The 57,671-nt window shown below is 29.4% G+C and carries 54 protein-coding genes (2 of these 54 cut by a window edge); 10 read left to right on the forward strand and 44 right to left on the reverse strand.

The annotated features are described in order from the left end of the window. Positions 1-84, reverse strand: the start of a protein-coding gene (locus KGF38_RS08895; RefSeq protein ID WP_054268970.1) for a LysR family transcriptional regulator. It extends 813 nt beyond the left edge of the window; only the first 84 of its 897 coding nucleotides appear in the window; its start codon is at positions 82-84; the stop codon falls past the left edge of the window. A gap of 120 nt (positions 85-204) precedes the next feature. On the opposite strand from KGF38_RS08895, the gene KGF38_RS08900 reads away from it, so the two are divergent. Then, positions 205-1,527, forward strand: a complete 1,323-nt coding sequence (locus KGF38_RS08900) for an MATE family efflux transporter (protein WP_227832308.1) — start codon at positions 205-207, stop codon at positions 1,525-1,527. 64 nt (positions 1,528-1,591) lie between these two features. On the opposite strand, the gene KGF38_RS08905 is transcribed toward KGF38_RS08900, so the two are convergent. The 10 genes from KGF38_RS08905 to KGF38_RS08950 form a co-directional block, all read right to left on the reverse strand. Continuing rightward, complete coding sequence (locus tag KGF38_RS08905; protein WP_219673834.1) at positions 1,592-1,948, reverse strand: VOC family protein; 357 nt, start codon at positions 1,946-1,948, stop codon at positions 1,592-1,594. 256 nt (positions 1,949-2,204) lie between these two features. Then, entirely contained in the window at positions 2,205-3,626 is a 1,422-nt protein-coding gene (gene nhaC / locus KGF38_RS08910; RefSeq protein WP_054268962.1) for a Na+/H+ antiporter NhaC, read from the reverse strand. Positions 3,627-3,655: 29 nt separating this feature from the next. Continuing rightward, positions 3,656-4,720, reverse strand: a complete 1,065-nt coding sequence (gene orr / locus KGF38_RS08915; RefSeq protein WP_054268961.1) for an ornithine racemase Orr — start codon at positions 4,718-4,720, stop codon at positions 3,656-3,658. Continuing rightward, a complete protein-coding gene (locus KGF38_RS08920; RefSeq protein WP_074179984.1) occupies positions 4,705-6,114 on the reverse strand; it encodes a GlmL-related ornithine degradation protein in 1,410 nt (469 codons plus the stop codon). Before KGF38_RS08920 ends, orr begins: the two co-directional genes overlap by 16 nt. Next, the gene (gene oraE / locus KGF38_RS08925; RefSeq protein WP_074179983.1) at positions 6,104-8,311 is read right to left on the reverse strand and encodes a D-ornithine 4,5-aminomutase subunit OraE; all 2,208 of its coding nucleotides are present in this window, start codon (positions 8,309-8,311) and stop codon (positions 6,104-6,106) included. Before oraE ends, KGF38_RS08920 begins: the two co-directional genes overlap by 11 nt. Further along, entirely contained in the window at positions 8,305-8,679 is a 375-nt protein-coding gene (locus KGF38_RS08930; protein ID WP_021382945.1) for an ornithine aminomutase subunit alpha, read from the reverse strand. The genes oraE and KGF38_RS08930 overlap by 7 nt, the downstream gene beginning before the upstream one ends. A 77-nt stretch (positions 8,680-8,756) precedes the next feature. Beyond that, positions 8,757-10,190 carry a 2-amino-4-oxopentanoate thiolase subunit OrtB gene (gene ortB, locus KGF38_RS08935; RefSeq protein ID WP_176702550.1) on the reverse strand — a complete coding sequence of 478 codons (1,434 nt, stop codon included), beginning with the start codon at positions 10,188-10,190 and terminating at the stop codon, positions 8,757-8,759. Next, a complete protein-coding gene (ortA, locus tag KGF38_RS08940) occupies positions 10,183-10,491 on the reverse strand; it encodes a 2-amino-4-oxopentanoate thiolase subunit OrtA (RefSeq protein ID WP_074179982.1) in 309 nt (102 codons plus the stop codon). Before ortA ends, ortB begins: the two co-directional genes overlap by 8 nt. A 34-nt stretch (positions 10,492-10,525) precedes the next feature. Then, positions 10,526-11,593, reverse strand: a complete 1,068-nt coding sequence (ord, locus tag KGF38_RS08945) for a 2,4-diaminopentanoate dehydrogenase (protein WP_074179981.1) — start codon at positions 11,591-11,593, stop codon at positions 10,526-10,528. A gap of 229 nt (positions 11,594-11,822) precedes the next feature. Next, positions 11,823-13,196 (reverse strand): sigma-54 interaction domain-containing protein, encoded by a 1,374-nt coding sequence (locus tag KGF38_RS08950; protein WP_176702555.1) that lies wholly within the window; start codon positions 13,194-13,196, stop codon positions 11,823-11,825. 268 nt (positions 13,197-13,464) lie between these two features. Between KGF38_RS08950 and KGF38_RS08955 the strand changes: the two genes are divergently transcribed. Continuing rightward, complete coding sequence (locus KGF38_RS08955) at positions 13,465-14,295, forward strand: MBL fold metallo-hydrolase (RefSeq protein WP_413926750.1); 831 nt, start codon at positions 13,465-13,467, stop codon at positions 14,293-14,295. Between the two features lie 199 nt (positions 14,296-14,494). Here the strand turns inward: KGF38_RS08955 and KGF38_RS08960 are convergent, their stop codons facing one another. The 10 genes from KGF38_RS08960 to KGF38_RS09005 all read right to left on the reverse strand — a co-directional run bounded on the left by KGF38_RS08960 (position 14,495) and on the right by KGF38_RS09005 (position 22,993). Further along, positions 14,495-14,818, reverse strand: a complete 324-nt coding sequence (locus KGF38_RS08960; protein WP_074179978.1) for a hypothetical protein — start codon at positions 14,816-14,818, stop codon at positions 14,495-14,497. A gap of 16 nt (positions 14,819-14,834) precedes the next feature. Beyond that, positions 14,835-16,142 (reverse strand): M20 family metallopeptidase, encoded by a 1,308-nt coding sequence (locus tag KGF38_RS08965; RefSeq protein ID WP_074179977.1) that lies wholly within the window; start codon positions 16,140-16,142, stop codon positions 14,835-14,837. A 62-nt stretch (positions 16,143-16,204) separates the two neighbouring features. Beyond that, positions 16,205-16,684, reverse strand: a complete 480-nt coding sequence (locus KGF38_RS08970; RefSeq protein WP_054268951.1) for an L-2-amino-thiazoline-4-carboxylic acid hydrolase — start codon at positions 16,682-16,684, stop codon at positions 16,205-16,207. Positions 16,685-16,730: 46 nt separating this feature from the next. After that, positions 16,731-17,579, reverse strand: coding sequence for a PTS system mannose/fructose/sorbose family transporter subunit IID (locus KGF38_RS08975; protein ID WP_054268950.1), 849 nt, complete (start codon positions 17,577-17,579; stop codon positions 16,731-16,733). Next, positions 17,579-18,334: a PTS mannose/fructose/sorbose/N-acetylgalactosamine transporter subunit IIC gene (locus KGF38_RS08980; protein WP_021383017.1), complete on the reverse strand. Its 756-nt coding sequence runs from the start codon at positions 18,332-18,334 to the stop codon at positions 17,579-17,581. Before KGF38_RS08980 ends, KGF38_RS08975 begins: the two co-directional genes overlap by 1 nt. Positions 18,335-18,360: 26 nt before the next feature. Continuing rightward, positions 18,361-18,849 carry a PTS system mannose/fructose/N-acetylgalactosamine-transporter subunit IIB gene (locus KGF38_RS08985; RefSeq protein ID WP_074179976.1) on the reverse strand — a complete coding sequence of 163 codons (489 nt, stop codon included), beginning with the start codon at positions 18,847-18,849 and terminating at the stop codon, positions 18,361-18,363. A gap of 17 nt (positions 18,850-18,866) precedes the next feature. Continuing rightward, positions 18,867-19,268 carry a PTS mannose transporter subunit IIC gene (locus KGF38_RS08990; protein WP_074179975.1) on the reverse strand — a complete coding sequence of 134 codons (402 nt, stop codon included), beginning with the start codon at positions 19,266-19,268 and terminating at the stop codon, positions 18,867-18,869. A gap of 2 nt (positions 19,269-19,270) precedes the next feature. Continuing rightward, positions 19,271-19,768 carry a PTS sugar transporter subunit IIB gene (locus KGF38_RS08995; RefSeq protein WP_054268946.1) on the reverse strand — a complete coding sequence of 166 codons (498 nt, stop codon included), beginning with the start codon at positions 19,766-19,768 and terminating at the stop codon, positions 19,271-19,273. A 23-nt stretch (positions 19,769-19,791) separates the two neighbouring features. Next, positions 19,792-20,244 (reverse strand): PTS sugar transporter subunit IIA, encoded by a 453-nt coding sequence (locus tag KGF38_RS09000; RefSeq protein WP_227832309.1) that lies wholly within the window; start codon positions 20,242-20,244, stop codon positions 19,792-19,794. A gap of 181 nt (positions 20,245-20,425) precedes the next feature. Then, positions 20,426-22,993: a sigma-54-dependent transcriptional regulator gene (locus KGF38_RS09005; protein WP_074179973.1), complete on the reverse strand. Its 2,568-nt coding sequence runs from the start codon at positions 22,991-22,993 to the stop codon at positions 20,426-20,428. Between the two features lie 165 nt (positions 22,994-23,158). Between KGF38_RS09005 and KGF38_RS09010 the strand changes: the two genes are divergently transcribed. Further along, on the forward strand, positions 23,159-23,902 hold the full coding sequence (locus KGF38_RS09010; protein ID WP_054268943.1) for a phosphatase: 744 nt from the start codon (positions 23,159-23,161) through the stop codon (positions 23,900-23,902). A 686-nt stretch (positions 23,903-24,588) separates the two neighbouring features. Here the strand turns inward: KGF38_RS09010 and rlmD are convergent. From rlmD to KGF38_RS09025, 3 genes are read right to left on the reverse strand one after another with little or no spacing between them, the layout of a single operon-like run. Beyond that, positions 24,589-25,944, reverse strand: coding sequence for a 23S rRNA (uracil(1939)-C(5))-methyltransferase RlmD (rlmD, locus tag KGF38_RS09015; RefSeq protein ID WP_054268942.1), 1,356 nt, complete (start codon positions 25,942-25,944; stop codon positions 24,589-24,591). A gap of 23 nt (positions 25,945-25,967) precedes the next feature. Continuing rightward, complete coding sequence (locus KGF38_RS09020; RefSeq protein ID WP_054268941.1) at positions 25,968-26,690, reverse strand: pseudouridine synthase; 723 nt, start codon at positions 26,688-26,690, stop codon at positions 25,968-25,970. Next, complete coding sequence (locus KGF38_RS09025) at positions 26,690-27,019, reverse strand: DUF1904 domain-containing protein (RefSeq protein ID WP_003427754.1); 330 nt, start codon at positions 27,017-27,019, stop codon at positions 26,690-26,692. The genes KGF38_RS09020 and KGF38_RS09025 overlap by 1 nt, the downstream gene beginning before the upstream one ends. Positions 27,020-27,211: 192 nt before the next feature. On the opposite strand from KGF38_RS09025, the gene fba reads away from it, so the two are divergent. After that, positions 27,212-28,138: a class II fructose-1,6-bisphosphate aldolase gene (gene fba / locus KGF38_RS09030; RefSeq protein WP_054268940.1), complete on the forward strand. Its 927-nt coding sequence runs from the start codon at positions 27,212-27,214 to the stop codon at positions 28,136-28,138. A gap of 239 nt (positions 28,139-28,377) precedes the next feature. Here fba and KGF38_RS09035 read toward each other — a convergent pair whose 3' ends face one another. The 8 genes from KGF38_RS09035 to hadA form a co-directional block, all read right to left on the reverse strand. Continuing rightward, positions 28,378-30,009, reverse strand: a complete 1,632-nt coding sequence (locus KGF38_RS09035; RefSeq protein ID WP_054268939.1) for a sigma-54 interaction domain-containing protein — start codon at positions 30,007-30,009, stop codon at positions 28,378-28,380. Between the two features lie 482 nt (positions 30,010-30,491). Beyond that, positions 30,492-31,529: an electron transfer flavoprotein subunit alpha/FixB family protein gene (locus tag KGF38_RS09040; RefSeq protein ID WP_021382901.1), complete on the reverse strand. Its 1,038-nt coding sequence runs from the start codon at positions 31,527-31,529 to the stop codon at positions 30,492-30,494. Between the two features lie 18 nt (positions 31,530-31,547). Further along, the gene (gene etfB, locus KGF38_RS09045; RefSeq protein ID WP_054268938.1) at positions 31,548-32,333 is read right to left on the reverse strand and encodes an electron transfer flavoprotein subunit beta; all 786 of its coding nucleotides are present in this window, start codon (positions 32,331-32,333) and stop codon (positions 31,548-31,550) included. Positions 32,334-32,365: 32 nt separating this feature from the next. Further along, positions 32,366-33,499: a putative isocaproyl-CoA dehydrogenase AcdB gene (gene acdB / locus KGF38_RS09050; RefSeq protein WP_021382942.1), complete on the reverse strand. Its 1,134-nt coding sequence runs from the start codon at positions 33,497-33,499 to the stop codon at positions 32,366-32,368. A gap of 47 nt (positions 33,500-33,546) precedes the next feature. Next, a complete protein-coding gene (gene hadC / locus KGF38_RS09055; protein WP_054268937.1) occupies positions 33,547-34,674 on the reverse strand; it encodes a (R)-2-hydroxyisocaproyl-CoA dehydratase subunit beta in 1,128 nt (375 codons plus the stop codon). Then, the gene (hadB, locus tag KGF38_RS09060) at positions 34,674-35,900 is read right to left on the reverse strand and encodes a (R)-2-hydroxyisocaproyl-CoA dehydratase subunit HadB (RefSeq protein ID WP_074179972.1); all 1,227 of its coding nucleotides are present in this window, start codon (positions 35,898-35,900) and stop codon (positions 34,674-34,676) included. The genes hadC and hadB overlap by 1 nt, the downstream gene beginning before the upstream one ends. 14 nt (positions 35,901-35,914) lie before the next feature. After that, positions 35,915-36,715 carry a 2-hydroxyisocaproyl-CoA dehydratase activator HadI gene (hadI, locus tag KGF38_RS09065; protein ID WP_021382982.1) on the reverse strand — a complete coding sequence of 267 codons (801 nt, stop codon included), beginning with the start codon at positions 36,713-36,715 and terminating at the stop codon, positions 35,915-35,917. Positions 36,716-36,753: 38 nt separating this feature from the next. Continuing rightward, positions 36,754-37,953, reverse strand: coding sequence for an isocaprenoyl-CoA:2-hydroxyisocaproate CoA-transferase HadA (gene hadA / locus KGF38_RS09070; protein WP_074179971.1), 1,200 nt, complete (start codon positions 37,951-37,953; stop codon positions 36,754-36,756). Between the two features lie 676 nt (positions 37,954-38,629). Between hadA and KGF38_RS09075 the strand changes: the two genes are divergently transcribed. The 3 genes from KGF38_RS09075 to KGF38_RS09085 all read left to right on the forward strand — a co-directional run bounded on the left by KGF38_RS09075 (position 38,630) and on the right by KGF38_RS09085 (position 41,104). After that, complete coding sequence (locus tag KGF38_RS09075) at positions 38,630-39,628, forward strand: D-2-hydroxyacid dehydrogenase (RefSeq protein WP_054268934.1); 999 nt, start codon at positions 38,630-38,632, stop codon at positions 39,626-39,628. 325 nt (positions 39,629-39,953) lie between these two features. Continuing rightward, positions 39,954-40,481, forward strand: coding sequence for a TIGR04002 family protein (locus tag KGF38_RS09080; protein ID WP_054268933.1), 528 nt, complete (start codon positions 39,954-39,956; stop codon positions 40,479-40,481). 26 nt (positions 40,482-40,507) lie between these two features. Further along, positions 40,508-41,104: a TIGR04100 family radical SAM protein gene (locus KGF38_RS09085; RefSeq protein WP_054268932.1), complete on the forward strand. Its 597-nt coding sequence runs from the start codon at positions 40,508-40,510 to the stop codon at positions 41,102-41,104. Positions 41,105-41,283: 179 nt separating this feature from the next. Here KGF38_RS09085 and KGF38_RS09090 read toward each other — a convergent pair whose 3' ends face one another. From KGF38_RS09090 to KGF38_RS09140, 11 genes are all read right to left on the reverse strand, one after another. Beyond that, positions 41,284-42,147: an EamA family transporter gene (locus tag KGF38_RS09090; RefSeq protein WP_054268931.1), complete on the reverse strand. Its 864-nt coding sequence runs from the start codon at positions 42,145-42,147 to the stop codon at positions 41,284-41,286. A gap of 53 nt (positions 42,148-42,200) precedes the next feature. After that, the gene (locus KGF38_RS09095; protein ID WP_227832310.1) at positions 42,201-43,136 is read right to left on the reverse strand and encodes a D-aminoacyl-tRNA deacylase; all 936 of its coding nucleotides are present in this window, start codon (positions 43,134-43,136) and stop codon (positions 42,201-42,203) included. 71 nt (positions 43,137-43,207) lie between these two features. Further along, a complete protein-coding gene (locus KGF38_RS09100; protein WP_054268930.1) occupies positions 43,208-43,759 on the reverse strand; it encodes a helix-turn-helix domain-containing protein in 552 nt (183 codons plus the stop codon). A 225-nt stretch (positions 43,760-43,984) separates the two neighbouring features. Beyond that, positions 43,985-44,476, reverse strand: coding sequence for a hypothetical protein (locus KGF38_RS09105; RefSeq protein WP_021382913.1), 492 nt, complete (start codon positions 44,474-44,476; stop codon positions 43,985-43,987). Between the two features lie 28 nt (positions 44,477-44,504). Next, on the reverse strand, positions 44,505-45,065 hold the full coding sequence (locus KGF38_RS09110) for a 5' nucleotidase, NT5C type (RefSeq protein WP_054275723.1): 561 nt from the start codon (positions 45,063-45,065) through the stop codon (positions 44,505-44,507). Between the two features lie 151 nt (positions 45,066-45,216). After that, entirely contained in the window at positions 45,217-46,374 is a 1,158-nt protein-coding gene (locus tag KGF38_RS09115) for a class I SAM-dependent methyltransferase (protein ID WP_074179970.1), read from the reverse strand. Between the two features lie 36 nt (positions 46,375-46,410). Next, positions 46,411-47,349 carry a hypothetical protein gene (locus KGF38_RS09120; RefSeq protein WP_176702549.1) on the reverse strand — a complete coding sequence of 313 codons (939 nt, stop codon included), beginning with the start codon at positions 47,347-47,349 and terminating at the stop codon, positions 46,411-46,413. Between the two features lie 86 nt (positions 47,350-47,435). Next, positions 47,436-48,128, reverse strand: a complete 693-nt coding sequence (locus KGF38_RS09125) for a metallophosphoesterase (RefSeq protein ID WP_054268926.1) — start codon at positions 48,126-48,128, stop codon at positions 47,436-47,438. 109 nt (positions 48,129-48,237) lie between these two features. Further along, positions 48,238-49,050: a GTP pyrophosphokinase family protein gene (locus KGF38_RS09130; RefSeq protein ID WP_054268925.1), complete on the reverse strand. Its 813-nt coding sequence runs from the start codon at positions 49,048-49,050 to the stop codon at positions 48,238-48,240. Between the two features lie 50 nt (positions 49,051-49,100). Continuing rightward, positions 49,101-50,012 carry an MBL fold metallo-hydrolase gene (locus KGF38_RS09135; RefSeq protein ID WP_054268924.1) on the reverse strand — a complete coding sequence of 304 codons (912 nt, stop codon included), beginning with the start codon at positions 50,010-50,012 and terminating at the stop codon, positions 49,101-49,103. A 40-nt stretch (positions 50,013-50,052) separates the two neighbouring features. Then, entirely contained in the window at positions 50,053-50,802 is a 750-nt protein-coding gene (locus KGF38_RS09140; RefSeq protein WP_074179968.1) for a YkgJ family cysteine cluster protein, read from the reverse strand. A gap of 88 nt (positions 50,803-50,890) precedes the next feature. On the opposite strand from KGF38_RS09140, the gene KGF38_RS09145 reads away from it, so the two are divergent. The 3 genes from KGF38_RS09145 to KGF38_RS09155 all read left to right on the forward strand — a co-directional run bounded on the left by KGF38_RS09145 (position 50,891) and on the right by KGF38_RS09155 (position 56,869). Next, positions 50,891-51,142 (forward strand): hypothetical protein, encoded by a 252-nt coding sequence (locus KGF38_RS09145; protein WP_054268922.1) that lies wholly within the window; start codon positions 50,891-50,893, stop codon positions 51,140-51,142. A gap of 225 nt (positions 51,143-51,367) precedes the next feature. After that, positions 51,368-51,787: a hypothetical protein gene (locus KGF38_RS09150; protein ID WP_054268921.1), complete on the forward strand. Its 420-nt coding sequence runs from the start codon at positions 51,368-51,370 to the stop codon at positions 51,785-51,787. A gap of 24 nt (positions 51,788-51,811) precedes the next feature. Further along, a complete protein-coding gene (locus tag KGF38_RS09155; RefSeq protein WP_074179966.1) occupies positions 51,812-56,869 on the forward strand; it encodes a DUF4132 domain-containing protein in 5,058 nt (1,685 codons plus the stop codon). A 159-nt stretch (positions 56,870-57,028) separates the two neighbouring features. Here the strand turns inward: KGF38_RS09155 and KGF38_RS09160 are convergent, their stop codons facing one another. Continuing rightward, positions 57,029-57,671, reverse strand: the 3' portion of a protein-coding gene (locus KGF38_RS09160; protein WP_074179965.1) for a LytR/AlgR family response regulator transcription factor. 95 nt of this gene lie beyond the right edge of the window; 643 of the gene's 738 nt are visible here — the last part of the coding sequence; its start codon lies beyond the right edge, outside the window; the stop codon is at positions 57,029-57,031.

Consider the following 57,671-nt stretch of genomic DNA (forward strand, 5'->3'; position numbering starts at 1 on the left):
AGTAACATACAAACTTTCAGCAGCAGCAGAAATACTACCTAACTTTATAACAGTCAAAAATGCTTGTATTTCAAGTTCTGTCATAACCTTACCTCAATTCATAATATAAATATTTATTTATATTATATGGCTAAAAACGGCATTTTACAATTATTTGATATGACTGTAAACTAATTATATCTTAAAATTTAACGAGGTGCTATTATGAAATATACAACTAATTTAACAGAGGGAAATATAAAAAGAGAATTGTTTATACTTATGTTACCATTGCTTTTAGGAAATATACTTCAACAACTTTACAATACTATTGATGCTATTATAGTTGGTAGATTTGTAAGCCAAACTGCCTTTGCTGCTGTAGGTGTAGCAGGTACTATTATGAATCTTTTTATATTTATATTAAGTGGTAGTTGCACAGGTATTTCAATTATCTTTGCACATTTTTATGGTGCCAATGACTTGTCTTCATTTAGAAGAGAATCTTTTTTAGCAACTATTTTTGGAGCTACATTGACTTTTATATTAAGTATATGCTCAATATTTATACTATCTCCACTATTAAACATAATTAATACTCCACATGAGGTTGCAAGTATAGCAAAATCTTACTTAAATATTATTTTTTGTGGACTCATTGCAACATATTTTTATAATCTGTTATCAGCAACTTTGAGAGCTGTTGGTAATACCAAATCGGCCCTTATTATCTTAATGTTTTCAATGATAATGAATACTGTTTTAGATTTAGTTTTTGTTGCAGTATGTAATTTTGGAATTCAAGGAGCAGCCTTTGCAACCGTATTATCACAGACACTCGCATCACTTCTTTGTTTCGTTTATATAAGAAAAAATATCTCATTTCTTTTATTTAAAAGAGAGGATATGAAATTTGAATGGAAATTATTAAAATTAACTATCTCTTATAGTCTAATCTCTGCTCTCCACCAATCTAGTCTGTATATTGGAAAACTACTAGTACAAGGTGCTGTAAATATAATGGGAACAGATATGATTACATCATATACTGCTACAACAAGAATTGAAGGGTTTGCTAATTCTTTTGGAGATAGTGGAGCTGAGGCCATATCTATATTTGTTGCACAAAATACTGGAAATAAGGACAGAAAAAGAGCAAAGCAAGGATTTTATACAGGATTGATTATTCTGGTGTGTCTAGGAATTGGATTATCTTTAATAATGTACTTTTTTTCAGAAACTACTATTGGACTTATGATGAGCAATACAAATAATGACATTATGATAAATGGTGTAGAATATATGAAAACTATTTCTATTTTTTATGTCTTATGTTTTATAGGAAGCGCCTTTGTTGGCTGGTACCGAGGAAGTGGTAAAGTAAACATCCCTGTAATTGGAACTATCTTACATATATCAATTCGTGTAATTCTTTCTTATTTGCTTATTCAAAGATTTGGTCTAAAGTCTGTAGCATTTGCTACTGGAATAGGTTGGGTTTCTGTTGTATTATTTCAACACATTGTTTTCTATATGTCAAAAGAATAAAAAGGTGAACACTATACAAAGTTCACCTTTATGTAATAATCTTCTATTCTATTTTTAACTAATCTTATTTTGTATGTTGAACATACTCTACAATTGTGCCATCTGGATGTTTTACTGTCATATTATATCCTGTAGGAACTTTTTTCTTATCTCTTACCACAACTGCTCCATTCTTTAATAGATAACTTCTCCATTCATCAACAGAGTCAACCATAAAAGTAGATTTTGTTTCTATAAATGGTTTGAGAGCATCATCAGAACCAGATAATAGTAAGACATTTCCTACCTGTGCTAGTTCCAATCCAACTTCTTTATAAGAAAAACGTAGAGAACATTTTTCTTTTAAAACATTCTCATAAAAAGATATTGCTTTCTCTATATCTTGAATATAAAAACGTGTTAATATATCATATATTTCCATGTGTTTCCCCCTGTATCTACTTCTCTTATTTATCCTAAATTATATCACTCTATAAATTGTATAACAACGAGTTAATTATTATCTCTTTACCATATCAAGTACACAATACTCTTCTAACTAATATATGTTTAAAAGACTTGCCTAATTTTAAGGCAAGTCTGAAAATAAATCTCCTTTTTATGAAAAATTTATACAAATAATTTTAATATTAAAAGAATAAGTTAATATAAAAACTGCCAAGTTAAACTTATTAACGTCATACATCAAAATTTAAACAAGTTTCAGGTTCATCTTCTATTTTTGCTATTTTAAACTTACATGCAATTAAAACTAGAGATACCAATGGATTTATAATATTTAATAATGCATATGGACCATATGTTAATGCTGATACACCTAATGTAGCTGTTATATATGCTCCACATGTATTCCATGGCACTAATGGAGAAGTTAAAGTCCCACTATCTTCTAAAGCCCTTGATAACATTTTAGGATGTATACCTCTTTTTTTATATTCCTTATTATACATTCTTCCTGGTATAACTATAGATAAGTATTGTTCTCCTGCTATTATGTTAGTAACTGTACAAGTTACCATTGTACATAATACTGTTCCAAATACACCCTTCGCTAATCTTAGTAAAGAAGATGCTACCACTTCAAGCATACCTGTTTTTTCTAGAATACCCCCAAGAGATAGAGCACATATTGTTAAAGATACTGTAGACATCATATTCATAATCCCACCTTTAGACAATAAAGCATCTACTTCTTCTATTTGTGTTGATGAAATATATCCATTTTGTGCCGCATCTAATATTGTCTTCATAGATTCTCCTTGGAAAACTACTGCAAACAGTACTCCTAATACAGCACCTACTATAAGTCCTGGTATAGCAGGGACTTTAAATACAACCAATCCAATTACTATTACTGGAGCTAATAATAATACTGGTGATAAAGTATTAAATGTAGAATCTAATGTAGACCTAATTAGCTCTATCTGTTTTATATCTAATGCTTGACCTGAATACTTCATTCCAATTACACCATAAATTACTAAACAAATTAATAATGATGGTATAGTTGAATATAGCATATATTTTATATGTGTAAACAAGTCTGTTCCTGCCATTGCTGGAGCTAAGTTAGTCGTTTCAGATAAAGGTGATAGTTTATCTCCAAAGTAAGCTCCAGATATTATAGAACCCACTATTAATCCAACTGGCATCCCTAAACTTTGACCAATTCCTAAAAGTGCTACACCCACTGTCCCCATTGTACTCCAAGATGAACCAGTTGCAAGAGATACGATTGCACAGACTAATGTTGATGCCACTAAAAAAATATTTGGTGATAAAATTTTTAGTCCCCAATAAATCATACATGGAACTACTCCACTTACTATCCAAGTTCCTATAAGTACGCCTATTATAATTATAATCAAGATTGCTTGCATTGCCATCTTTATACTATTAAACATACTTAACTCTAAGTCTTTCCATTTAAATCCAAGCCTATATACAGCTACAAGTCCTGCTACTGCTGCAGCTCCTATTAGTGGCACATGAGGTGATGAACCATATACTAATACTCCTAGGCTTAAAAATAATATCAAACAAGTAATTGGTATCATTGCATCAAACAGACTTGCTTTTCTACATTCTCGCTCTTTCATAAAGTAATTTCCTCCTAATTATTTGAACACTACACTATAATTTTTTTTGAAACGTATTCACTTGTACTAGATGACATGATACCTCCATAAGTTAATAAGAATTCCACATTATCACCTACTTTATAATCATGTTTTGTGTTACTTACATCTAATATCATGTGGTCTGAACTTGCTCCTAATATTTTTATATAAGTGTCTATTGGAATTAAAGAGTCAATATTTATATCCTGTTTACCTATAGCTATAATTGCCCTTTTTAAGATTCCTTTATCTTCATAAACAGGTTTTTTTCTAAAAGCATCAACCCCTATTTCTCCAATGGGAACTGATGGTTTTTCCTTACATTCAATTATTTGGCATACCAATTTAAATACATCTTGATATGCTCCATGTATATTTTTACCGTATGCTGTTTCTCTACCAAGTATAATAGATTCTCCTATTCTTAAATTAGTAATACCCTCTGGCATAGTATTACTTATAATTAGATGCATAGAACTTGAATTTCCTCCAGATACTATTTCTACATTTATACCAAATTCTTCTTCCATCTTTCGTGCTATACTTACTAATCTGCCTGTATTTTCTCTAGATGGTATAACAGCTCCATAACAAGTTAAGTTTGTAGCTATACCAATTATTTTAATATTTTTTAATCTTACTATCTCTCTTACACTATTAAAAAAATCTTCTTCATAAAAGTATCCTTCTCGTAAATCCCCTAGGTCAAACATAAGAACTATCTTGTGAATAATATTTTTACTTTTACACAATTCATTTAATTTCTTTATGGTTTCCAGTTCTGAGTTAAGGCTAATATCACAATAATTGATAACTTCTTCTAGTTCACTTATCATGGGTATTCTAATCAGCATTTTAGGCAAATTTATATTTTGTAATTTTTTTAAGTTCTGTATCCTTGAATCTGCTATATGGTCTATTCCTTCACAACATACTGATTCTACTACCTCTTTTTGTGCACAAAATGATTTAGTTACAAAAGATACCTTAATATTTTTTTCATGACACTTCTGTGAAATTATTTTGACATTATGTTTTAACTTTTCTACATCTATTTCTAATCTAGGGTACATAATCTTTCCTCCTTGAAGTTTAAACTTTTTAGTAGGAGCTTAAGAGATGCTTCTTCATATTTTTTAGACAAAACACCCATAGATGCCATAATATAGTCATTATCTATCAATATCTTTGTTTTCTCTTTTGGAAATAGTAATTCTTTATTTTTATTGTATTTAAGCATACTGTTTAATATTTTAATTCTACTAGGGAGCCTAGTAAGTGCTCCCCCTGTACCAACTATATATCTTACTTCTGTTAAATCTTTTCCTTCTGCAATTTTGACTTTTCCAGTTGTTCCATAAATATTTCTTATTTTTCCAGAGTGTCTTAACATAGCTTTGATAACAGCTTCTGTTGTAAGTCTCTCAACAAATAGGATTTCTTCTTTTGATTTTGGTATTGGTGGATAATTATCTATTATTGAATCAATGTCTATAGATAATTCATTTTGCAAGTTTTCTTTACCTATAACTTCTACTATATTTTTCATATTTACATATACACCTAAATCCCCCTCAACACTTCTCTTCGCTACAGGTTCAGGATTAACTAAGATTTTATTGATATAGTCACTTCCATCTGTAACAGAGTGTACATCAGTAGTTGCTCCACCTACATCTAAAGTTAATAAATCTCCAATATTTTTATATAATAGTTTAGATGCTTCCATTACAGCGCCTGGTGTTGGAGTAATATTTTCATTAACCATTTTTTTAATATACTTCATTCCTGGTGCTGTAGTTATGTGGTCTTCAAATACACCTTGAATAATTTTTCTTGTAGGCTCTATATTCAATAAATCTATTTTAGGATATACATTTTCTGTTATATATAGCTTATAGTTTGTATCTTCGAATATTAATTTTACTTCATCTTGATTTTCAATATTTCCAGCATATATAACTGGTATATCTAAATTCATAGAAGCTATCATTTCTGCATTATAAATAGCTGTATCTCTTTCTCCATAATCAACTCCACCAGCTATTAAAATTATGTTTGGATTTATTTCTTTTATTTTATTTAAATCAGTTCTTTTAATTCTACCTGATGTTACTTGACGAATAACAGCTCCAGCTCCTAGAGCAGCTTCTTTAGCTGCTTTTACTGTCATATCATATACTAAACCATGTACAGTCATTTTTAACCCACCAGCTGCACTAGAAGTTGCAAACATATCATTATACTTTATATCCTCTACAGATAATTTATTAGCTAAATCCTTAATAGCACCTGACAAGCCATTTCTTACATCTCCACCTTCAAACACTGTTGTTGGAGCTTGACCTTGACCTAAAAATACAGGATTCTCAGTATCAATATTATGGAAAGCATTTACTACAGTGGTAGTACTTCCAATTTCAGCTACCAACACATCTATTTTCAAAGAAATTTTTTTATTTTCCATTATTCATTTCTTTTCTTTTTTCAACTAAGAAAGTGGCTACATGAATACCTTTACTGTTTCTTCCAAATCCAGCATCTATTCCTTGTTCAACGGCTATTTCAGGTGTCACTTGTGTTCCTCCACATGCTATCATTACTTTATCTCTTATACCTTTTTCTACACAATAATCATGTAATTTCTTCATGTTTTTATAGTGAATATCATCATGACTTATTATTGTAGATGCAAGTATTGCATCTGCATTTAGTTCAATTGCTGCATCTACCAATTTTTCTACAGGCACAGAAGTTCCTAGATAATGACATTCTATACCATACTTTTCAATACCACCATGTTTTATATCTATTATTTCCCTTAAACCAACTGAGTGTTCATCTTCTCCAACTGTAGCTGAAACTATTTTCATAGGTCTTTCTTCTATATCAGCTCTTATTTCTTCATCAGTCAGTACTTTAGGCTCTTCTGGTATTACTAAATTGTTTAAATCTATATCGAATGGAACTCTTCCTTTCACTTCTATTCTAGTACCTTCAGATTCATGCATCACTTCTCTACTTATAACTTCAACTTCTTGCAAGTTCATTTTCTTTACAAATTCCAAAGCTGCAAACTCGGCTGTTCTTTTATCAGTAGGTAACATCATAGTTATCATTACAATTCCATCTGCACACCATTCCATTTCAGGCTTGATTTTATCTCCATTTCTGTATTCTTCTGATTCTTTTAGTCTGTTTTCCACATTGTCAAAATCATCAAGCTCATCAATATATATGATTTTATCTGGATTTTCAAATGTGCATCCGTCTATTAATATTGATGGATTATCTATAGCATTTTCATCATACTGAGCTACATTGTTGTATCCAAAGTGAGCAGTTACAGGTGCTAGATAATCTTCTTCTCTTTCATAAACAGTACCTTCTCCAACTCCGCCTTTTATTTTTCTAGATATACCATCACCATTTCTTTCTGGATAATTTCCAGAATCAACGAAAAATCCTTGCTCTACAGACTCAAAATATCCACCAACTTCAAATATTTCTTCCATATATAGTACAGCTCTTTCTTTAAGCTCTCTTGCTTTATATCTTAATTCACCAACATCTTTAAGTTCTATCATATCCATAAGGCCATCCATACCAACTAAAGCTTGTTTTGCTGTATCACATGCTTCTATGTTGTATATATGCCAAGGTACATTTCTACCTTCATCAGGCGTTATAGTTGATTGTATGTCAGCTCTAGTTAGTACTGATGTTAATAAATTTAATACATGAGTAACTGTTGCTTCTCTAGTTGATGATTCCATATATTTAGTATTCATTTGGGCTCTCATCTTATAATCACTAAATAATTCTCTAAGTGCAACAGCATAAGGTAAGTCTATTCTTAAGCATGGTGCTGGAGGAGCTGTTGGTGGCACTGTTGATAAACATATATTACTTTTATCTATCCCTATTTTCTCAGAGAATATAGAGTTTAAAGCATGTTGAACCATAAGTTCAGGCATTACCTTCCACGCTTCTCTAGCAGTAGCATTAGCATTATGTGCTCCATCTATTTGAGCTATATTCGCAAAAGCCATTATTTTTTTAGCTTCACAAGCATCTACAAAAGACCTTATCATATTTATATTTCTATATAGAACATTGTATTGTGGGTCTTGGTGTGCTCCATTGACTCCTTCTTCAGCAAACATTACTGCTACTTCAGGACCAGCAACACCACTTACATATGAATGGTAATTAATAGGTCTGCCAACTTCTTCTTCTATAAAATCAAGAGCTTTTCTTTGAGCTCTTACTTGTTTTCTTGTTATTGGAACTCCACCTATACCTTGAGGAGTACCTTCTATAAGTCCGTCAAAATGGGATTGCCCAGCGGTTCTAATAACCATTAAATGGTCAGCACCATGATGAGCTGCCATCCTCATTCTTCTTATATCATCTTCAAATCTACCAGAAGCTATTTCAGTAGTAATAATGGGGCTTGGTTGAGGGTCAATATTATTGAAATATTTAGATGATGGTAACCCTACACTCTTCTTTAAAGGTTTTGTACAGTCTTTATATTCAAAAGGTCCCATTTCAAGATTTTCTAGATGTTCTCTCCAAACCCAACCTCTTCTCTTTGGTTTATATTTATCCAAATCTTTTAATATATAGTCTATATCTAGTTTTTTATTTTCCTTTAACATGATTCTACCCCTTCTCTAAATAAACATGTAACTTCATCCCAGTATTCACCATTAACTAATAATAAACCAGCTTCTCTAACTGTTATATTTTTAGATTTAGCCAACTTATAAACTACATGCCCTGCCCCTTTACCTATAAGACCTCTTTCCATAACACCTTCTAAAATAGGTTTTACTTCAAGAGAAGAAAATCCCATTCTTAACAAAACAGACCTTTCTATTGATGGTGTTGTGTTCTTTTTGCCAAGGTCTATCATTGGCTCTACTATTTGGGTAGCTAAACTCCAAAACCTTTCTTTTAACTCATCATCACTTAGTTCTTGAAGATGTTTTCTTCTAACTTCAAAATCATCCTCTCTTTTTTTCATGAACATTCCCCCATCCGTATAATTTTAATTGAATTTTCCGACTATTTATTTCGCATTAAATTAAAAATTAGTAATTATTATAAATTATTTAATGTATCAACAACAAAATCTCTCGAACTTTTTACTTCTTCCATTAAATACTCTATATCTTGATTACTTAAATTATCAACATTCTCAATGTTATTGTTGGATATACAATTTTTTATAAACGATTTTCTTATTTTATTCATATCAATGTCAACACATTTTAATAATTCTGGCCTTTCTGGTAATATTAAGTTTACTCCTGCAATCTCTTCTCTTGGATTTCCAAATTTTATATCTATTCCATTTTCTCTTGCAAAGGTAAGTTGTGGACATATATGTTTACCTGCTCCTGTATACTCTGTTTCTTGTACTACTATAACTTTATCTTCATCCAATTCTTGAGCTAAAGAGAATGCTGCTGCTAAAGATGTATTTCCTGCAGGGCCTCTTTCTATTCCTTCTAGTTGTGCCAATAATTCAGTTGTATAAAAAACTTCTCCTTGTTTTACTAATACATATCTATCCATATATCTAAGCGGCCTAGCTGCAGACCTAGGTACATCTGACCTATCAGGCCACGTACAGAATGGTATACCAAAACCTGTATGCCCTGTTGTAAATGATTTTTTATTAAATTGATTATCACTAGCCATGTGTAATCCTTTTAAGTCAACACTTGCTCCTACTACTTTAGTATTAAGAGAACCAGCTTTTATCAATCCTCTTGCAGTTCCAGTGAGATTACCTCCACCTGCATTTGTACAAACAACTACATCAGGGTCTTTTTTATATTTTTCTCTAAATTGAATAGCCAACTCATACCCTAAAGTCTCTACACCTGCAATTCCAAATGGTGAATATAATGATGCATTAAAATAGCCTGTTTCTTCTAATAAAACTAAGAATGTATAAAATAATTCTGGTCCAACAGTTAATTGAATAACTTCTGCTCCATATGCCTCACATTTTCTAGCTTTTTCTATAATTTCAGGTTGACCTATACCATTAGAATCATAACACTCTTGAACTATTATACATTTTAGACCCTGCATAGCTGCTTGAGATGCTACAGCTGCACCATAGTTCCCACTAGTAGCTGCTATTACGCCTTTATATCCCATTTTTTTAGCATGATATACAGCAGTAGCTGCTCTTCTTGCTTTAAAGCTACCAGATGCATTCATTGCTTCATCTTTTACAAATATTCTAGCTCCTTTACCCTCTGGAGCACATTTTCTAGCTAATTTAGTTAAATTTTTAAGTTCTATTATGGGAGTATTCCCAACAGCATATTGTGACTGAATTACTTCAATATCCTGTAATGTATATCCTGTTTCACCCATCATTTTTTCATAATCAAATCCTATTCCTTCTTGTTCAAAAGAAGAGTAATCCAATCCAATCGCATTTTTCATTATTTCATTATTTCTTCCCATAACAGCTTTATAACTCATATCTTTCATTGATGCTGTATTATTATTCATTATATACACCTCCAAATAATATTTCTTTAGCCTGTATTCCTATTTGGAGTAATTCTGGTATACATTTACCATAATCATGAGTATAATATGGATTTACTTTAAGTAAATTACCTTTTACAAGTCTACCTGTAATTGTTTTAACTTCTACTAAATCACATATAGAAGCATCCTTTTGTATAAATCCTTTAACCCACATTTCTAAGGATACTTTCTTAGTATCCTCTGGAACTTGTGGAGCTCTTTCTTCTGGAGTCAGTACTATGTTGTGTATAATAACCCAATCATTAACTTTAGCATCCATTTTTTCATCTCCTTATTAACCAGCTATTATTTTATTAATTGGCATTTGATTCTTCCTCTAATTCAACTTCAATCTGATTTCTTACATCTCCCATTATTGCTCTAGGCACTGGTATATCTAACATAGTTTTAAGACCTGGTCTAGCATTTATTATTAATGGAATAGAGTTTACTATCATCGCATAAGTGCCCACTCCTCCAGGTATCTCAGGATTTATTTGTAAATCAATGTTTGGTATACCTTTTATTGATACATAATCTCCTGTTTTAATACCTTCTGCTTCAGGTATTATCTGTTGTGGATGCTCCATTTCAATCAAAATATCTCCATTTACATATCCATATCCACATTGTCTACAACCAGCAACATTTCCAGCCAATGCCTCTCCATACTTAGATTTTCTATCTACTGTAGTCATTATTGGTTCTTTTGTTTGTTCTATCTTATCTAGTTTCCATCCTAATCCATCAGCTATCATATTTATTGATTCTACAAATCCTACATGACCTGCTATAGTATTATTTTCTACACCTTTTATGAATTCTTCTCTTGTTACTCCTACACCTTGTTCTACCATAACAGATTTTCCAAAAGGAGATAAATCATTTACTCTCTTAGCTTTTATACTAGTAACTTCCTCACAAGTTCCTGAAAGTGCTAATACTAGTAAATCCAACACAAATCCTGGATTTATTCCTGTTCCAAGTATACTTACTCCATTCTCCTTTGCAACTTCATCCATTTTTTTAGCTAAATCTGCATCATCAGCTTGTGGATATGCCATTTGCTCTGCTGTTGATATAACATTTATTTTTCTATTTAACAAGAACATTATTTTATCAAATGCCTTTTTAGTAAATGAATCAGTTGCTAATAAAACAACATCTACACTTTTTTCTTTAAAAACTTCTTCATAATTTCCATTGATAATAACTTCTGGTCTTTCTCCTCTTTCAATTTCTAAGATGTCATACATACTTTTCCCTGAAGTACTTCTACTACAAACAGATACTATTTCCATACCTTCTTTTTTTAGAATCATATTAGCCATACCTATTCCCATAGCTCCAAATCCCCATATTCCAACTCTTACTTTTCTCATATATACACCCTCCTAAAAATTTATATCTTCTCAATAAATAGTTAAAGCATAAATCATGCCAACTTCAAAATTAAAGTAACTATTTCTTGAAACGTTGAAACTATAATTATTTTGTTATGTGTTTTCATAAATAAAAAATTATATCTATTTTGAAACATAAAAAAAAGAGCAAAAAATTTTGCTCTTTTATAATAATTTTGCTCCTTTATTTTTCTTTTTTATTTTTTATTTATAAGATTTTAATATTATATTTTTTTATTTTATATTGTAAGTTTTGCCTATTCATACCTAAGATTGATGCTGCTTTAGTTATATTGTACGATGTTTTTTCTAATGATTCACATATATACTTTTCTTCTATCTCGCTAATAATATTATTAAGTGTCTTGTCCTCCAAATCATTTAAAGAATAATCGTTACTCTCTTTATTCTCTTTAAGATTGTAATAGTCATTTATATTAATCATACTTGTTTCTATTTGTACCTCGTCCTCCATCATACTCATAGTACAATAAATTATGTTTTCTAGTTCTCTTATGTTACCTTGCCAGTCATAATTTTTTAAGGTTTGGATAGCTTCATCTGAAATTCCTACCACTTTTTTATTTAATTTTTTGTTATACTTTGAAATAAATTTTTTGCATAACAAAGATATATCTTCTTTTCTATCTCTAAGAGGAGGAATTTTTATATGAATTATGTTAAGTCTATAATATAAATCTTTTCTTATTTTATTCTCTTTCAAAATAACTTTTGGACTTTCATTTGTTGTTGCAATAATTCTTACATCAACAGGTATATCCTTAGTTCCACCAATTCTTCTTACATAGCCTTCTTGCAAAACCCTTAGTAATTTAGCTTGTAACATAATAGGCATAGAATTTATTTCATCTAATAATAAAGTTCCTTTGTTAGCTTGTTCAAACAAACCTGGTCTATCTACTGCTCCTGTAAATCCTCCCTTGCTAGTCCCAAATAGTATTCCTTCAAATAGTGACTCTGGTAGAGCTGCACAATTTTGTGCTATAAACGGATAATTTTTTCTATTACTTCCATAATGAATGGACTGACTAAATAACTCTTTACCCGTTCCAGTTTCTCCATATATAAATACTGAAGCGTCAGACTTACAGGCTTTCTTAGATTTTGTTATTGCCTCTTTAATCAGATTACTTTCTCCTAAAATATCATCAAAGTCATAACCTCTCTTTTGTTGATTATTAACTTTGTTGATTAAATTTTTTTTATAGTTTCTGTTTAATAAAGTTTCTATAGTTGTCATATTTTTTGATATTTCAAGTGCTCCTACAAATTCCCCTTTAATATCAATTGGTATTGTAGTATTGATTGCTGTTATTTCTTTCCCGTTTTTATCTAGATATTTTTGAACATTGTCTTTGATAATTTTCCTTTTTTCCAAAACTTCTACTAGTGTACTTCTATTTATTTTCATTTTGCTGACTATATCAAAAAATGAATTCGTTAAAATATCTTGTCTGTTCATTTTTTCCATTTTTTGTACAGAATCATTGTAGATTATAGTTTTCCCTTCTTTGTTAACAAAATGGACCCCTTCGTCAATATTTTCTAATATTTCATTCATTATTTTAAAAAATATCTCTTGGTTCAACTATATCACCCCAATACTTAAATATATAAAAACCCAAAAAATTAATAAAATGGTATTACTGTATTTATATTATCATATATTTATGATATTTTTTATGCACATTGTATTAATATATCCTTAAGCCTATTCATATATTTCTGTTATTTCATATTTATACATGATATAATCTACTAAATAAAAATTTTGTTAAGCAGTTTTAATTGTAGATTATTCATATAATCTAATATTTTAATAAGGAGGTATGATAACTTTGAAATTAAAAATTATTGGTAGTGGTGGTATGTCAATTATTCCAAGTTCATTTTGTAAATGCAAAATATGTGAAGAAGCTAGGAAAAAAGGTGGAAGATATGAACGCTTAGGCCCAAGCCTATATATTGATGATATAAAAATGTTGATAGACACACCTGAAGATATTGCAGTGGCTTGCAACAGGCAAAAAATATCACAAGTAAAGCACCTTTCGATTTCTCACCATGACCCAGACCACGTTAAAGGCATTAGAATCGTTGAAAAAATTGGCTATGATTTTATTGCAGATAAAAATACTCCTATTGAATTTTATGCGTTGCCTGAAGTGATTGAAGATATAAATCGAATGAACCTTGATTGTCTTAAATATTATGGGGATGTTCTACACTGCATTTCTGTTAATGAAACTTCTCATATAAAGATAGATAATTTTGATATTGATTTGTTTAACAACAACCGAGGTAGGAATATAACGTTCTATGTTATCAGAGAGAATGATAAAAAAGTCATATATGCTTGTTGTAATCCAAAACCATTTACTCATAATGATATGTACTTCGATGCAGATGTTTTAATAATCAGTTTAGTTTCTGATGATGGCATATTAAATGATGGAACAGAACTTAAAGATGCACCATTCAAAGATGAAATATTTACTTTGGATGAAGTTATAGAAATTAAAAACTATTACAGAATTAAAAAGGTTATAGTTACACATATTGATGAAATGTGGGGGAAATCCTATGGTTATTATAGTGAATTAGAGAAGGAGCTTGATAATATTTTCTTTGCTTATGATGGTATGGAGATTATAGTTTAAAGTATCAAGTAATAAGCATAATGAATAGTTGGTAAATTTCAATTTAGCATTGTAGTCAAAAGCTGTGATTTCAAAGTGTCACAGCTTTTAATAAACTTGTTCCTAGTTACAAATATTTTGGAAACAAATTACATTTGCTAAACAGATTGTAGTTCTTCTTGCTTTTATTATATTACAAAATTAATAATAAGATACAATTTTACATAATTTTATTATCAACTATTTCATTAGCCTTATCTAATTTATCTTTAGTAAAATTAGATAATATCTCTATCTTTTTTTCTGATTTTTTAATAATTTTACTAAGTGTTGCTGCTATTTCTATTCCTATTTTCCCAGTTCCAGGTATACTTACCTCTAATGCATCCTTAATTATGTTCGTACTTAAATAAAGTTGAATTTGTTTTATCTCTCCTTTTATCTGTCCTAAAGCACGGAAAATTGCATATACTATAGCTATTGGTTCAGTACACCCTTCTGCAGAAACAACCTCTATTTTTAAGATATCTATATATTTGCACATAATATCTCTTATCCTTTTACAATTCTAATAGTTTTATTAAAGCCAAGGTATATATCTCCATATTCTTTCGTATATGCTCTATCGATACTCTTTCATCTGCTCCATGACCGCCAGTTTTATACGCTAAGAACTTAGGTCCAAACGCCACCATATCTTTAAACCAACTTGCATATGTACCACCACCCATAGCAATTGTATATCCATTTTCATCTGTTATTTCTTCATATGCTTCTAATAACTTTTTAAGTACTAAATTATTCTCATCCACATAATGTAAGTCCTTATGAGTAATAATCTTTATTTTCCAACCATTACAAAAAAACTTTTTGAATCTATCTATTATATTGTTTAAATCTATATTTTTGCCATACCTTATATCTAGTTCACATATGATTTTTTCCTCATTTGCTTTTAATATTCCTAAATTTAAAGTAGTGCTTTTGAATACCTCATCATATTGATTAATTCCCAATGCATCTCCATAATAGTCACTACAAAGGTATTTTGAAATTAATTCTATATCTTCTCTATACTGAAAATCCATATTATCTTCAACTATCTTTATTACCATTTTGGATATAGCATTTTCTCCCTTTTCAGGATTACTTGCATGCGTAGCTACTCCTTTAGTAGTCAACTCTGAAATAATTCCATTAATAATTTTTGCAGTACAATAAGATGGAACAACATTTTCTTTAGTTCCTCCCCTCACTATTATGTAAGGTTTACTTATATCAATTTTAATCTCTTTTTCTATCCTTATATGAACTCTTCCTTTTTCTCCATTAACCACTGGATACATAGCATCTGGAGTAAAGCCCATACTTGGAATTTCTTCACCTTTATCTAGATAATATTTGATACACTCCATACCTGTTTCCTCATTTGTACCAAAAATTAATCTTATTCTTTTATTAATTGTAGGGTACACATCCTCTATGTTTTTCAATACATGTATAAGCATAGATATAGCGCCCTTATTATCTATGGCACCTCTTCCATAAATAATATTGTCAATTACTGTTCCCGAAAATGGATCTACACTCCACCCATCTCCTGGTGGAACTACATCTAAATGCATTGGAATTCCTATTAATTCTTCTCCTTCTCCAATTTCTGCATATCCAATATAATTATCAATATTTTTAACGCTAAAACCCAAACTAGCGCAGTAATCTAAAGTTTTTTCTAAAGATTTTTTAGGTCCTATACCAAAAGGACATTGTGAAATAGGTTCACCTTGTTGTGTATCAATTTTTATTAATTCTTTTAGGAATTCTACTGTTCTATTTAAGCTATTATCTACACTTCTGCTTATATCCATAAATCAACCTACTTTCTGTTTTTTTAAAGCCTGTCCATAAGGACAGGCTTTTACATTAAAAACTATTTTCTTGTAAATACTAATTCGCAAACTTCATCATCATGAGCACATTTTTGAGCAAACTCTAATCTAACACCTCGTGCACAATCAACTCTTCCATAATCACCATAGCAAGCTAATCTACAAATTTCTTTTCTTTCTTCTTTATTTAATCCATATTCTTTCCAAGCAGCATCTAATGGACAGTGATGGAATTTTAAAACTCCATTTTCATCTGTATTTTCTACTAATTCCATTTCAAACACTTTTTGTCCTTTACTATTATATAACATTTCCGCCATTTTTCCTGGAGTATCTGCTACGTTATATTTTTGACCTCTCATTTTACCAAATCCGTATATTGCTTCTTTACATATATCATCTGGATTAACTCCTAATTTTTCAGCTTCTTTCATAAGAAGATAGAACCATACTGCTCTTTCTCCTGTTGCTCCCCTAATTCCTTCTAAATATTCCTTTTCTGTATACATTTTTTCTGACATTTCTTTCTCCTCCTAAAATTAAATTCTATATTTTAATCATTGTAAATTAGAATATTCCAATGAATGATCCTACTAATGCTACTACAACTAAAATTACTAACAGCTTAGTTATTGTCCACTTCTTGTATTTCATTCCCCAATATACAAAGAATACAACACCAAGTGGTAATAAGCCTGGAGCAATCATATTTAATGTATCTTGAACAACAATTGCTTTACCACCAATATTAAATGATAATGGTGTTGAAAGCTTAACTGTAGTTGCAGATAATGCTCCCATCATAAACATTCCTAGAATTGAAGCACCATCAATTATCTTATTGACAATACCACCTGATAGAATTTTCTTAATGGAATCTCTACCTAAAGAATATCCTAAATGGAATAAGTAATAACCTTCGCAAAATAGTAATATACTAAACATTATTGGGAAAAATGCACCTATAACACTTCCTTCTGCACCAAATGAAGCACCTAAAGCTAAGAATATTGTTTGAAATGTACCAAAATCTAAAGTATCTCCAATTCCAGCCAAAGGTCCCATAAGCCCATTCTTAACACCTGAAATAACTTCTCCTGGGATTTTTCCTTCAGTAGCTTTTTCTTCTTCCATAGCTAAAACTGTACCGTGAATTAACCCTCCCCATATAGCTTGAGTATTAAAAAATTGTAAGTGTCTCTTTAATGCATCTACTAAATCTTCTTTTTTCTTATACAGCTTTTCTAAAGCTGGAGTGAAACTTGCACAAACTGCTAATGCTTGCATTCTTTCAAAAGAGTTAGATAATTCTGCTGTCCACCACCATCTTAGATATGTTTTTGTTACATCTTTTTTCGTAAGTACTCTTATCTTATTAACTTCAGTTGTACCTTGTTCATTTTTAATATCTTGCATTATACTTCACCTACCCTTTTATCTTCTTTCATAAATGTAACTAAAAGAGCTATACAAACACCAAATATTGCAGCTGCAGTAATTGATATTTTAAAATATTGGACCATAAAAAATCCTATAATAAACATTGGTAAGAATTTATTTTTACCTATAGTAAATATTGTTGTTGCAAAACCTAATGCAGGTAATATACCACCCATTACTGTTAATCCATTCATTAACCATTGTGGTATAACATCTAATAATGATTGAACTAAATCTGCTCCAAAAAAGTTACATACAAAAACTATTGGAAATCTTAAAAAAAATCCAAATATTAAAGAGTAAAGTGTTGCGCATCTCCATATACCTTTTGTATTACCTACTTCAGCATACTTATCTGCCTTATGAACTAATACAGCATTACCAGTTCTTCTTAAGTTATTAACTAATACTCCTATAACACCTAAAGGTACTGCAATAGATACTGCAACTTCTGCATTAACACCAGTTTGAAGTGCTACTGGTATTGCAATAAGAGCAGCTAAGCATTTATCAGATGGAATATTTCCTCCTGCTGCAACCATTCCTAGATAAACCATTTCTATACTTGCACCAACAATCATACCAGTTGTTACATCACCCCAAAGTAATCCAAGGCTAAAACCTATAAATAAAGGTGACTTTAGTGTTGAGAAAAGGGTATACCCTGCAAGACCTGCTGCAAACCAATACCATAATCCTGTTACAATTGCCAACATCAAAACAGATTCCATTTATAATTCCTCCTTATTTATAATTTTTATTTAAATTTCTTTAATGCATTTTCATATGTCATAGATGATTCCTCTGGTATAACTTGTAGAACTATTTCAATCCCCTCTTCATTAAGTTCATTTAGTTGTTCTACATCTTCATTTCCTAATGAAACAGCTGTAAATACCATCTTCTTTCCTGCTTCATTTGGAATGCCTCCTAATTGAATCTTTTCATATTTAAGTCCGGCCTTATACGCTTTACTTGCCATATCAACGTTCTTAAATAGAATAAATATATTTTTATCTCCTAAAGTATTGTTTTGGAATGCTTGTCCTGCATCTTCTGCTGTTAAAATAGATACTTCTACTCCTGATGGTGCTGCCATTCTATATATATCAGCCATAAATTCATCTTGACCTAAGAAGTCATCAACTATTATTATTTTTTGAGCTTGAGCGATTTTCACCCATTTTGTTATAACTTGTCCATGAATTAATCTGTGATCTACTCTTACTAATGTTATTTTTGACATTATATCCACCTCATAATTTATATTTTTTTAAATTCTTTAATCAAATCTACACAAAGGTTGTTATTCTTTTTCACAATTCTTTCTGGTAATGTATGTACTTTATCGTCTTTGCTTAATTCTTCATCTACGATTAAAATTGTCTGTAAGCTAAGTCCATTTATTGCATCTATACCTCTTCTTATAGCAATAGCTATTGCAACACTTGATGTAGAACCCCCATAAAGATCTGATATTATAATTTTCACATCTTCTTTATCTACTACTTCTTCAACCTCTTTCATGAATACAGAAACATCTTTTTCAGAGCTTAGTGATAAAACTTCGTATTGATTTGACAATCCAAAATTTTCATTCGCTTCTTCTACTAATACCTCTCCCCAAGTTCCATGGCAGAGTATGATTGCCTTATATTTATTCATTACTAAACAAACTCTCCTTTATAGCGATTAATACTGTGATTTAATTCTACTTCATCATCATCAGGTACCATTTGAATTGATACATTAATATTTTTTTTAATAAATTCATATATTAAAAGAAACTCTTTTTTATTAATGTATACATTTTGAGATATTTTCTTTTTTCCTATCCCTGTAGGTATTCTTCCAATAATAAGTTTTTTAATATCGATTCCTTCCTCTATCATTCTATTTGCAGTATCTAAGTTTTTAATTAATACAAAAACGTTATCATCAGCTTGGTTATTATAAAAATACCTCCTTGATTCACTTACAGTTAATATTGATAAATCAATATTTTTTGGTGCTGCCATTTTTATTAAACCTTTAGAAATAACATCATTGGTTGTTTCATCATCTACTACTACTATTTTTTTAACACCTAGATGCCTAACCCATTTATATATCACTTGACCATGTATTAATCTATCATCACATCTGCAATATTCCACTAAAGACATTTTTAATCGAACTCCTTTTTATATTACATTGAGCTAAGAACTTTATTAATATTGTTTATACCAGTTTTTCCAGCTTCAATACATGCATCTGCTAACTCCTCTAGATTTTTTCCTTCTCTATTAATTAAAGCTTCAAGTAGCATTGGAAGGTTTACTCCAGTAAGTGCATGAAAGTCTCCACCTTTTTTAAGGTTTAAACTTGCGATATTACTTGGCGAACCTCCTAATAGGTCAGCTAATACTAAAACTCCGTCACCTTCATCTAATTCATTTAACTTTTCTACAAAATTTCTATTTAAGTCTTCAATATTATCATTCCTATTTAGTTTAATTGCTGCTGTTCTTTCTGCTGGTCCTGCAATAAGTTCACAGCTTTTTATAATTTCTTCACTAAAACTCCCATGAGTCATAACTATTATACCTATCACCAATCTCACCTCACTTTTTTTGTCACTTTTTATATAAGCAATTGCCATGCCAACGTATGTGTATCAATAACAAGTGGCTATTCTGCAAGATTTAACCAACCCTTTTTGCTTAATTTATTAAAAAAACTTATTCTTTCAATATGTATCAAAATGTTTTTCAGACCTGTATCAAATCTGTATTAAAAAAAGTAAAAAAAAGATAGCCTTTTGGCTATTTTTAAATTTTGTATCAACTTTTAAATTTATCTGTATCATATTGTGATTCAAATATATCTAATATATTTGCATATTCCATATCTGAAATAATTATATCGAATGTCTCTTCTACAAGCTTAAAATTTTCTTTTATAACTAAATATAATTCTTTACTTCTACTAATTCTTTCTTCGTATAATTTATAAACTAAAGACTCTTTTATTATTATTCTTTCAATCATACATGAGCAATGAAATATAAACTTTACTAAAAGCTCATCTTGAATTACTAAAGAATAATGTTCACTAATCCTATTAATTACTTCTTTTAATATAAAATAAGCTTTTTCCCCATTTAAAAAGGTCAAAGTCTTACTAATATTGTCAATTAGTAATCTATCAAAATATCTACCACCATTATCTTTTTCAGCATATGTAATTTCCATATCTCCATAATGTTTCTTTATAGATTCTATAATATTAAAATATAATTTCTCTAATGTCATTTCAGGAGTTAGAGCCTTTCTAGTTGCTTCTATTACAATAGGTGTACTTACCATATCTATTGCTTTTACTTCTTTTCCAGTAGCATCATGAATAACTTTAGCAAATGTTAAAATAGATCCCATATCAGTTAAAATTAAAACTCCCTTTCCTTTATCAATTTCATTGGCTATTTCTACAGCTTGGACTAAAATATCCTGAACTCTATCTTCTAGCCCCATATTGATTGCCACTGCATGGTTACAATCCAGTAAAGTATTAGCTACATTTACCATGCTAGATGCTGTAGATTCACCATGCATTATAACTAATATTGCTATACTTTCCTCATTTAATCCCACATAAGATAAATAAAGAAACGTTGCTAAAAAAATTGCTTCATCTTCTGGAAACTCAACCCCATACATTAATGACATGTTAGATAATATTTCTTTTGCTATGTCATATTCATATGCTCTTTCCTTCATAATTTCATCTTTATTAGGATGTTTTACTATGTTCCCAATCTTTATTCTTTCAATTAAATTCTGAATGTGTAAAGCTATAGCTTTTATTAATTTATCTAATCCTTCTTTTCTACTCCATTTATCATGCTTTTGTAAAATATACTTCACAGTAGTTGCAATTGAATCATTAACAATATTGTTATAAGCTGTTTGATTACTACTATTATATATAAAAGTATTCATTAAATTATAGGAATACTTCTGTATATCTTCATCTATAAAGCTTCTAATTTGTGACTCTTTAATACCTTCTTGTTGAAGTTTATCCCAAGTTTCTTTTATCATTCCATAGAAATCTAAATCATATTTTTTATTTTCTATTAATAAATTTTCACTTTCAAAATTCTTTTCTTCTGGTAAAAAAATAATATCATCTTTCCCAATAAAACTGAAATTCTGTACAAACTCCTCTTTTCTGTTATTTCCATACAACGACTCTCTAATATTGTTTGGTAGAAGAGAAAGTCTTACATATACACATTCCATTTTATAGGTCATATAGTCTAAGAAAGCTCTTGCACAAATTAATTGTATGTCGCTTTTTAATTGTCCTATATTTCCCTTACACTTATATAAAATAAATGCCTTAATAACTTCTTTTGAAACCTTTAACTTAACACCAATCCTAATACTTTCTTCTTTAAAAAAATAACATATAAGCCTCATTCTCTCCTGAAAACCTCTTTCCTCTAAAGACGGAATCTTTATAGTTACAGGTATTCTTCTTAAAAACGTTTCCAACATTGCTGTTTGTGGATCTTCTGTAGTAGCCGCAATTATCATAACCCTACACTCATGTACCTTATTAGTCTCTCCTAACCTTCTATATATACCTTTATCCATAAGCAGAAATAGCATTTCTTGTCCCTCTGCAGATAACCTATGAACTTCATCTAAAAACAATATCCCATTATTAGCCTCATGTACAATACCATACTTATCTTTATCAGCCCCAGTAAATGCCCCTTTTACATATCCAAAAAGTTGCGCTAATAATAATTGCTGATTATCAGAATAATCAGCACAGTTAAATATGATAAATGGTGCATTATCACTATTTTCTTTTATAGTTAAGCTATACTTATACATATATTCTGCAAATATAGATTTACCAACTCCTGTAGGTCCTATTATTAATGTACTCAAACCCTTAGGTGGATATATTACTGCTGCTTTAGCTTGCTCTATCTGGGACTTTAAACTTCCATCATACCCTATTAAATTAAAAATATTGTCCTCTTTTTTTATGCTATCTACAATATACTCATCTTTGATAGAATCATTCTCACTATATTCGTTTATAGAGTTAATATTATCAAATATCCCTTTATTTAGTTTCTTTCCTAAAATACTCTCAATACTTTCTTTATATAAGTACTGAACAGGTTTTCCTTTTATCTTTATAATAATACTTTCCTTTATTAATTGATTTAATTCCTTACTAGCATTACTTCTATTTATACCTACTTCAGTAGCAATATATTCTGCATCAAATCCAAATCTAATGCCATTATTAAGGTTCAAGTGTTCCTCTGTTAGCCTTTTCAAGCAAATTAAAACTTTTTCTTTCCTTGATAGCTTCTTTTGTATCATAGTTGACCTCCCCCATAAGCAGTAATACTGTTAAATATTTATTATTAAGCTTAATTCTACAATATTTTAATATTTTTGTCTAATTGTGTAACTATTGATTTTATTTCTGGTTCGTTTTATAATATAAATTACGTTACCCTCATCTTTTATAGAGGAGGAATTTATATGAATTTTTTATCAGATTTACACACCCACTCTATAGTCAGTGGTCATGGCTATAGCACTTTGTTAGAAAATATTAATTATTGTAAAGAAAATGGAATTAAGATACTAGGTACATCTGAACATGGTCCTAAGATGCCTGGTTCTCCCCACAAATGGTACTTTCACAACATTCAAAATATTCCAAGAATCATAAATGACATTATAATCCTAAGAGGATGTGAAGCAAATATACTAGACACTGAAGGAAGCATAGACCTAGAACCCTTTGTCATTCCTCGATTAGATTATATTATCTTGTCATTTCATGAAGCCGTTTTTTCACCAAATACATTGGAGAATAATACTAAAGCCTTAATAAATGTAATAGATAAGCATGATAATATTGAAATATTAGGTCACCTTGGAAACCCAAACTACCCAATCGACTATGAATTAATCATTAAATTAGCCATGGAAAAGAATATATTAATAGAAATAAATAATTGTTCTATCAAAGGCGTGTCAAGAAGTGGTAGCTTGGATAATTGTAAGTATATTGCTACACTTTGCAAAAAATATGGTACTAAAATCATACTAACTTCAGATGCTCACATTTGTTTTGATATAGGTAACTATGAGTATTCTGAGAATATCTTAAAAGAAATTAATTTTCCAGATGAATTAATAATGAATTATCCTAAAAAACTTGTTAATCATTTTCACCAAAAAGGTAAATTGCTAGATGTTGATTATACAAATATTTAAGTAATAATACATGCTTGCTTTAACTCTTATAAAAATCTTAATACTATTTATATTAATGAAATGATGAAATTATAATGAAGATGATATTTGATAAACTCCTTGTATCTTACACATTTATGATTTTATACATCCTAAGTTCATTAGGTATAATAATTCTAAAGAAGAGTGATATTGTTATTACAACATCCAATAGAAATATAATTATTTACCAAATAAAATTTTAGTTTCTATAAAAATAAGAATAAAATAGTATAAATAAAATGATAGATATATAAGTAATTTAGAAGATATAAAATGTAAATAGTAAAATAGGTACTTCTCCACTTAAGAAAAAATACCTTGGAATATTATCCTATTGAAAATGCCAATCTCATATTAACTACAAATAGACTATAATTTATGTATTTGTCTACTTTTTATGTGCTTACAAAAAGGTACTATACTATCAATGTTTTAGTATAGTACCTTAATTGAATATTTATAGTGTAAATTAAATTTTTTCATCTATATCACAAGTAATTATTTACTATTACAAATCTATTGTATAGACTTTACTCTAAATTAATTTGGAGTCTGGAAATATTTTTAAAAGCATTATAGAATAAATTTCCCACTGAAAAATAATTATGGTGGCAAATCGGTGGCAGAACCACCTCTATAACATCATTCAAACAGCTATAACCCTGTTATTCTCTAATAAGTTTAACTACAGTCTCGCAATGAGGTGTATTCGGGAACATATCCATACACTTAACCATCTTAATCTCATAACCATAACCCTTAAAATCAACCAAATCAACAACCAAAGACTTAGGATTACAAGAAATATAAACAATCTCCTTAGCACCAAATCCACAAATATCCCTAATAGCATCCTTATGAATACCTGGCCTTGGAGGGTCAACAATAATCAAATCAGGTTTGTCCTTCAAATCCTTAACAACCTTAGCCACATCTCCAGCAATAAACTCACAATTAGTAAGCCCATTCAACTTCGCATTCTCATTAGCAGCAACAACAGCTTCCTCGACTATCTCAATACCATACACCTTCTTAGCTGCACCAGCCATAACCTGTCCAATAGACCCAGTCCCACTATACAAGTCAAACACAACCTTATCATTGTAATCTCCAATAAAATCCCTAGCAATACTATAAAGAACCTCTGCTCCCTTAGTATTAGTTTGGAAAAATGAAAATGGCGAAATCTTAAACTTAAGACCCAAAATTTCTTCTTGTATATAATCTCTTCCATACAACACTCTTAACTCATCACATTGGACTGCATCTGCTAAACCATCATTAATAGTATGAAGTATCCCTACTAACTCAGCTTTGAAATCAATTCCTAAAAGCATCTCTTTAAATTCGTTCATGTCAAAATCTTCTTGAGAAGAAGTTACTATATTAACCATAATCTCATTAGTATGAATCCCTTTTCTAACTACAAGATGTCTCAGATATCCTTTATGATTCATTGTTCTATAATAAGGAAGCTCTTTTTCATTAAAAAACTCTACACTAGAAACTAATATTTTTGAGAAGTCTTCATCAACTAACATACACTCCTCAACAGTTTGTATATCTATATGCTTTCCTTTTTTATGAAGCCCTAATGTCAAAGGTCCATTTTTTACTTCATCTCCAAAAGTATACTCCATCTTATTTCTATAATATTTGTTTTCTGGACTTCCTTCTATCCCTAAAAATTGAAATCCAAATAAGTCTTGCTTTAAGAATAAATCCATAACTTGTTTTTCTTTTATTTCCAATTGCTTTTCATATGGTACTGATAGTAATGTACATCCTCCACACTCTCTAAAGTGCTTGCAAGCTTCTTCAGTTTCAAGTGGTGAGTACTCTAATAATTCTATCATCTTAACTTCGGCTTTCTTACTTCTAACTTTTTTAACACCAGCTCTTACCTTTTGACCACTTATTCCACCCTTCATGTGAATAACTCTGTCTCCAATTTGACCTAACGATGTACCACCAAATTCCATTTTATCTATTTCAAATTCTACAATATCCTTTTTCTTCACAAACCTTCCTCCAATTTATTATATTATCTTTCTTCAATCATCTTTACTTCTTCATCTGTTAACTCTCTATACTCACCTAATTCTAGGCTCTCATCCAATTTCAAATTACCCATAGACAATCTTTTTAAGTATACTACTTTTTTGCCTACACTTTCAAACATTCTTTTTACTTGGTGAAACTTACCTTCATGTATTGTAAGTTCTATCTCTGATTCATCATCACTCTTTAATATATTTAACTGAGATGGCATAGTTTTATATCCATCATCAAGCACTACACCTTCTAAAAAAGCTTCTACATCTTCTTCAGCAACTACTCCATCAATTTTTGCATAATAAGTCTTAGGCACATGCTTCTTAGGAGATAAAACTCTATGAGAAAGCTTCCCATCATTAGTTAAAACTAATAATCCCTCTGTGTCTTTATCTAGCCTACCAACAGGGAATGGCTCAAAGGCTAAGTATGATAAATCAATTAAATCTAAAACCGTTGGGTCATATTTATCAGTAGTTGCTGATATATATCCATCTGGTTTATTCATCATTAAATATATATATTCTCTATATATAACTTCTTCTCCATTAAACAATATCTCATCATTTTCAGTGTCTACTTGAGTTCCTGGATTTGAAACTTCACTTCCATTTACTACTACAGACCCCTGCTTACAATACTTCTTTATTTCACTTCTACTTCCATAACCTAAATTTGAAAGAATTTTATCTATACGTTGCTTTTTAGCCATTAAAAATGTTCTCCATTCTCATAATATTTTTCTTTTTCAAATACTGTAAATGCTAAATCCATACTTTCTACATCTAAATTATTTCTTATACTATCAGTTATTATTCTTGCTACTATATCTTGTACTTCTTGCCCTCTATCAAACCAAGCTACTTCAACAAAAGGATATACATCTGCTATTTTACCATCTCTTATTGCAACTGACTTTATACATTCTATTTCAAAATAATCTCTTGGGCATTTTACAGCTTCAACTAAATCATCTATCATCTTTTCACTTATTTTGCATATATCATTTTCATTAATTCCTCTAATTTTTATCTGTGGCATTGTTAGGCCTCCTTTATCTTAATTCTTCTTAAAACGTTCATATTTTTTATTATTTTATCTAATCCTATTATCTTATATTTAACATTATACTTGTAATTTATAGTTATTACAATTTACTATATACTTTTTTTGATTTAACGTTATAATATAAGTGATGGGTAAATTTTAAAAGTTAATAGGAGGAGTTTTAAAATGGCATTAATTACTACAAAAGAAATGTTTAAAAAAGCTTATGAAGGTGGATTTGCTATAGGTGCATTTAACATAAGTGACTTAGAACAATTACAAGGTGTTTTAAAAGCTGCTAAAGCTAAAAATTCTTATGTTATGATACAAGCTTCTATGTCAGCTGTTAAATATGCTGGACCTCATACATTAGTTGAAATGGTTAAAGTTGCTTCTGATGAAATAGGTGTAGACGTAGCTCTTCACTTAGACCATGGCCCAAATATGGATGCTATTAAAACTTGTATTGATGCTGGTTTCTCTTCAGTTATGATAGATGGTTCTCATTTTGACTTTGAAGAAAATGTTAGAATAACTAAAGAAGCTGTTGAATATGCACACTCTAAAGGTGTTGTTGTTGAAGCAGAACTTGGTGTTTTAGCTGGAACAGAAGATGATGTTACTTCTGATGTTCACAAATATACTCAACCAGCTGAAGCTGTTGAGTTTGTTGAAAGAACAGGAGTTGATTCATTAGCAATAGCTATAGGAACTTCTCATGGAGCTTTCAAATTCAAAGGAGAAGCTAAATTAAGATTCGACATACTAGAAGAAATCCAAAGCAAATTACCAGGTTTCCCAATAGTTCTTCATGGTGCATCTGCTGTTGACCAAAATGCAGTTGCTACATGTAATGAATTTGGTGGAAATATAGCTGGAGCTAAAGGTGTACCTGTAGAAATGTTAAGAAAAGCATCTTCTATGGCTGTTTGTAAAATAAACATGGATACTGACTTAAGACTAGCTATGACTGCTGCTATCAGAAAATTCTTAGCTGAAAATCCAAAAGAATTTGACCCAAGAAAATACATTGGTGCTGGTAGAGATGCTATACAAGCTGTAGTTGAAAGCAAAATAGATGATGTTTTAGGTTCTGCTAACTCTATAAACTAATATAACTTTTAAATATTTATAAAAGAAAAGAGATGACTTGGAATAATTAATTTTATTTCTAAGCCATCTCTTTTAAGTTGTACATACATTTCCCAAAAAGGTTGTCCAAAATCAACATAACTTAATCTATTCTTTTTTTAAGTTATTCCAAACAGTTTATGCTTTCTATGTAATCGACCATCATTAGCTCTTAAAAAGTAAGACTCCATCAATTCTAATTACTTTTCTAAGCTAATTGACTATACATGAATGTGTCCACTTTTTATCTTTCTATGAATAGTAGAAGGATATATACCTATAACTTCGGCAGCCTTTGTTATTGAACCATACTTATTTATAGCCTTACTTATCATTATTTGGTCTACTATTTTATATGCATCATTAAGATTCATAATTCCATTTACCACTATTGGTGATAAATCATCTGTTTCATTATCAATCATATCTAGATTTATAAGCATATTAAATTCATCTTCTCCAATTACATTTTTAGCTGATAAAACTACGAATCTTTCAATGATATTTTTCAATTCTCTTATGTTACCTGGCCAAGAATATTCTTCCAATAACTCAATAACCTTAGGTGAAACTTCTACTTCTCTATTATACTTTTCATTGTAAAGCTTTAAGAAATAATTTACTAATGGTACTATATCTTCTTTTCGCTCTCTAAGTGGTGGTATTTTTACTGGAATAACACTCAATCTATAGTATAAATCTTGTCTAAATTTAAGATTATTTCTAAGGTCTTCATGAGAAATATTAGTAGCACTTATATATCTAACATCTATCTTTATAGGTTTGCTACCACCTATTCTAGTAATCGTATTTTCTTGTATAACTCTAAGTAATTTTTTTTGCATCTGCATTGGTAACTCACCTATCTCATCCAAAAATATAGTTCCACCATTTGCCTCTTCAAAAAGTCCCTTTTTACCTTTTTTCTTAGCTCCAGTAAAAGAACCTTCTTCATATCCAAAAAACTCTGATTCTAATAGTTCATTTGGTATAGCTCCACAGTTTATTGCGATAAAAGGTTTTTCCCTTCTTGAACTGTACTTATAGATAGTTCTTGCTATTATTTCTTTTCCTACACCTGATTCTCCATTTATAAATATAGAAGAATCCGAAGCTGCAGCTCTCTTGACAACTTTTTTTATGTTATCCATAATCTTACTTTGACTTATATACTCTGTATCCTCTGACATATCACTATATCTTATCTGAGATTCAAGCTTAATGACCCTTGAAATATCTCTTCCTGTAAGTACTCCTCCTGTAAGTTTTCCTTTAGAGTCCCATCTTGGAACTGCTGTATAGGCAATAAGTTTTCCATCAGGGTAAACGATATTTCTATAAATCTTTTTCTTCACTTTAAGCATATTTAATATTATTGGTTCTTCTACTAATCCTTGTCTTACAAGGTCCGTTATATTTCTACCAAGTACTTCAGTTCTTTTAAAAGGTAATATCTCATCACTAACATTATTCATCTTTTCAATTACCCCATCTTTGTTAAATACAACGACAACTTCATCTATATGTTCTATTATATCCTCAACTACTTTATCCGATATTACAGATTTCTCAAATAAATAAACTATAGTATTTTCATTATTATTATCTTTCATATTGTATATATGTGCATTCATTCTTAATTCTCTGAAAGCTATTTTCTTTTTACTATCTGTCAGAATTTCTTTTTTGTCAAAGTTAGAATCTAATTCATTTATATTTTTAGGCTTTTTTATATCTAGAAAACTAAAAATACTATCTATTAGATGATTACAATATATTATTTCGCCTGATTCCTTACATAAAATAGCTGGATTTTCTACATGTTCTATAAGCCCTATTAAATTATTATCCATTAATATTCGCACCTTTCATTAAGTAATTTATTGAACTACATACAAAATTTATTGTTTGCTTACAATAAATACCATTAGCACATACAACCAACTCCTCGTAATATTTGTCTTTTTAAATAGCTTCCTTCATTAAAATGTAACTAAGATATAATTTTAATGATTATAGTTTGTTAAAAATTTCATTTTGCTTTTAATTGTATTTTATCACACATTTAGTAATTATTTGTCTATTTAGTACAATTTAATTAAATTTAAGATTTATTCAAAAAAATAAAGATAATCCTTATAGGGTATGACTCACATTTTGTAAGCAATACACATATAAGGATTATCTAGATTATCTTGTATTGTAAAATTTTATTCAAACAGACTTTTTAATAACTGACAAATACAAACTAGCAACAACTTATCAAAGGGTTAATAATCATGTTACTAACTAATAAGACTTATTCAATCAGTAATATTTATATAATTTGTATCAATTAAGCTTTTATAGCTTCTAATAAATCATCAACGCTATCTAATTTATCTATAAGCATTGGTACTATTTCATGTAAATCTCCAACTACTCCATAATCAGCGATTTCTAAAATTGGAGCTGCTGGGTTTTTGTTTATAGCAATTATGAAATCTGATGATTGCATACCTGCTAAATGTTGTATTGCTCCTGATATACCACAAGCTATGTATAGGTTTGGCTTAACAGTAGTTCCTGTTTGACCTACTTGGTGAGAATGGTCTATCCATCCAGCATCTACAGCTGCACGAGAAGAACCAACTACTCCACCTAATTTGTCAGCTAATTTCTTAAGCATTTCAAATCCTTCTGGTCCACCTAATCCTAAACCACCTGATACTATAACATTTGCATCTGTAAGAGATACTAAATCTTTTTTAGTTTTAACTGTTTCTAAAACAGTAGTTCTTATATCATCTTGAGTTATTTTATAGTCTAATGCTATAACTTCACCAGTTCTTGTTTCGTCTTGCTCAGCTTTATCCATAACACCAGGTCTAACTGTAGACATTTGAGGTCTATGGTTTGGACATATGATTGTAGCCATTATGTTTCCACCAAATGCTGGACGAGTTTGTTTTATTTTCTTATCTTCTGGGTCTATTTCTAACTTAGTACAGTCAGCTGTTAATCCAGTTCCAACTCTTGAAGCTATTCTAGGTGCTAAATCTCTACCTATATGAGTTGCTCCGAAAAGCATTATTTCTGGTTTTATTTCATCTATTGCATCTTTTATTACTTTTGTATATGCATCAGTTGTATATTTTTCTAAAAGAGCATCATCTGCAACATAAACTTTATCTGCTCCAAAAGTGATTAACTCTTTAGCTAATCCATCAACATCTTTTCCTAATAATACTGCACAAAGCTCAGCATCTACTTCTGTAGCTAATTTTCTTCCTTCTCCTAATAATTCGATAACTACTGGAGCTATTTTTCCTTCTCTTTGTTCTGCAAATATCCATACGTTTTTATAAGAACTTAAATCTTTTATATCATTCATAGTTTGTACTCCTCCAACTTATATAATGTGCTTTTGTTTTAGACCGATTATTATTTTGTTAGCTATTTCATCAGCTTTACCTTCTAAGATTTCTCCTTTTCCTCTTGGCTCAGGAGTAAATGATCTAAATACTTTAGTTGGTGATGCTTTTAAACCAACCTCTTCTTTATTTACATCTAAATCATCAATTGTCCAAACTTTTACATCATGTTTATATGCTTTTACTATTTTATCAACAGACATGTATCTAGGTGCATTTAACTCTTTTACTGCTGTTAAAAGTACAGGTGTACTTACTTTTATTAATTCATATCCATCTTCTAATTGTCTTTGAACTATTATATCTTTTCCTTCTATTTTGAAGTCTTGTACATATGTAACTTGAGGAATGTCTAATTTCTCTGCAATTTGTGGTCCAACTTGTGCAGTATCTCCATCTATTGCTTGTCTTCCTGCAAATATTATGTCATAATCTCCAACTTTAGCTATACCTGCTGCAATAGTATTTGATGTAGCCCAAGTATCAGCTCCTCCAAATGCTCTATCACTTAATAATATTGCATCATCAGCACCCATAGCTAAACACTCTCTTAGCATAAAGTCTGCTTGAGGAGGTCCCATTGTTATAACTGTTATAGTTACATCATCATGCTCATCTTTAATTTTTAAAGCTTCCTCTAATGCATTAGCATCATCTGGGTTTAATATACTTGGAACTCCATCTCTTATAAGAGTACCTGTTTCTTTATTTATTCTTACTTCGTTAGTATCTGGAACTTGTTTTACGCAAACTAATATTTTCAAAGTCTATACCTCCAATTTCATTAGATTATTTATTATTTTAATACGTTTGATGAAATTACCATTTTTTGAACTTCTGATGTTCCTTCGTATATTGATACGATTCTAGCGTCTCTGTACATTCTTTCGATTTCATAATCTTTTATGAATCCATATCCACCATGAAGTTGTAATGCTTTGTAAGCAACTTCATTTGCAACTTCTGCTGCATAGTATTTAGCCATTGCAGATTCTTGAGCAACTCTCATTCCTGCATCTCTCTTTTGTGCTGCATCGTAAACTAATCCTCTAGCTGCACAAACTTTTGTTTCCATATCAGCTATAGTAAATTGAGTATTTTGGAATTTAGCTATAGGCTTACCAAATTGAACTCTTTGTTTTGTATATTTAACAGCTTCATCTAAAGCACCTTGAGCAATTCCTAGAGCTAGAGCAGCAACACCTATTCTACCTACTTCTAAAGTACCCATTGCTATTTTAAATCCATTACCTTCTTTTCCTATAAGGTTTTCTTTTGGAACTTTAACATTTTCAAATATTAAGTCAGAAGTTTCAGTTCCTCTTATACCCATTTTATCTTCATGAGCTCCTGTTGAGAAACCATCCCATTTACTTTCTACTATAAATGCTGATGTACCTCTAAGTCCTTTACTTCTATCTGTAACTGCTATTACTATAGCTATGTCGCAGAATGGTCCATTAGTTATGAAAGTTTTTCTACCATTTAAGATGTAGTGGTCTCCAACTAATTCTGCTGTTGTTTGTTGTCCACCTGCATCAGAACCAGCTCCTGGCTCAGTTAAACCAAATGCTCCTATTAATTCACCTGTTGCTAAACCTTTTAAGTATTTTTGTTTTTGCTCTTCAGTACCATTGTAAAGTATTGGTAATGTAGCAAGAGAAGAACCAGCTGTAACAAAAGTAGCTGTTGATGCACATCTTCTAGCTATTTCTTCCATTATGATAGCATAAGAAACATATCCTGCTCCCCCACCACCATACTCTTCTGGAATATTACTGCTTATAAATTTTGTTTCAGCTAACTTTTTGATTAATTCCTTAGGCATTACACCTGTTTTATCCATTTCTGCTGGTAAAGTATCTAATTCTTTACTAACAAAATCTCTTACTGCTTTTCTTAAAAGTTCTTGTTCTTTGTTATATAACATAGCTTCCTCCAATTTTCACATTTTATAGTAAATTTATTTTAATGAACTTACGCTAAACTCATCATCTCAGCAAAAGTTTGAATACGAGTTCTGGCTTGTTCATTATTCTGAGTTTGTTGGTCAATTTCAACATATAAAGTAGGTATTCCACTATCTTCTATATCTTTTTTAACTAAAGGATAATCGTATTCTTCTGGGTCACAGAACTTCATCATACAGAAGATAACACCATCTATATCTTTCTTTTTAACTTCATCTACTATAAGTGACCCACGTTTTTTCTTAGGGTCATAAGCTAATGAACATCCTTCTATGTTTGACCATTGTCTTGCTAATCTCTCTAACGCATCATCACCTGCTGGTACATCTGTTCTGAATTGTCTTGTTTCTTGAGCTAAATCATCTGCTACAACTGATATATTGTTGTCTTCTAAAATATCTAATATATCTTTAGAATCAGCTACTATACCTGTTAATAAAACTTTCTTTCCAGAACAGACTTCTTCTGGCATAGCATTTAATTTTGCTATTAATTCTTTTACTAATTCAGTGTGTTCTTCTTTTCTCATAAAGAATCCACTTTTGATTACTAAGCTTCTTACTGATGGTTTTATAGTATTAGAATGTTTATAAGCTACTTCAACAAAGTCTCTCATAGTTTTTCTATGTTCATTGTAAACTTCTATACTTTCATGAATTTTTGCTTCTTCTATTTCATAACCACATATTTCTTCAAGCTCTCTTTTTACACCTTTGTACTCACTGATTAGGTATTTTACACCAGCTTCAAGTTTTCTATTTTGTGGATGTACTAATGATATATATTTTATATGAGGTACTGCTGATTTCCAGTTTTGTCCTAGACAAATTAATGTATCACACATACCTGGTATAATAACTCCAGATAATTCATCATAAGCACCTTTTAATCCATATTCTAAACATGATTGCATTATTGAACATGCAAATGCAGGGAAATATTGTTTAGCTAAATCTAATTCTGTTTGTCCTCCCCATATACCAACTGGAAGCATTCCAGCTGCATGTATAATCTCTTCTGGGCAGTAAACTGGGAAACAACCTATAGCTTTTTTACCAGTTTCATCTTTATATTTTTTTACAGCCGCATTTGGATTTTCAACTACTTCTTTCATTTTAGATAAAATAGCTTCCATTATATCTCACCTCTATTAAGTTTTTTTCTTTCTTCCATTACTTCAACTAAACCTTGAATTCTTGTTTCAAATTGAGCATTAGTAAAAGCTCTAGGGTCTGCTTGGTCACCATCAAATCCAGCATATGGTAATCCAGTTTCTTCAGCTGCTCTTCTTTGCATTTCATATTGTATTAAACTCATAAGCTTACAGCTTCTGTTCATATGATAGAATGCTCCATCACATTTACCGTCTATTAAAGAATCAACTCTATATTTTGTCATACGGTCTAAGTTTACATTGTTAAACATAGTACTGTATGCTACTGCCATTCCATCTAAATCATTAACTTCATATTGTAATGCCCAAGCATGTGGGTAAACACTACCTGTCATGTTAACTCCAAATTTAGCTAATGTTTTCATTTTGTATCCTATATATGGCCAACAAGGTATACCTTCCATCATTATTCTGTATTTTTCTTCTCCTCTGAAAGAAGATTTACCAGTTTTCATGTTGTCCTCTAATTCTTCTATAAGTAACTTAAATGCTTCTGTAGTTTCTTTTTTACCTCTAGCACAAACTATTACAGCCATGTAAGTAAATAAGTCAAATCCATTCATTGGTGAAGGAGAAGAATCTGCTGGTAAACTCATAGAGTATTTCCATAGTCTTCCATTCTCAGCTGATATTTTCATTACTTCTTCAAACTTCTTAGGGTCAAATTTCTTTCCTGATATAATTTCTAATTGCTTTATAGCTTCTTCAAATTGAGCTTTAATATAATCAATTCTTGATTGAGTAACTTCATCTTCATTATTGAAAGTTGTATCAATCATTATTAGAGGTATATCTAATTCTCTTGAAATATTTTCATACCATTTTATAACTTGGTTACATATATTGTTACAGCAAAGTAGGAAATCTGGAGCTGGCATATCTAAAGCTTCACAGCCACCATTTTCTAAAAGACCAAAATTTGTTCTTGCATATGCACATAGGTCGATAGAATATCCTTTAGATTCAGCCATTTCACATAATTCTAAAGAACCTTTTTTAGCCGCTACCCCAGCTGCTTGGTTTTCTGGATATAATACATTTAAGTCAAATACTTCTGCTAATTCTTGAGGAAATACTGATGTTGACCAACCTACAGGTCTTCCTTCTTCTTTAGCTTTAAATGCATTTGCATATTGTTCAGCTAATAAATCATTTATTACTACTCTAGCTTCTTTTTTTTCAGACATTTTCATCCCTCTTTTTATATATTTTTCACTTCTTTTTGTGATGTTTTCGCCTCATCAAAAGCGTATAATGCTGCTCCTAAAGCGCCCGTTAATTGAGGTATATCAGGTACAATAATTTCTGTGTTGATTTCTCTTGCCATAGCTCTTACGATACCACTATTTCTAGCAACTCCACCAACCATAACTACATTTCTTTGTACTCCTATTCTTTTTACTAGGCTAGAAACTCTCTTTGCTACTGAAGTATGAATACCTGCCACTATATCTTCAATTTTTGCATTTTCAGATAAATGTGATATAACCTCAGACTCTGCAAATACTGTACATGTACTGCTTATTGACACTTCATTTTGAGAATTCATAGATATACTTCCGAGTTCAGATACATCAACCTCTATTATCTTTGCCATTACATCTAAAAATCTTCCTGTACCAGCAGCACACTTGTCATTCATAAGAAAGTTTAGTAGTCTTCCATTATTATCTAACTTTAATACCTTTGCATCTTGACCACCTATGTCAATAATGGTTCTTGTCTCTGGAATTATGAAGTTTACTCCCCTGGCATGACAGCTTAATTCACTTATCTGCTTATCAGCATCTGAATAATTCATTCTTCCATATCCTGTAACTACAACTTTTTCAATGTCTTCTCTTGCAAGACCAGTCTTGCCATATAATTTTTCTAAAACTCTTGATGGTCCAGTAGTCCCAGTACCAGAAGATATTGTCTCATAAGCTACAATATCTTCTCCATCTTTTAAAATTACTCCCTTTGATGCAGTTGAACCTATATCTAATCCCATTGTGTACATCTTTAGCATTCTCCTTTTATAAAATCTAGAATTACTAATTAGTATCTTACAACTTTACTATCTTTGAAGTTATTTATTTTTTCTTCATCATAACCTAAAGATTTTAATACTTCTACAGTATGTTGACCTACTTTTGGTGCTGGTGTATAATCTTTTATTCCTTCATTTCTAAACATAACTGGAGTATTAACTAAGACACCTGTATTTCCGCTATCATATGTTTTCTTAAATAAGAAGTCGTTTGCCCAAGCTTGTTCGTCATCTAATAAGTCTTCACAGCTTTGGATTTTTTCAAATGGTAAGTCTGCTTCTTCTAATAGAGCTGACCACTCATCTAATGTTTTTTCTAACATAGCTTCTCCAACTATCTTAACTAAACCTTCAACATGATTAACCATTGAATCTATGTTATTGTATCTATCATCTTCTAATATATATTCTCTATTTATAACCTTACAGAATTTGCCTAACCACTTGTTATATTGTATTAAAGCTAATTGAATCCATCTTCCATCTTTACATTTATATGTAGTCATTAATGGGCTGTTTGGATTTTCTCTTGATAAAGGCATTTCATTTCCGTATTGTGCTGTTGTTATCATTGTTCCCATTCCATATATAGCTGTATGGAAAAGACTTACTGTTACTCTTTCACCTTTGCCAGTTTGACTTTTTTTATGTAATGCTGCTAAACTTCCTGCTGCTAATGCTAGACCTGCATAGTGGTCACCAAATCCTGCTGCTGTATTTGCTGGAGATGTTCCTTTTTCCATAACAGATTGGCTAACTCCTCCTCTTGCGAAGTATGCAGTGTAGTCAAATCCTGGTTTATCTTTTAAAGGTCCTTTTTCACCATATCCTAATATTTGAGAGAATATTAATCCTGGATATTTATCTTTTATTTGGTCATAAGCTATACCCATTTTTTCTAATGCTTGAACTCTAACATTAGTTACAAATATGTCTGCTTCTGATAATAATTTATGTAATATTTCTACTCCTTCTTTTGATTTTATATTAATACTTACACCCTTTTTATTTCCATTTTCTAATTCAAACATAGGGTTTTCATCATCTGATGCTGGAGATTTAAATGTTCCACCCATAACTCTTATTCCATCACCTTCTATAGGTTCAATCTTAATAACCTCTGCACCCCAGTCACCTAACATTTTTGCACAACATGGTGCTGCGATGAAACTTGAAAGTTCTACTACTTTAACTCCTTCTAAAAGCATAACGTTTTCCTCCTTAATAGTATCAATTATAAAATTTCGATTAAATCACTCATGAAATACCTTTTTCTGATATTAACTATTTGATGTCAAAGTTCCTAATCTTATCTAAAATAACTTAAAAATTATTAAAATTATTTTTTATTGTTTTATTGTCTTACACCTATATTGTTAAGCATTTATCGTGCCAACTTTATATTTAAGCAAAATATCGCTTGATTTGAATGTTTTTTAACAATATACAATTGAATTATTATTTTCATATCGTGGCATTATGCAACTCTCCATTGCATTTTGCCATCCTTTCTATGCATATAAAAGTTTTTTTTATATATTTTTTTGTGAAAAAGCTTGACATTTCAAAAAAAGTTTTCATTGCTAAACTCAAAAACACATGTTATCATTGTAATTAATCAGCAAGTTAGTTAACTAATTTCAAACTTAGATAAATTTTTAATAATATTTAATCTAAAAAATAACAATTTCTTTGATAAATTTTTAAAGCAATTATTACATTAAATAAAAAATAACTAAATATCGAAATATGACAGGGAAAACAATTTCAAAACTAAATTTTTAACCTTAAAAATTTTGTATAAAAAACATAGCCTTATATGTTACATATTATTTCTAAATGAAAGATTACCATATAATTTAATAATTACAGGAGGGTATTGATATGAAAATACTAGTATTTGGAGCACGCGATTATGAAGAACCAGTAATAAAACAATGGTCTGAAGAGCATAAGGATGTTCAAGTGGATATTTATCCTGAAAACATGACTGAAGAAAATGTGGTTAAAGCTAAAGGGTATGATGGTATATCTATACAACAAACTAACTATATAGATAACCCTTATATTTATGAGACTTTAAAAGATGCTGGGGTTAAAGTTATAGCTTCAAGAACTGCAGGAATGGATATGATACATTTTGGTCTAGTTAATGAAAATGGACTTATTGTTACTAATGTTCCTTCTTATTCACCTAATGCAATAGCTGAATTAGCTGTTACTCAAGCTATGAACCTTTTAAGAAAAACTCCTTTAGTAAAGAAAAAAGTCTGTGAAGGTGACTATCGTTGGATAGCTGAACTTCTTGGGACAGAAGTTAGATCTATTACAGTAGGTGTTATAGGTACTGGAAAAATAGGTGCTACTTCTGCAAAACTATTCAAAGGCTTAGGGGCTAACGTAATTGCATTTGACCAATATCCAAATAATGATTTAAATGATATATTAACTTATAAAGATACTTTAGAGGACCTTTTAAAAGAAGCTGACCTTATAACATTACATACTCCTTTACTTGAAGGAACAAAACATATGATAAACAAAGATACTCTAGCTATAATGAAGGATGGAGCTTATATAGTAAATACTGGTCGTGGTGGTTTAATTAAGACAGGGGACTTAATAGAAGCACTAGAATCAGGAAAAATAAGAGCTGCTGCCCTTGATACATTTGAAACTGAAGGATTATTCTTAAATAAAAAGATGAATCCAGGCGAATTAACTGACCCAGAAATAAACAAACTTCTTTCTATGGAACAAGTTATATTCACTCATCACCTTGGTTTCTTCACTAGTACAGCGATAGAAAATATAGTTTATTCTAGTTTAAGTAGTGCTGTAGAAGTTATAGAAACAGGAACTGCTACTAATAGAGTAAATTAGTATTTTATAAATATATTTTTTTATTAATTAGCTATTATCTAACAAAATAGCCTTTAATTTCCCAAATATAAGAGAGTCTATTGGGTAGACTCTCTTATATTATTTTTTTATCTATAATTTATCCACTTCTAATACATCACATATTATATTCTACTTTGCCTACTACTCTATTCCACGTTTCTATTTATATACATTTGAATGGGTACAATCTATATTTTACAAAAAAAACACTAAACAAACTATGAAAATTGTATGATTAATATTAATATATGTATAAGAAAACATTACAATTATCTTAGTTTTGGATTTCTAGGGAGGGAGTATATTGGAAAAAATGAATAAAGTTACTTCTAAAAAAACGACCTATATTGTTACTTCTGCGTTATTTGCATCCATAATATGTTTGACAATAGCGTATATACTACATATCCCAGTGGGTGGAAATAATGGATATGTTCATATAGGAGATGCTTTTATTTATCTTGCTGCAACCATCTTACCAACAAACTACGCTATAGCAGCCTCTGCAATAGGTGCTGGTCTAGCTGATTTATCTACAGGTGCTGCTATTTGGGTAATACCAACTATAATCATAAAGCCAATACTTGTATTATTTTTCACTTCTAAAAGTGACAAGATAATAAATAAAAGAAATATAATTGCTTCGATTATAGCGGGTATAGTAGGGTTAGTCTTATACATGTTTGCTGAAGGAATAATCATTGGAAGCTTTACAAGTGCATTTATAATGAGCTTACTCGGTTTATTACAGCCAATAGGAAGTTTTATTGTCTTTATAATTTTAGGTATAGCACTTGATAAACTTGACTTTAAAAGACGTTATTTTAATTAAGAATTTAAATTTATGGAGGGGAAATTATGAATATCTTATATACAATTGAAAATAGTATCTATGTAAATATAACTAATACATGTCCATGTAGTTGTGTTTTTTGCATAAGAAATGAAAAAGATGAAGTAGCAAATAGTGGTAGTCTATGGTTGGAACATGAACCAAGTATAGACGAAGTAAAAGAAGCCTTCAACAAATACAATTTAGACGACTACGATGAAATTGTTTTTTGTGGATATGGTGAACCATTAATGAGAATAAATGAATTAGTAGAAGTTGCTAAGTTTATAAAAGAAAAAAGTAACATAAAGACAAGAATAAATACAAATGGTTTAAGTGATTTAATACACAATAAAAAAACAGCTATCCTATTAAAAGATGTTATAGATGCAGTATCAATAAGCCTTAATGCTCCAAATAAAGAAGCATATAATAGAGTTACACAACCAAAGTTTGGAGAAAAATCATTTGATTATATGTTAGATTTCGCAAGAGATTGCAAAAAACACATAAAAGAGGTGACTTTCTCAGTAGTAGATGAAATATCTCCAGAAGAAATAGAAGAATCTAAGCAATTAGCAAAAGAACTTGATATACCACTAAGAGTTAGACATAAGAACTAATAATTTGTGAGATTCATATTATATCAAATATAAAAATCAATATAACCAAAATAGGGAATATAAACGAATTTATCTAAATAAATATGTTTATATTCCCTATTTATTATTTATTAATTATGTATTAGCTATTTATTAAACTGACTTTAATTATCTATACTTCTTTTTAATTAATGGAACGATTAAAGTAACAATAGCCATCCACCAATTAGTATTAAAATTGAACCTGGTATTTTTTCTTTTATATTTTCTTTGAATATAAAATGAGCAAGTATCAAAGTTATTATCATAGATACCTGAGAAAACGGTTCAGCTATACTAAGCTCTAGATTATTTAAAGCGATTAATAATGCTAAATAAGAATATCCATTAATAGCACCACTTACAATTGAAAGACCCTTTTTATTACTAAAAATCTCATAAATTACTTTTTGCTTCTTTTTAAATGCTAAGAATACAAATAGATTTAATCCTACAAAGAAATAAAGTATAGTCGAATATAGTATAGGAGATACTTGTACAAAAAAAGCCTTATCCAGCACTCTCCCTACTGATTGTAAAAATATGTACAAAAACATTAGTCTACATGGCAAGTTGTTAAAAATTACGGATACATTTTTTAGAAAAGAACTTACTTTTTTTAATATGAACACTCCACCAATCATAACTATGATTCCTGCAACTTTGGCTAAACTTAAACCTTCACCTAAAAATATAACTGATAAAAGTAATAGAAACAAAGAATTTAAACTGTTTATTGGAGTCACAAGTGAAACTTCACCAGTTGCTAAAGATGTCACATATGCTACTGAGCCAATTGAGTAAACTAAGCTACTTATATAACATGGTATTAAAAATGACCAATCACTAACTTTATACGTTAAACTAAATGGAAGTAAACATACTCCTCCAATAAAGAAAAATAAAAATGATGAAGCTATATTTTTATAAATATCACCTTCTTCATCGCCTAATAACCTTACAACTACTCTCTCAAAAGCTAATAGCACTACTCTAATTAATAATGCAAAATAAGATAATATCATTTTTGACCTCACTTAAAAATTAATCTGACTTATTATTTATATTGATTATATAGCTACCATATAGGCAAATCTTTTGGATTTTTTAATATTTTATGTTTAAATACAGGGACATTAAGTTTTTCACCTAATTTACGACATTGCTCTTTATAAGTACCTTTTAATTTATCATGAAAAACTATACCATCAATTCCACCTTCAATACTATTTACACACTTCTCTAATTTTTCAAATCCAAATTCATCATCATACATCCCACTTACAATCCACTGATTTGGCAGTACATGTCCAATTGATATGTTATATTCTTTATTTTTTATAATATCTGCAAAAGATTTTTCAAAATGAACCCCTCCAACACATAATAAAGTTTTTAAAGGTTCATCATTATCAAATACTCTAACCAGTGCTTTTGCTAATACTTGTATTGCCATCTTATTATTAAAACTATCACTACTACTTCCTATCTCTATGTCTAACATAGGTACAGAATATTCTGTAATTAGTTTAGATTCTTCGCCATATGTTGTGCCAGACCAATGGGTTGCTTCTGTTAATGTAGTAAATTCATCAAGTGAAGTTTCATTTTTTATATCTTCAATTGCATTAATTATGTTTTTAAAGTATTTTGGGTTAGAATTTCCAAACTCTCCTGTTGGTACATCTCCAATTGTATGAGCTGTTAAAATCTGCTCTGGAGCATTTTCCCCCTCATGCCAATTTACAACACCTGCAAAATTATAATCTTTGAAATATTTATTTAAAATTGGCAAGTAATATTTGTAATTATGACTTATTACATCTTTTGTCTTTACAAACTGAAATAAATTATTGTCTTTATCTGTAAATTCTAATACAAAACTTTCATCAATGACAATATCACTTTGCTTTAAATCCATCATTTCCTCACAACATTTAATCACACTATTTGCTACTGGGTCTTTCTTTAAATCATTACAAAAGAAAAAGACAGCTTTCTTGTTAATCATCATAAATCACACTCCTATTATTTAATCTCATACCTAAAAGCATCTAAATATAACTATATACTTCACCAAATTATTTATACATAATATACTACCATGCTCATTTTAGCTATACCCTTACCTGAGTTTCTATATATATGTGATACATCTGCTTTAAATCTTATAGAATTTCCACTACACACAACATAATCATCTCCATTTATTTTGATGGTTACCTCACCACTAAAAACAGTTATAAACTCTTGTGTCCCTGGAAGTTCAGCATTTGAATCTAAATTTCCACCCTCTTCTATTTCAATCATAAATATTTCGAATCTTCTTTTAGAATCAAATGGAAATATCGGATAACTTATATATTTTCCATCATCCTCAATAAAATGGTCTACATCACTTTTTTGAACCAATTCTATATCACTTTCCTGTCTCTCCATCAATGATGTAAATGAAATTTTTAGTCCATTAGTTATTTTCTTTAAAGTAGATATAGTAGGATTTACCTCACATTTCTCAATTTGGGACAACATACTCTTACTTACTCCACTAAGTTGAGCAATCTTATCTAAACTAAGGTGTTTTTCTTTCCTTATTTTTTTCAAATTTTCTGAAATTATTTCATTTAAATTTTGCATAAATTCTCCTCCTGCTATACTAAGCTAAAAATAAATCATTTAGTTGTTTAATACATTTAGTAACTCAACTCTATTTTTCCATTATACTGTACATTATGTTTAATATACATTACTTTTTTAATAATGTAAATAGTTTTCTGAAACTTTGTGAAAATGTACAAATAAAAAAACTAGTAATCAATGTTTTTACAAGGCTACTAGTTTTTAACACCATACGATTCCATTTTAACTATAAAACTTAGATGCACCTATAAGCTGTCTTTTAGAAACAATCTTAGCTAGGTTTGCTAATGAAGAAATTTTTATATCTTTAAAAGAAACTAAAAATACAAACTTAAAATCGGTAAATTCTTGATTTATATTGTATATATCAAAATAACATCTCAAATTATCAAATAAGTAATTTTCTTGTAAATCTGCTTCTATCTCATCAGTAGCATCTTTTAAATAAGCTCTTACATCTTCAAATAAAACATTGAAATAAGACTCATCTATTTCTTCACCCAATTCTTCTAATATTTCTTCTATATCTAAATCATCCATATCAAAAGAATTTCCTGTCAGTTGACAATCAAACACTAATATGTTTTCTTGATTTATAGTATTTGATATATCTTGTACATATTCAAAGTCTGGACGTAATTCTAAAATATCTTTTACTTCACTGCTCTTTACATGAATCTTTCCTTTTCTATTTTCAAGTTTTAAATCTATCATATGCTCCCCCTTTCGATTTACAAATCTTTTAAACACTTTGTTTTATAATTTTTTCAATATCTATCCAATTATTAACTCTAACTATATTTTGATGTGTAATATCTTTATTATAGTTAGTATCTAGAAGTATTACTTTAACTCCAGCATCAGCTAATTGTACTGAGTTTAAAGGATTATCTTCTATAAATATATCACAACTCAGCTCTCTTGCCTTTTCAACTTTATAATCACTTCCTAATAAGTAAACATCTATATCTGAAAATCCTTGTCTCGATAGCCAGTTTTTAGTTACATCAGTTAAACACTCATGTCTAGCTGTTACAAAAGATAACTTATGTCCTTTAGATAATGTGCCAATTACCTCAGTAGCACCCTCCACAATCTTTGCTTCATCATATGAATGTATATACTTATTATTAAATTCTGCATATACATCTCTTATCCCTGAACCATATAATTCTTCCCAATTATGTGTTATACACTCTGCTTCAGTTATGTTTTTATTAAAAATATCATTTAGGTATGGAAGAAAATGATAAGGGCTTGTTATTGTTCCATCTATATCAATACATATATTTAATTTGTTCATTTTTACCTCCATGTAACGTTTATTGATTTGATTAATCACATATTATAGCACAGCTTTAATTATAAATCAAAACTCTGGATATGACTATACCTATATAATACCAAAAAGCTTGCATATTTAAGCAAGCTTTTTGTAAATTTTACATTTTTAACTAATATATAAGTTTTTCTAAAGTTGGTTCAACTCCAAATTGAGCTTTAAGCTCTCTATATTCTTTTAATGCTTTTTCATTATTTGTTTTAGTTTTTATTGCTCTTATCATTAAATTTTTTGGTGTATCGAGTGGAGATATGTATTCTACTACAGAAGTATCATATCCATTGCCTTCTAATAACAAAGTTCTTAGACCATCAGTTATTAAATCTGCAAATCTAGCTTTAAATACTCCATGTTTTAATATTGGTTCCATAGATTCATATTTATATTGCCCTAATAATTCCTTATGGCAACATGGTACTACTACTATAGCTTCGGATTTTGCCCTAATTCCTAGACCTATTGCCATATCTGTTGCTGTATCACAAGCATGTAGACTTATCACAAGGTCAACATCTCTATTTGGTGTATAATTAGTCAAGTCCTCTTTTATAAACGACATATTTTTATATCCTAAGTTTTTAGCCATATTTCTTGATGCTTCTATAACTACATCTGAATAGTCTATTCCTATAAAATAACAGTTTTTCTTTAGCACTTCTTTTATATAAAAGTTTAAAACAAAACTTAGATAAGATTTACCACAAGCACAATCCAAAATTGTTATACAGTCTTTATCCTTTATTTCCTTTAGAATACTATCTATTAATTCCACAAAATGGTCTATCTGATTGTACTTTCTTATTTTATCATTTTTTATCTTACCATCTTTTGTAAGTACCCCAATTTCTTTTAAAAGTGCATTTGCCTGTCCTACTTTTACATAATAATCTCTGTTTTTTATTTGAGATGCTGTAAATTCATCTATTTTAGGTACTTCTTCTATGTTGTCTAGATACTTTACATTTACCTTCTTATTATCGCCTTCGATTACAACGATAGTTCCTCTCTCAATATATTTAAATACTAAACCATCATAGTTCTCTGCTTCTTTAGAAATATTCTTAAGCAATTCATTAAATGTATATAAATCTGATTTTCCTTTAAAATTAAATTTATACTTATTATCTTCCTCTGTTGCCACTCCTTTAAATTCTTTTCTTCCAGATTTAAAAATCACTTCTAACTCAATAAAAAAATCCTTATTATCAAGGTTTCTTTGAGTAATCCCCATAAAAAACATATTTAGTTTTCCAATACTCTGCTTATTCATCTTAATCTCCCTTTTAACTTATATGCTTAATTCTTATTAATCAATACTATTTGTTTCTGCTTCATTTATTTCTTCTTTTAAATCATTCAATCTATTTTTAAAACTTTCTATCTGCTTATCTGACAAGTCAAGATACTCAGTTATCTTCCCTATATATTTAGGGCTTTTAGTATTTATTAACTTTAAAGCACTTTCCATAGATTTTTCTCTAAGTTCATATGCTTTCTTTACATCATCTCTAGCATTGCTCAATGTTTCTGTATACTCTTCCTTAGAAAGTTCTGGAATCTGCATATTTTTATACTCTTTTACAACTTCTTTACACTTATCTCTAGCATTTGTAACATCTTTTTTTATACTAGACAATTTAGTTATATTTTTTGCTATGTCCTTAGTGTAAGGAATACATTCTCTCATTGGAACCAAAGCTACTCTTTCTATATTATAGATTTCTTTCTTAAAAATTCCTATACTTTCTATATCTATTTTTTTTATATCTTCACTATTTTTTTCTTTGTTCGTTTTATTACTACTTTCTTTTGTTGTATTTTCTTGTTCTTCTGATTTATCATTTGCTGAAACATTATTCTCTGAATCACTATTTTCTTTTAAATTCGTATTCTCTTCATTACTTTCGTTATTTTGTTCATTTTCATCTTGTTTACTATTTAATTCTTTATTATTTGATGCTTCTTCATTATTTACCTTATTCTGTTTTAAATCAGTACTTTCTTTTTCATTAAAATTTGATACATACTTTTCATCATACGTCTCATCGGAAATATAATTGTGATAATACATAGATTCTTTTATCTTATTAAGTCCACTCATATAAATATTACTTATCATTATTGTTGTAGCTAATACCACATAAATACTACTGTAGATACAAGACCTCTTAAAATTCTTGTAATTTCTGAATATCACTACTAAAGGAATAAGATATAAAAATATAAAAACTAATATCCACCTCATAAGTCGTGTCTCCTTTCTCAAAACCGAAATCCCTCAAATATTTATTTTTAATCATGTATCTTATAGTATTTACCAATTTATGTTTTTTAATCGTTAACTTTTATTAATTTAAATTCTGTATAGTCACAGGATGCTAATATATATTCTACTCCATTTCTAATTCCCTTTAATCCCATTTTAAAAGATTCTTTTCCATGTAAATGGCCATAAATCACTTTCTCTACATTATATTCTTCAAATAGCTTTGTAAATAAAGATTCTTCTAATTTATCATTTGTAGGAGGATAATGAGTAATCACAATTATTTTTGAGTGACCTCTTTTGCGAGCAGACTCTAATGATAATCTCAGTCTATTTTCTTCCCTTTTATAAACTTTCTCATCAGTCTCATCAAATTTGACATCATTAGGGCATATCCAACCCCTACCACCACAAATTGCATAATCTTTATATTCATAGAAATTTGTCTGAATGAAACTCATGTTTTCGTATAATTTATTTAAACTTGTAACAGTTGTCCACCAATAATCATGGTTTCCCTTTATAAGTATTTTCTGTCCTGGAAGTTCGCTTATTATATCTAAGTCTTTTTTAGCTTCTGATAAATTAATTCCCCAAGATGTATCTCCTAATACTAAGACTAAATCGTCTTCCTTAACAACTTCTTTCCAGTTATCTATAATCTTCTTTTCATGACCATCCCAATTACTTCCAAAGATATTCATTGGCTTATTGACTGATGTTGAAAAATGTAAATCACCTATAGCATATAAACTCATAATATCATTCCTTTCTTGATTACACTAAATAGGCTGTCTCTTTTTAGAAATTATTTTCCATTAAGAGGCAGCCCCATTAATATTTAGCAAATTTTCTATAAGTAGCTTTTTATTGAACTACTTTATCATCTACCTTAGTATTTTTATATTGCTCCAGTAATATATCTATTTCTTGTTTTAATTCCAATATCTCGGTTATATTTTTATCTGTTTCAGTTCTATCCAATTTTCTTTGATACTGCATAGCTTTGTGTGTGTCCCCTAAGTCATATAATTCTTGTATTCTATTTAGAGTATCTCTAATAGCTATAGATTTCATTTGATACATAGCCTGAGCTTTCATTATGTCCTCTCTTATTTCACTCATTTCTTGGTCTAAAAGAAAGGCAGCATCAGATGCTCTTCTAAGTCTTTCGGCAAGAGTCTCAGGTATGTAATGGTCATATTTATATTTTAATGAATGTTCTATTGTAGCCCAGAAATTCATTGCAAGAGTTCTTATTTGTATTTCACATATAATTTCCTTTGAACCCGCAATTGAGTTTATAGGGTATTTTATTATAACATGATAGCTTCTATAACCGCTATCTTTGTAATTTGTAATATAATCTTTTTCTCCTATTATAGTCATATCATTTCTTACTTTTATCAAATCAACTATAGCATATATATCTTCAACAAACTGGCACATTATTCTTATACCAGCAATATCATCAATTTCAGTTTCTATATCTTTTGCATTTATCCTTTTTAATTTAGATATTATGGAAGATATTTTTTTTGTTCTGCCTGTAACAAACTCTATGGGAGAATATTCACCTTTTGCTAAATATTCTTTTCTTATATTTTTAAATTTTATTTTTAGCTCTTCTACTGCATGTTCATAAGGCGCTAGTATTTCATTCCATTTTTCGTATTCCATATTGCTCACCCTTTATTTGTTTTTTATGACCTTCTTTATTTTATCATAATTTATTTTGTTTTTGTATAGTAAAGCAATTCCCCATTCTCCAATATATATCCTATTTCTCCTAAATCAACTAAGTAACTTATAACAGATACTAATGAAGATTTAAAAAAATGATACTCTTTATAATTATTGCTTAAATTATTGTTATTTATAATGTTTTTTAATAAAATTTCTAAAGATTTAGGCTCTTCAAGTAACTTTCTTATTTGATATAGATATTTTTTTAGAGCATTTAAATGTTTTTCGATTAATTCATAAGAATCTTCCTTTGATATTACTTGCTTGCCATGCCCTAAGACTAAGTACTCAAAATCTATATCTTTTAATTTCTCTAATGAATTTATTTGTTCTTGTATATCATATAAAAACAAGAAATCATATTTTGATAGAATTTCATCTCCTATCAATAAATCTCCAACAAAAATTACCTTATCCTTTGTCAAAACAGCGACACTTCCAGGTGTATGACCTTGAAATTCAATTATATCAAACATTTCATTATTTAATTCAAGCTTGCCAGCTTCTATAGATTTATCTATTTTTATATCATCCAAAAGTTTATTTTTTAAAATATTATCCATAAATACATTGCTCTTTCCCCCGACAATATACTTTGAAAATAGTTCTGGATTTTCTATATATAATTTATCGTATTTTGATGACATTATACACACATCTTTATAATACTCTTTAAATTGATTACATGCTCCATAGTGGTCATCATGACCATGAGTGTTTATAATATATTTAACTTGTATTTCATTTTCATCTAAAACTTTATTTACTCTCCTAGGTCTTGAACCACATAATCCTGGGTCTATCATAAGTGCTGTATTATCTTCAAATACATATATTCCTGTATTCGTGCCACCTTTTATAAAAAAGGTATTTCCTTTTACTTTTGTAAGATTCACCTTCTTCACCTCATTTTGACAATATTTATGCTACAATTTATTACTTACTAATATGAGAATCTACAAGAACAATCCTTTTTATTCTATCAATAGTTCTTCTTCTTATTTTGTACTCTTTAGATATCCTTATTTTTACATTATAGGATAAGCCTCTATAAAGTAATGACTCTATAAAATATTCAACTATCCCTCTATCTCTAAAATCTATATCTATGAGTCCATTAGAATAAATCTTTGAATCTAATATCATAAGTTTATCAGAAAAACTTAATCTCTCAGATTTACTTAAATAATCCTTGTCTGGAACAAAGCTATCACAGTAATCTATTCTATAATTTACCACTTCATCATTTATTTCAAATCCATATTGTTTCTTCATCAATACTTTATAATCGTTATTTTTCTTAGTGACATTATCTAAATTTTTATTATAGTCCTCTTTTTTCCAATGTCCAAACAGTCTACAATTTAATGGTCTAACTTCATATATTAAACATCTATTATTATTATCTTTAAATGGACATGCATTCTTTCTTGTATACTCTTCAAAGTAGTAATCTAATACCTTACTTATACAACTTCTTTTTAAATCAACTCTATCTTCAAGATAACAAAATATATTCAAAAACTCAATTAAATTTATACCTACTGATTCCATACAACAACTTCCACATCCAGAACAATTTCCTGTTGGCAAAGATTTATATACATCATTTAATTCATCAAAGAGCTTATTTTTAATGGAATAATCTATACAATTTAAAATATCTTTATTTTTTATACTAGTCATTATTATTACTCCTTGTTATAATTATTAAGTTAATACAAACAATTATTATAACATATTTTTAAAATTTAATCGCATAAGGAGGCATTTTATGAATAGATATACAAAAATAATTAATATGATGGGAAGTTATTACACAAAAGACTTTGAGAAAGAAAAAAAGAATGTAATAAAGGTTAGAGAAGTTAAAGAAGATACTGTTAGAAAATTTTTCTTACAAGGTGACTGTGAAGTTCTTGTAGTATTTGAGGATACTGGAAAAGAAATACTTATTGATGACTTTTCTCCTGAAGAAGAAATAAAAAAATATTTAGGACCAAAATTTGTAAATAAAAAAAGATAGATACCAAAAGTAATTCTAAAATTAAAATTTAATAAATGTATGGTTATAATTTTATATACTCATAGTTAAAAGTTATCTTTTATTTCTTTTTTAGACTTTAAGATAGCTTTTTTTCTATTTTTTGTAAAATAATCTCATAATTCACATTAATAATTCACAAAATGATATAATATAACAAATAGATAAATTTTAAAATATATAATTAATGTTTTGCGAGGTGATTTTATGCAAATTTATTTTAGAGTTAAAGCCGTTGGCAAACGTAAACCTATGCTAGAGCTTACTCCTTTTGATTTATCTGACAACATCAATTGCCTAAAAGAGGCTATCTCTGAAATTGTATCTAAAAATGTTCTTGAATATAATGAAAAAATCCCAGAAAAATCAATAATAAACTTCTTAACTAATGAAGAAATTGAATCTCAGGCTGATATTGGAAAAGTTGGATTTGGTTCTATTTATAACGAAAATAAACAATCTGTAGAAAAAGCAATAGAAGTTGCATTACAAGCATTTGAAGATGGAATTTACAAGGTGCTTATAAATGAAGATGTTATTGAAGAACTTAATTCCCCTATAAGTCTAAAAAATGGAGATATATTTACCTTTATAAGACTTACCCTACTTGCTGGAAGAATGTTTTAAAATAAATAATTTGGAGGTACATAAATGTTGGAACGTACTAGAGTAGAAAAAAATCCTAAAATAATTGAAAATTTAAAAAATAATATTACTAAATCCTCTTCAAAAAAGTATTATGACTTAGCAAAAGCTCTCTGGGACTGTATAGAAAATAGCTCATACTATTATAGAGACCCTGAAGATAAATTCTTAAATATGATAAAAAAATACTATAATTGCTATTATTATGAGATTAAAAATATAGATGAACTACTTTCTGGACCCTTAAAAAATGCTTTGGAGTTAATACTTACTTCTGAACAAGTAGAAGAACTTTGTAAGTTAATTAAAAGAAAGATGGATTATACATATTCAGGAGGCTATTATCGTAAAGGTTATCGCTCAAATAGACTTGTAGATTATTTTAGAAGTATAATTAGATTTATTTCAAACTATGTAGATTTAATTTATTATGATTTCTCAGTTATAGATTATCTTACGCTTCCAAATAAGGTCTTATACTATGACTCTGTAATGAGTGATAAAATAGCACTGGAAATAGATAAAGGTAATCAAGAAATAATCAATGCCTTGGAAGAAGTAATATTTGGAGAGAATCAAACTGCTCTACTTACAAGACAAATGATAATTGGTATTATGAAAAGTCATAGTGAGAAATGCTATGAAATGCTTTCTAAACTTCTTTTGGCAGCTAAGCAACAAGAAGGGCTTAGACAACAAATTGTGGAGAGCTTAGATGAAGGTACAATTCCTGCATCAATATACATGTTAAAAACTATCTTGGACAATAATTTAGAGAGATTTAGTTCTGTTATAAGAGCCTTAGATACATGGACAGGACTTGGTTTTTCAGACCAAAAACCCGGAATAATACGTAAGTGCTTAGAACTTTCATATAAATCATTAACTGATGAAAATTTCCGTACAGAATCAGTTAATAGTGATGATAATCTTGAAATTTATTTTGCTTTATGGTCTACTGCAACTTACAATATATATGACTCTTACTCTCTTATTGAAGATTTACTTTCTTGTCAGGAAAAATATAAAAAACTTGTAGGTCTTTACTTCTTGTCACATACAGAAAGTACATATTTCAAACACTCAATAGCATCTAAAAATATCAAGGGAGATGATTTAGAAATTCTAGCATGGGTAATTAGAAATTTCTATGTAGAAAGTTCTGTTGGCTACTACTATAATTGGCAAAAAAGAGAAACTGACTTTGACCTGTCAAACACTCCAATTGATAAAGACTTTAGTTCTAGAAAAGAACAATTTGAAAATTTAAAACATACTTTAGAAATTTTAAATTCAAAGACTAAATCTTTTTCAGGAAGCGTATTTCCATGGACTTGGATTGAAATTTCTTCTCACGATATACTTAAATGTATGATGACATTAACAGCATACGATATGAATGCCCAATTTATAGACACTCTTATGGAAAATTGTCATCTTATGAGCTCAGACTTAAGAGCTTCACTTATAGTCAACTTTATAAATGAACCAAAAACGGATAGACAACGTGAGTTCTTACTAGAATGTTTAAGTGATAAGAGTGTTTCCAATAGAGAAACTGTATTAAGTCTACTTAGAAAGCTTGAACTAACAGATATAGAGCTAGACAAAATAACCAATCTACTTTCTTTAAAGACAAGCTCTATTAGACAAACTGTAATAAAAATTTTACTTGAACAAGATGATTCAAAATTAGAGAACATCGCTTCCTCTCTTATAAAATCTTCAAATTCACAAAAATGTCTTGGAGGTCTTGAAATTGTAAGCTTATTAAAAGACAATACTAATAGACAAAAACTATATAATAAGCTTATTTTACTGATAGAAGATATTGATAAATCTAAAAAGAATACATCTCAAGTTCAAATATTAATTGATAATTTATTAGGTAAAGCAAAAAATGATTATTGTAAAGAAAATGGGTTTGGAATATATAATCCTAAAGACAAGGTTCAAATTCCTGAACAATTTACTTTTAAAGATGATTCTTCTACTCCATCAAAACTTAATAAAATTATTTCAAATATAAGTTTATCTTCAGGTGAAGAATCTATTTCTATATCAACAAAAAAAGAAGCTAAAAAAATTCTTGATACAGACATAAATAAAATAATACAAGTTTATGAAAAATTTGATGAACTTATTACTGAAAATGCAGACTATGAATATGAAGTTGAAAGATGGTCAGGTAATGTAGAAAAAGTACTTTTAGGTTACTCTACTTATAATCTGACTCCTATTAAATATAAGACTTCTAATGATACTCTTGATAATTATCCATTGGCAGGACTTTGGAGGGGAATTAGTAAAAAACTCGATTTAGACTACAAATTAATACTTGATATTTTATTTTATAATATAAATACATGCGGATATAATGAAATAGAAAAAAGTTGGTTTTCGTCTATCTATTCAAATGTTCTTGACTATAAAAAACAAAAGAAAATATATGCAAGACTTGATAAATTAAAATTCGATGCACTTACAAGAAGACTTCTAAGAGTTTTACTAAATGAGTTTGACCATAAAGAGATATTTGACTATTGTTTAGATATATATTATAAACTAAGAAATTTATTAACTACAGAACAATGTAAAAAACAAAGAGTTGAATTTACTAAAAACTATTATAGACAAAATGAATACTGCCCTGCTTTGGATGCCCCTATTTTAAATTATTGGCTTGATAAAGCAAATTCATTTATTTATGATGATATTTCTTTTACTAAGTTTTTCTATACTACATTTTCAAATTATCAGTTATTAGAATATAAGTTTCCTTTTTATACTAGCATAGGTGTATTTGCTCGTGCTCATGAATTAGGATTAATGACTGAAGAACAAGTTAATAGAGAAATTATAAGTGGATACAATTCATCAAATATAATAAGAACACTAACAAATCCTAGATGGGCTGGCGACACATTAGAAAAGTATCCTTGGCTTAAAAACAATTTAAAAACTGTTACAAATAGAGTTATAGAAATTGAATCACGTAGAGGTGATATGCCAACAGAAGTTTCTCATCTAGCTAATAACATACAATATTTTGAAGGTATAAATTATTTTGTAAATCTATTAGTTGCTCTTGGTAAAGAAACTTTTCAAAGGGGATATTCATATGGTAACAATTATTCAAAGAAAGATGTTTTAAGTTCTCTACTTAAAAATTGTTATCCTACTAAAGAAGATGACTCAAAAGAATTAAAAAAATTGCTTAAAGACACTGATATTACTGAATTAAGATTGATAGAAGCTGCTATGTATGCTCCTCAATGGGTCAATATAATTGAAAAGTATTTAAACTGGAAGGGTCTAAAGAGTACAATTTGGTACTTCCATGCACACATAAATGAAGGATTTTCTGCGCAAAAAGAATCAGAAGTTGCTCTATTCTCCCCTATTTCACCACGTAGTTTTATCGATGGGGCTTTTGATATAGACTGGTTTTTGGATTCATATAAGACCATTGGTGAAGAAAGATTCAATCTACTTTACAAATCAGCTAAGTATATAACTAGTGGTGGAAACTCTCATAGACGTGCACAACTTTATGCTGATGCTACACTTGGTAAACTTGATAAGGACATGTTAATGAAGGAAATTGAAACAAATAGAAATCAAGACAAGCTGAGAAGTTTTTCTTTACTTCCTATGAAAAAAGGAGACCTTAAAGAAGCAACTTTCCGTTATGAATTTATCCAAAAATTTGCTAAAGAAAGTAAACAATTTGGAGCACAACGTCGTGAAAGTGAATCAAAAGCTTGTACAATAGCGCTAGAAAATCTAGCTCGAAGTGCTGGTTTTGGAGATGTCAATCGTATGATGTGGGCTCTTGAAACTGAAAAACTAAATGAAGTCTCTCATTTATTTAAGCCAAAAGATATTGATGGAACTTCAATTTGGATAGATGTTGATGAAAATGGTAAAGCATCTACTAAAGTCCAGAAAGGTAATAAAGCTTTAAAAAGTATACCAAAAGCCATTGCCAAACATCCATATGTACTTGAACTTAAATCTGTTCAAAAAGATTTAAAGAGTCAGTATTCTCGTGCAAAACAGAGTTTAGAACAAGCTATGAAAAATGAAATAATATTTACAGTTAAAGAAATCTCCAATATTTATAAAAACCCAGTTATCTGCCCTTTGATTAAGAATCTAGTGTGGGTGTGCGATGATAATATTGGATATGTTTATAATGATAAGTCTAAGTTCTTTATTTGCAATATAGAGGGCGAGACTTCTAAATTAACAGCAAAAAATAAATTAAAACTTGCACATCCGGTTCATCTTTTTGAATCTGGTAAATGGAGTGAATTCCAACATGACTTATTTAATAAGCAAATTGTTCAGCCATTTAAGCAAGTATTTCGCGAGTATTATAGAATAAATAGTGATGAATTATCTGAAAAAACTATATCTCGTAGATATGCTGGACACCAAATCCAGCCAAAGAAAACTGTAGCACTTCTTAGAAATCAGCTTTGGACTGTTGATTATGAAGAAGGTTTACAAAAAGTGTTTTATAAAGAAAATATAGTAGCAAAAATGTTTGCACTTGCTGATTGGTTTTCGCCAGCAGATATTGAGCCCCCTACTATTGAAACAGTAGAATTCTTTGATAGAAAGACTTATAAAAGCTTAGAATTGGCTTCAATACCTCCAATTTTATTTTCAGAAGTTATGCGTGATATAGACCTCGTTGTAAGTGTCGCTCATGCTGGTGGTGTTGACCCTGAAACAAGCCATTCTACTGTAGAGATGCGTATAGCAATTGCTAAAGAATTGCTATTATTGTTAAAGATTAAAAATGTCAATTTTGAAGGGTCTCATGCTCTTATAGTAGGCAATTTAGGTGAGTATTCTGTACATATGGGTTCTGGTATCGTACATAAAAAAGGAATGGGTGCTTTAAATATACTTCCTGTACATTCTCAAAGTAGAGGAAAGATATTCCTTCCTTTTGCTGATGAAGACCCTAAGACTGCTGAGATTATGTCTAAAATCTTATTACTTGCTGAAGATAATAAGATTAAAGACCCTAGTATCTTAAGCAACTTATAAATATAAGATTTATCTCTAAAACATATTGGGCTTTCTAATTTTCCATGAAAGTCCAATATGTTTTATATTATATTTTATACGAATTAATTTATAACTATAGCAAATTTATATGATATCTTCATCGTACATATTGTATATCACTGAAAATTTTTTTCTTCATTAGAACCTTTTAACCCTATAAAATCTGTATAGAAAATCTTTTTCTAAAGATTTATTTAAAGTAGCACTTTCTTGAAAATTTATAAATTTTATTTCTAAAGAAGACTTATTTATAGGTATAACCTTATGTATAAGTCTTAAATTTACTATGTATTGTCTATGAGTCATAAAGAAATTAGGAGGTAGGCGTTTTTTTAAATCATCAAAGTTTTCATAAAATTTTATCGTATCTTCATCTCTAGTATATAAATTAATAGCTCTTGAATTTTTCTCAAACATGACTATATCATCAAAATTAATCATATGTATCTGTTTCCTTATTTTATATACAAAAAGAGTATCTTCTATAAAATTATTTTTTGCAATTTTATGAGAGTTAATGTGGTCTATTGCTATATTAATTGAATCAAGTATTTTTTCTTTTTTAAACGGCTTAACTATAAAATCTATAGGATGTACTTTAAAGCTCTCAAGACTATAGTCAGCAAAACCTGTTACAAAAACTATATGTATATCTTTATCTATAGAAAGAATTTCTTTTGCAGAATCAATCCCATTTTTATATGGCATATCAATGTCAATAATCAATAAGTCTATTTTCTCACTTTTTATAAATTCAATTGCTTCTATACCATCCTTGACT

Source organism: Clostridioides sp. ZZV14-6387, from assembly GCF_020657835.1.
GTDB classification, from domain to species: domain Bacteria; phylum Bacillota; class Clostridia; order Peptostreptococcales; family Peptostreptococcaceae; genus Clostridioides; species Clostridioides difficile_A.

What these genes read in the sequence shown, in the direction of transcription:
- KGF38_RS08900 (WP_227832308.1), top strand. Translation starts at nt 205, where the DNA reads ATGAAATATACAACTAATTTAACAGAGGGAAATATAAAAAGAGAATTG.
- KGF38_RS08905 (WP_219673834.1), bottom strand. Translation starts at nt 1,948, where the DNA reads ATGGAAATATATGATATATTAACACGTTTTTATATTCAAGATATAGAG.
- nhaC (WP_054268962.1), bottom strand. Translation starts at nt 3,626, where the DNA reads ATGAAAGAGCGAGAATGTAGAAAAGCAAGTCTGTTTGATGCAATGATA.
- orr (WP_054268961.1), bottom strand. Translation starts at nt 4,720, where the DNA reads ATGTACCCTAGATTAGAAATAGATGTAGAAAAGTTAAAACATAATGTC.
- KGF38_RS08920 (WP_074179984.1), bottom strand. Translation starts at nt 6,114, where the DNA reads ATGGAAAATAAAAAAATTTCTTTGAAAATAGATGTGTTGGTAGCTGAA.
- oraE (WP_074179983.1), bottom strand. Translation starts at nt 8,311, where the DNA reads ATGTTAAAGGAAAATAAAAAACTAGATATAGACTATATATTAAAAGAT.
- KGF38_RS08930 (WP_021382945.1), bottom strand. Translation starts at nt 8,679, where the DNA reads ATGAAAAAAAGAGAGGATGATTTTGAAGTTAGAAGAAAACATCTTCAA.
- ortB (WP_176702550.1), bottom strand. Translation starts at nt 10,190, where the DNA reads ATGAATAATAATACAGCATCAATGAAAGATATGAGTTATAAAGCTGTT.
- ortA (WP_074179982.1), bottom strand. Translation starts at nt 10,491, where the DNA reads ATGGATGCTAAAGTTAATGATTGGGTTATTATACACAACATAGTACTG.
- ord (WP_074179981.1), bottom strand. Translation starts at nt 11,593, where the DNA reads ATGAGAAAAGTAAGAGTTGGAATATGGGGATTTGGAGCTATGGGAATA.
- KGF38_RS08950 (WP_176702555.1), bottom strand. Translation starts at nt 13,196, where the DNA reads ATGAATGAAATATTAGAAAATATTGACGAAGGGGTCCATTTTGTTAAC.
- KGF38_RS08955 (WP_413926750.1), top strand. Translation starts at nt 13,465, where the DNA reads ATGATAACTTTGAAATTAAAAATTATTGGTAGTGGTGGTATGTCAATT.
- KGF38_RS08960 (WP_074179978.1), bottom strand. Translation starts at nt 14,818, where the DNA reads ATGTGCAAATATATAGATATCTTAAAAATAGAGGTTGTTTCTGCAGAA.
- KGF38_RS08965 (WP_074179977.1), bottom strand. Translation starts at nt 16,142, where the DNA reads ATGGATATAAGCAGAAGTGTAGATAATAGCTTAAATAGAACAGTAGAA.
- KGF38_RS08970 (WP_054268951.1), bottom strand. Translation starts at nt 16,684, where the DNA reads ATGTCAGAAAAAATGTATACAGAAAAGGAATATTTAGAAGGAATTAGG.
- KGF38_RS08975 (WP_054268950.1), bottom strand. Translation starts at nt 17,579, where the DNA reads ATGCAAGATATTAAAAATGAACAAGGTACAACTGAAGTTAATAAGATA.
- KGF38_RS08980 (WP_021383017.1), bottom strand. Translation starts at nt 18,334, where the DNA reads ATGGAATCTGTTTTGATGTTGGCAATTGTAACAGGATTATGGTATTGG.
- KGF38_RS08985 (WP_074179976.1), bottom strand. Translation starts at nt 18,849, where the DNA reads ATGTCAAAAATAACATTAGTAAGAGTAGATCACAGATTAATTCATGGA.
- KGF38_RS08990 (WP_074179975.1), bottom strand. Translation starts at nt 19,268, where the DNA reads ATGAATAAATATAAGGCAATCATACTCTGCCATGGAACTTGGGGAGAG.
- KGF38_RS08995 (WP_054268946.1), bottom strand. Translation starts at nt 19,768, where the DNA reads ATGTCTTTAGTGGAATATTGCAGATGTGATGATAGATTAATACATGGT.
- KGF38_RS09000 (WP_227832309.1), bottom strand. Translation starts at nt 20,244, where the DNA reads ATGGCAATTGCTTATATAAAAAGTGACAAAAAAAGTGAGGTGAGATTG.
- KGF38_RS09005 (WP_074179973.1), bottom strand. Translation starts at nt 22,993, where the DNA reads ATGATACAAAAGAAGCTATCAAGGAAAGAAAAAGTTTTAATTTGCTTG.
- KGF38_RS09010 (WP_054268943.1), top strand. Translation starts at nt 23,159, where the DNA reads ATGAATTTTTTATCAGATTTACACACCCACTCTATAGTCAGTGGTCAT.
- KGF38_RS09020 (WP_054268941.1), bottom strand. Translation starts at nt 26,690, where the DNA reads ATGGCTAAAAAGCAACGTATAGATAAAATTCTTTCAAATTTAGGTTAT.
- KGF38_RS09025 (WP_003427754.1), bottom strand. Translation starts at nt 27,019, where the DNA reads ATGCCACAGATAAAAATTAGAGGAATTAATGAAAATGATATATGCAAA.
- fba (WP_054268940.1), top strand. Translation starts at nt 27,212, where the DNA reads ATGGCATTAATTACTACAAAAGAAATGTTTAAAAAAGCTTATGAAGGT.
- KGF38_RS09035 (WP_054268939.1), bottom strand. Translation starts at nt 30,009, where the DNA reads ATGGATAATAATTTAATAGGGCTTATAGAACATGTAGAAAATCCAGCT.
- KGF38_RS09040 (WP_021382901.1), bottom strand. Translation starts at nt 31,529, where the DNA reads ATGAATGATATAAAAGATTTAAGTTCTTATAAAAACGTATGGATATTT.
- acdB (WP_021382942.1), bottom strand. Translation starts at nt 33,499, where the DNA reads ATGTTATATAACAAAGAACAAGAACTTTTAAGAAAAGCAGTAAGAGAT.
- hadC (WP_054268937.1), bottom strand. Translation starts at nt 34,674, where the DNA reads ATGGAAGCTATTTTATCTAAAATGAAAGAAGTAGTTGAAAATCCAAAT.
- hadB (WP_074179972.1), bottom strand. Translation starts at nt 35,900, where the DNA reads ATGTCTGAAAAAAAAGAAGCTAGAGTAGTAATAAATGATTTATTAGCT.
- hadI (WP_021382982.1), bottom strand. Translation starts at nt 36,715, where the DNA reads ATGTACACAATGGGATTAGATATAGGTTCAACTGCATCAAAGGGAGTA.
- hadA (WP_074179971.1), bottom strand. Translation starts at nt 37,953, where the DNA reads ATGCTTTTAGAAGGAGTTAAAGTAGTAGAACTTTCAAGTTTCATCGCA.
- KGF38_RS09075 (WP_054268934.1), top strand. Translation starts at nt 38,630, where the DNA reads ATGAAAATACTAGTATTTGGAGCACGCGATTATGAAGAACCAGTAATA.
- KGF38_RS09085 (WP_054268932.1), top strand. Translation starts at nt 40,508, where the DNA reads ATGAATATCTTATATACAATTGAAAATAGTATCTATGTAAATATAACT.
- KGF38_RS09090 (WP_054268931.1), bottom strand. Translation starts at nt 42,147, where the DNA reads ATGATATTATCTTATTTTGCATTATTAATTAGAGTAGTGCTATTAGCT.
- KGF38_RS09095 (WP_227832310.1), bottom strand. Translation starts at nt 43,136, where the DNA reads ATGATGATTAACAAGAAAGCTGTCTTTTTCTTTTGTAATGATTTAAAG.
- KGF38_RS09100 (WP_054268930.1), bottom strand. Translation starts at nt 43,759, where the DNA reads ATGCAAAATTTAAATGAAATAATTTCAGAAAATTTGAAAAAAATAAGG.
- KGF38_RS09105 (WP_021382913.1), bottom strand. Translation starts at nt 44,476, where the DNA reads ATGATAGATTTAAAACTTGAAAATAGAAAAGGAAAGATTCATGTAAAG.
- KGF38_RS09110 (WP_054275723.1), bottom strand. Translation starts at nt 45,065, where the DNA reads ATGAACAAATTAAATATATGTATTGATATAGATGGAACAATAACAAGC.
- KGF38_RS09115 (WP_074179970.1), bottom strand. Translation starts at nt 46,374, where the DNA reads ATGAATAAGCAGAGTATTGGAAAACTAAATATGTTTTTTATGGGGATT.
- KGF38_RS09120 (WP_176702549.1), bottom strand. Translation starts at nt 47,349, where the DNA reads ATGAGGTGGATATTAGTTTTTATATTTTTATATCTTATTCCTTTAGTA.
- KGF38_RS09125 (WP_054268926.1), bottom strand. Translation starts at nt 48,128, where the DNA reads ATGAGTTTATATGCTATAGGTGATTTACATTTTTCAACATCAGTCAAT.
- KGF38_RS09130 (WP_054268925.1), bottom strand. Translation starts at nt 49,050, where the DNA reads ATGGAATACGAAAAATGGAATGAAATACTAGCGCCTTATGAACATGCA.
- KGF38_RS09140 (WP_074179968.1), bottom strand. Translation starts at nt 50,802, where the DNA reads ATGACTAGTATAAAAAATAAAGATATTTTAAATTGTATAGATTATTCC.
- KGF38_RS09145 (WP_054268922.1), top strand. Translation starts at nt 50,891, where the DNA reads ATGAATAGATATACAAAAATAATTAATATGATGGGAAGTTATTACACA.
- KGF38_RS09150 (WP_054268921.1), top strand. Translation starts at nt 51,368, where the DNA reads ATGCAAATTTATTTTAGAGTTAAAGCCGTTGGCAAACGTAAACCTATG.
- KGF38_RS09155 (WP_074179966.1), top strand. Translation starts at nt 51,812, where the DNA reads ATGTTGGAACGTACTAGAGTAGAAAAAAATCCTAAAATAATTGAAAAT.